General features: G+C 42.2%; 45 protein-coding genes and 4 pseudogenes (2 of these 49 running past the window's edge). 25 read left to right on the forward strand and 24 right to left on the reverse strand.

What is annotated here, in order from left to right:
* Together ABM313_RS21415 and larC are read left to right on the forward strand one after the other, a co-directional pair.
* Positions 1-27, forward strand: the final stretch of a protein-coding gene (locus tag ABM313_RS21415; protein WP_434685158.1) for a pentapeptide repeat-containing protein. It extends 1,071 nt beyond the left edge of the window; 27 of the gene's 1,098 nt are visible here — the last part of the coding sequence; its start codon lies beyond the left edge, outside the window; its stop codon occupies positions 25-27.
* A gap of 277 nt (positions 28-304) precedes the next feature.
* Positions 305-1,698 (forward strand): annotated as a pseudogene (gene larC, locus ABM313_RS21420) (nickel pincer cofactor biosynthesis protein LarC).
* A 31-nt stretch (positions 1,699-1,729) separates the two neighbouring features.
* Here larC and gvpJ read toward each other — a convergent pair.
* The 4 genes from gvpJ to ABM313_RS21440 form a co-directional block, all read right to left on the reverse strand.
* Positions 1,730-2,185 (reverse strand): gas vesicle protein GvpJ, encoded by a 456-nt coding sequence (gene gvpJ / locus ABM313_RS21425; protein WP_434685159.1) that lies wholly within the window; start codon positions 2,183-2,185, stop codon positions 1,730-1,732.
* Between the two features lie 175 nt (positions 2,186-2,360).
* Positions 2,361-2,978: an ABC transporter ATP-binding protein gene (locus ABM313_RS21430; RefSeq protein ID WP_434685160.1), complete on the reverse strand. Its 618-nt coding sequence runs from the start codon at positions 2,976-2,978 to the stop codon at positions 2,361-2,363.
* A gap of 156 nt (positions 2,979-3,134) precedes the next feature.
* Complete coding sequence (locus ABM313_RS21435) at positions 3,135-5,612, reverse strand: response regulator (protein ID WP_434685161.1); 2,478 nt, start codon at positions 5,610-5,612, stop codon at positions 3,135-3,137.
* A 158-nt stretch (positions 5,613-5,770) separates the two neighbouring features.
* On the reverse strand, positions 5,771-7,240 hold the full coding sequence (locus tag ABM313_RS21440; protein ID WP_434685162.1) for a TldD/PmbA family protein: 1,470 nt from the start codon (positions 7,238-7,240) through the stop codon (positions 5,771-5,773).
* Positions 7,241-7,842: 602 nt separating this feature from the next.
* Between ABM313_RS21440 and ABM313_RS21445 the strand changes: the two genes are divergently transcribed.
* Positions 7,843-11,997 carry a PAS domain-containing protein gene (locus ABM313_RS21445; protein ID WP_434685163.1) on the forward strand — a complete coding sequence of 1,385 codons (4,155 nt, stop codon included), beginning with the start codon at positions 7,843-7,845 and terminating at the stop codon, positions 11,995-11,997.
* Between the two features lie 30 nt (positions 11,998-12,027).
* Here the strand turns inward: ABM313_RS21445 and ABM313_RS21450 are convergent, their stop codons facing one another.
* The 7 genes from ABM313_RS21450 to ABM313_RS21480 all read right to left on the reverse strand — a co-directional run bounded on the left by ABM313_RS21450 (position 12,028) and on the right by ABM313_RS21480 (position 21,096).
* Positions 12,028-13,797, reverse strand: coding sequence for an ABC transporter ATP-binding protein (locus ABM313_RS21450; protein WP_434685164.1), 1,770 nt, complete (start codon positions 13,795-13,797; stop codon positions 12,028-12,030).
* Positions 13,798-13,810: 13 nt separating this feature from the next.
* Positions 13,811-16,678, reverse strand: coding sequence for an excinuclease ABC subunit UvrA (gene uvrA, locus ABM313_RS21455; protein ID WP_434685165.1), 2,868 nt, complete (start codon positions 16,676-16,678; stop codon positions 13,811-13,813).
* Positions 16,679-16,759: 81 nt separating this feature from the next.
* Positions 16,760-17,086: a CU044_2847 family protein gene (locus ABM313_RS21460; RefSeq protein ID WP_434685166.1), complete on the reverse strand. Its 327-nt coding sequence runs from the start codon at positions 17,084-17,086 to the stop codon at positions 16,760-16,762.
* Between the two features lie 40 nt (positions 17,087-17,126).
* Positions 17,127-17,894 carry a Uma2 family endonuclease gene (locus tag ABM313_RS21465; RefSeq protein ID WP_434685167.1) on the reverse strand — a complete coding sequence of 256 codons (768 nt, stop codon included), beginning with the start codon at positions 17,892-17,894 and terminating at the stop codon, positions 17,127-17,129.
* Between the two features lie 648 nt (positions 17,895-18,542).
* A complete protein-coding gene (locus ABM313_RS21470) occupies positions 18,543-18,962 on the reverse strand; it encodes a type II toxin-antitoxin system VapC family toxin (protein WP_434685168.1) in 420 nt (139 codons plus the stop codon).
* Complete coding sequence (locus tag ABM313_RS21475; RefSeq protein ID WP_434685169.1) at positions 18,959-19,207, reverse strand: hypothetical protein; 249 nt, start codon at positions 19,205-19,207, stop codon at positions 18,959-18,961. The genes ABM313_RS21470 and ABM313_RS21475 overlap by 4 nt, the downstream gene beginning before the upstream one ends.
* A gap of 140 nt (positions 19,208-19,347) precedes the next feature.
* Complete coding sequence (locus tag ABM313_RS21480; RefSeq protein WP_434685170.1) at positions 19,348-21,096, reverse strand: WD40 repeat domain-containing protein; 1,749 nt, start codon at positions 21,094-21,096, stop codon at positions 19,348-19,350.
* Positions 21,097-21,171: 75 nt separating this feature from the next.
* On the opposite strand from ABM313_RS21480, the gene ABM313_RS21485 reads away from it, so the two are divergent.
* A complete protein-coding gene (locus ABM313_RS21485; protein WP_434683803.1) occupies positions 21,172-21,672 on the forward strand; it encodes a helix-turn-helix domain-containing protein in 501 nt (166 codons plus the stop codon).
* 2 nt (positions 21,673-21,674) lie between these two features.
* A complete protein-coding gene (locus ABM313_RS21490; protein ID WP_434683804.1) occupies positions 21,675-22,244 on the forward strand; it encodes an IS630 family transposase in 570 nt (189 codons plus the stop codon).
* On the opposite strand, the gene ABM313_RS21495 is transcribed toward ABM313_RS21490, so the two are convergent.
* Entirely contained in the window at positions 22,171-24,291 is a 2,121-nt protein-coding gene (locus ABM313_RS21495) for an AAA-like domain-containing protein (RefSeq protein ID WP_434685171.1), read from the reverse strand. The two genes, ABM313_RS21490 and ABM313_RS21495, sit on opposite strands and share 74 nt — an antisense overlap.
* Before the next feature lie 222 nt (positions 24,292-24,513).
* Between ABM313_RS21495 and ABM313_RS21500 the strand changes: the two genes are divergently transcribed.
* Positions 24,514-25,668, forward strand: a complete 1,155-nt coding sequence (locus ABM313_RS21500) for an IS630 family transposase (protein WP_434685172.1) — start codon at positions 24,514-24,516, stop codon at positions 25,666-25,668.
* Between the two features lie 242 nt (positions 25,669-25,910).
* On the opposite strand, the gene ABM313_RS21505 is transcribed toward ABM313_RS21500, so the two are convergent.
* Both ABM313_RS21505 and ABM313_RS21510 read right to left on the reverse strand, forming a co-directional pair.
* On the reverse strand, positions 25,911-26,564 hold the full coding sequence (locus ABM313_RS21505; RefSeq protein ID WP_434685173.1) for a Uma2 family endonuclease: 654 nt from the start codon (positions 26,562-26,564) through the stop codon (positions 25,911-25,913).
* A gap of 16 nt (positions 26,565-26,580) precedes the next feature.
* Positions 26,581-28,227 (reverse strand): AAA-like domain-containing protein, encoded by a 1,647-nt coding sequence (locus ABM313_RS21510; protein WP_434688551.1) that lies wholly within the window; start codon positions 28,225-28,227, stop codon positions 26,581-26,583.
* Between the two features lie 138 nt (positions 28,228-28,365).
* On the opposite strand from ABM313_RS21510, the gene nth reads away from it, so the two are divergent.
* The 3 genes from nth (at position 28,366) to ABM313_RS21525 (ending at position 29,844) form a co-directional block, all read left to right on the forward strand.
* Positions 28,366-29,022 carry an endonuclease III gene (nth, locus tag ABM313_RS21515; RefSeq protein WP_434685174.1) on the forward strand — a complete coding sequence of 219 codons (657 nt, stop codon included), beginning with the start codon at positions 28,366-28,368 and terminating at the stop codon, positions 29,020-29,022.
* A gap of 137 nt (positions 29,023-29,159) precedes the next feature.
* Positions 29,160-29,633: a photosystem I reaction center subunit XI gene (locus tag ABM313_RS21520; RefSeq protein ID WP_434685175.1), complete on the forward strand. Its 474-nt coding sequence runs from the start codon at positions 29,160-29,162 to the stop codon at positions 29,631-29,633.
* A 100-nt stretch (positions 29,634-29,733) separates the two neighbouring features.
* On the forward strand, positions 29,734-29,844 hold the full coding sequence (locus ABM313_RS21525) for a photosystem I reaction center subunit VIII (protein ID WP_434685176.1): 111 nt from the start codon (positions 29,734-29,736) through the stop codon (positions 29,842-29,844).
* Here the strand turns inward: ABM313_RS21525 and ABM313_RS21530 are convergent.
* Positions 29,841-30,200 (reverse strand): hypothetical protein, encoded by a 360-nt coding sequence (locus ABM313_RS21530; RefSeq protein ID WP_434688600.1) that lies wholly within the window; start codon positions 30,198-30,200, stop codon positions 29,841-29,843. The genes ABM313_RS21525 and ABM313_RS21530 overlap by 4 nt on opposite strands.
* Between ABM313_RS21530 and ABM313_RS21535 the strand changes: the two genes are divergently transcribed.
* Both ABM313_RS21535 and ABM313_RS21540 read left to right on the forward strand, forming a co-directional pair.
* Entirely contained in the window at positions 30,172-30,519 is a 348-nt protein-coding gene (locus ABM313_RS21535; protein ID WP_434688553.1) for a pentapeptide repeat-containing protein, read from the forward strand. The two genes, ABM313_RS21530 and ABM313_RS21535, sit on opposite strands and share 29 nt — an antisense overlap.
* Before the next feature lie 219 nt (positions 30,520-30,738).
* The gene (locus ABM313_RS21540; protein ID WP_434685177.1) at positions 30,739-31,146 is read left to right on the forward strand and encodes a hypothetical protein; all 408 of its coding nucleotides are present in this window, start codon (positions 30,739-30,741) and stop codon (positions 31,144-31,146) included.
* 96 nt (positions 31,147-31,242) lie between these two features.
* Here the strand turns inward: ABM313_RS21540 and mraY are convergent, their stop codons facing one another.
* On the reverse strand, positions 31,243-32,346 hold the full coding sequence (gene mraY, locus ABM313_RS21545; RefSeq protein WP_434685178.1) for a phospho-N-acetylmuramoyl-pentapeptide-transferase: 1,104 nt from the start codon (positions 32,344-32,346) through the stop codon (positions 31,243-31,245).
* Between the two features lie 233 nt (positions 32,347-32,579).
* Here mraY and ABM313_RS21550 point away from each other — a divergent pair, with 233 nt between their 5' ends.
* The 5 genes from ABM313_RS21550 (at position 32,580) to ABM313_RS21570 (ending at position 39,670) form a co-directional block, all read left to right on the forward strand.
* Positions 32,580-33,947, forward strand: a complete 1,368-nt coding sequence (locus tag ABM313_RS21550; RefSeq protein WP_434685179.1) for a 16S rRNA (cytosine(967)-C(5))-methyltransferase — start codon at positions 32,580-32,582, stop codon at positions 33,945-33,947.
* A 370-nt stretch (positions 33,948-34,317) separates the two neighbouring features.
* Positions 34,318-35,346, forward strand: a complete 1,029-nt coding sequence (locus ABM313_RS21555; RefSeq protein WP_434685180.1) for a 30S ribosomal protein S1 — start codon at positions 34,318-34,320, stop codon at positions 35,344-35,346.
* Positions 35,347-35,469: 123 nt separating this feature from the next.
* On the forward strand, positions 35,470-36,267 hold the full coding sequence (locus ABM313_RS21560; protein WP_434685181.1) for a TlyA family RNA methyltransferase: 798 nt from the start codon (positions 35,470-35,472) through the stop codon (positions 36,265-36,267).
* 502 nt (positions 36,268-36,769) lie between these two features.
* The gene (locus tag ABM313_RS21565) at positions 36,770-38,611 is read left to right on the forward strand and encodes a diguanylate cyclase domain-containing protein (RefSeq protein WP_434685182.1); all 1,842 of its coding nucleotides are present in this window, start codon (positions 36,770-36,772) and stop codon (positions 38,609-38,611) included.
* Positions 38,612-38,758: 147 nt separating this feature from the next.
* Positions 38,759-39,670, forward strand: coding sequence for a hypothetical protein (locus ABM313_RS21570; protein ID WP_434685183.1), 912 nt, complete (start codon positions 38,759-38,761; stop codon positions 39,668-39,670).
* An 89-nt stretch (positions 39,671-39,759) separates the two neighbouring features.
* Here the strand turns inward: ABM313_RS21570 and ABM313_RS21575 are convergent, their stop codons facing one another.
* The 3 genes from ABM313_RS21575 to ABM313_RS21585 form a co-directional block, all read right to left on the reverse strand.
* Positions 39,760-40,563: a DUF1838 domain-containing protein gene (locus ABM313_RS21575; RefSeq protein ID WP_434685184.1), complete on the reverse strand. Its 804-nt coding sequence runs from the start codon at positions 40,561-40,563 to the stop codon at positions 39,760-39,762.
* 215 nt (positions 40,564-40,778) lie between these two features.
* Positions 40,779-41,171, reverse strand: coding sequence for a diacylglycerol kinase (locus ABM313_RS21580; RefSeq protein ID WP_434685185.1), 393 nt, complete (start codon positions 41,169-41,171; stop codon positions 40,779-40,781).
* A 52-nt stretch (positions 41,172-41,223) separates the two neighbouring features.
* Positions 41,224-41,652 (reverse strand): DUF2358 domain-containing protein, encoded by a 429-nt coding sequence (locus tag ABM313_RS21585; protein WP_434685186.1) that lies wholly within the window; start codon positions 41,650-41,652, stop codon positions 41,224-41,226.
* Positions 41,653-41,826: 174 nt separating this feature from the next.
* Here ABM313_RS21585 and ABM313_RS21590 point away from each other — a divergent pair, with 174 nt between their 5' ends.
* Positions 41,827-42,285 carry a DUF2214 family protein gene (locus tag ABM313_RS21590; protein ID WP_434685187.1) on the forward strand — a complete coding sequence of 153 codons (459 nt, stop codon included), beginning with the start codon at positions 41,827-41,829 and terminating at the stop codon, positions 42,283-42,285.
* A 37-nt stretch (positions 42,286-42,322) separates the two neighbouring features.
* On the opposite strand, the gene ABM313_RS21595 is transcribed toward ABM313_RS21590, so the two are convergent.
* Positions 42,323-42,649: an ArsR/SmtB family transcription factor gene (locus tag ABM313_RS21595; RefSeq protein ID WP_434685188.1), complete on the reverse strand. Its 327-nt coding sequence runs from the start codon at positions 42,647-42,649 to the stop codon at positions 42,323-42,325.
* An 87-nt stretch (positions 42,650-42,736) separates the two neighbouring features.
* Here ABM313_RS21595 and arsB point away from each other — a divergent pair, with 87 nt between their 5' ends.
* From arsB to arsJ, 3 genes are all read left to right on the forward strand, one after another.
* A complete protein-coding gene (arsB, locus tag ABM313_RS21600) occupies positions 42,737-43,795 on the forward strand; it encodes an ACR3 family arsenite efflux transporter (RefSeq protein ID WP_434685189.1) in 1,059 nt (352 codons plus the stop codon).
* Between the two features lie 115 nt (positions 43,796-43,910).
* On the forward strand, positions 43,911-44,918 hold the full coding sequence (locus ABM313_RS21605) for an ArsJ-associated glyceraldehyde-3-phosphate dehydrogenase (RefSeq protein ID WP_434685190.1): 1,008 nt from the start codon (positions 43,911-43,913) through the stop codon (positions 44,916-44,918).
* 63 nt (positions 44,919-44,981) lie between these two features.
* The gene (gene arsJ / locus ABM313_RS21610) at positions 44,982-46,241 is read left to right on the forward strand and encodes an organoarsenical effux MFS transporter ArsJ (RefSeq protein WP_434685191.1); all 1,260 of its coding nucleotides are present in this window, start codon (positions 44,982-44,984) and stop codon (positions 46,239-46,241) included.
* 13 nt (positions 46,242-46,254) lie between these two features.
* Here arsJ and ABM313_RS21615 read toward each other — a convergent pair whose 3' ends face one another.
* Positions 46,255-47,643, reverse strand: a complete 1,389-nt coding sequence (locus tag ABM313_RS21615) for a Fic family protein (RefSeq protein ID WP_434685192.1) — start codon at positions 47,641-47,643, stop codon at positions 46,255-46,257.
* Between the two features lie 311 nt (positions 47,644-47,954).
* On the opposite strand from ABM313_RS21615, the pseudogene ABM313_RS21620 reads away from it, so the two are divergent.
* From ABM313_RS21620 to fabD, 5 genes and pseudogenes are all read left to right on the forward strand, one after another.
* A pseudogene (locus tag ABM313_RS21620) lies at positions 47,955-48,206 on the forward strand (permease); the annotation flags it as partial.
* An 84-nt stretch (positions 48,207-48,290) separates the two neighbouring features.
* Positions 48,291-49,333: pseudogene (locus ABM313_RS21625) on the forward strand (IS630 family transposase).
* 6 nt (positions 49,334-49,339) lie between these two features.
* A pseudogene (locus ABM313_RS21630) lies at positions 49,340-49,474 on the forward strand (permease); the annotation flags it as partial.
* Between the two features lie 144 nt (positions 49,475-49,618).
* A complete protein-coding gene (locus ABM313_RS21635) occupies positions 49,619-50,113 on the forward strand; it encodes an HNH endonuclease (protein WP_434685193.1) in 495 nt (164 codons plus the stop codon).
* 434 nt (positions 50,114-50,547) lie between these two features.
* A complete protein-coding gene (gene fabD / locus ABM313_RS21640; RefSeq protein WP_434685194.1) occupies positions 50,548-51,429 on the forward strand; it encodes an ACP S-malonyltransferase in 882 nt (293 codons plus the stop codon).
* Positions 51,430-51,464: 35 nt separating this feature from the next.
* Here the strand turns inward: fabD and ABM313_RS21645 are convergent, their stop codons facing one another.
* The 3 genes from ABM313_RS21645 to ABM313_RS21655 all read right to left on the reverse strand — a co-directional run.
* On the reverse strand, positions 51,465-53,798 hold the full coding sequence (locus tag ABM313_RS21645; RefSeq protein WP_434685195.1) for an EAL domain-containing protein: 2,334 nt from the start codon (positions 53,796-53,798) through the stop codon (positions 51,465-51,467).
* A 769-nt stretch (positions 53,799-54,567) separates the two neighbouring features.
* Positions 54,568-55,002, reverse strand: coding sequence for a response regulator (locus ABM313_RS21650; protein WP_434685196.1), 435 nt, complete (start codon positions 55,000-55,002; stop codon positions 54,568-54,570).
* A 69-nt stretch (positions 55,003-55,071) separates the two neighbouring features.
* Positions 55,072-57,671, reverse strand: the 3' portion of a protein-coding gene (locus tag ABM313_RS21655; RefSeq protein WP_434685197.1) for a PAS domain-containing protein. The gene runs 505 nt beyond the window's last position; only the last 2,600 of its 3,105 coding nucleotides appear in the window; its start codon lies off the right edge, out of view — the gene reads right to left on this strand; it ends in the stop codon at positions 55,072-55,074.

Raw genomic sequence — 57,671 nt, forward strand, 5'->3', positions numbered from 1 at the left:
GGAGTAATTGGGATTTCTCCGAAATAATATATAGCAATGTAAGTTTTGCTTAGGACATAAAACCAAAAAGATGAGTGGCGGCGCTTCACGCCGCCACTCATCTTTTTGGTTTTGATCTGTCCCAGATATCTATCTCTTGTGTTGCTATAGCAAGCCTAAATGTTTTGTAAGAAAGGCAAGGGGCTTAAGCTCCTCGTTCTTCAGAGTAGTTTTGAGGCGGCGCTTTGCGCCGCCTCAAAAGTTTGGGGTTTGAAATGCTAGGATTCAGTTGCAGGTTATTGTTATAAATTCCGTAAGGCTTAGCATGGGAATCGTTGCATATTTGGATTGTCCGACAGGAATTGCTGGTGACATGTGCTTAGGTGCGTTGGTGAGTGCAGGTGTACCTTTAGAATATTTTCAAAATATTGTTCATCAATTAGGACTTGATCGCGAAGTTAAGTTATGGACAGAATCCGTTCATCGAGGTGGGATCGCAGCTACCAAAATGCATGTTGAATTATTAAACTATAGTGGTGCTGAGCCACCCACCGTCGAACCTGAACAAGCTCATTTTCATGCCGACCATGCTCATTCCCATAGCCATGAAGCACATAGCCATGAAGCACATAGTCATGATTCCCATAGTCATGAACATTCCCATCAAACACATTCTCATATAGTTCGTCGATATTTACCTGATATAGAGAAGATTATTCGTGATGCTAAATTACCTAAACAGGTTGAAGTCTGGAGTTTAGCAACATTTAAAGAACTAGCGATCGCGGAAGGTGCAGTACATGGAATAGCACCAGAAGTGGTACATTTTCATGAAGTGGGGGCAATCGATGCGATCGTCGATATTGTCTGCACCTGTGCAGGATTTGCTTGGTTAGAAGTTGACAAAATCTATTGCTCAGCTTTGCCTGCGGGTGGTGGCTATGTAAATTGCGATCATGGCAAAATGCCAGTGCCAGCACCTGCTACATTAAAATTATGGGAAATGCATGGGGTGACTACGTTTGATAATGGTATTCGTAAGGAATTAGTTACACCTACAGGGGCGGCGATCGCTGTAACTCTTTGTGAAAAGTTTGGCGAAGTTCCCTTAATGAAAATCAAAAAAGTGGGTCTAGGTGCTGGTACGCAGGATTTAGAAATTCCTAATGCTTTGCGGCTATGGATTGGTAAGAGCAAAAAAAAAATCTTGAAGTAAAGGGACATCGGGCAACGCCCGATTTCCCTTTACTTCAAGGGGCTCAAACTGTCGAAACGATCGCTGTTTTAGAAACACAGGTTGATGATATGACTGCACAGGCGATCGCCTATACGATGGAGCAGTTATTGAAAAATGGTGCATTAGATGTTTATACCCAAGCAATTGGGATGAAAAAATCGCGTAATGGCATCTTAATTACGGTTATTTGTCCCTGCGATCGCCAAACCATTTGTGAGCGAATTCTGTTTCGGGAAACTAGTACTCTCGGCATTAGGTATCGACTACAGGAGCGCAAAATTCTCTATCGAGAAATTCATGAAGTTGAAACGGAATATGGCAGAGCCCGAGTCAAAATTGCATGGCGTGACGGATTCTGTACGATTCAGCCAGAATATGAGGACTGTGCGAAGTTGGCGCGATCGCATAATATTCCATTAATTCGAGTTCAAGAAGTAGTTAAACTAGCGGGAGCATTGATTAATCATAGGGGCAATTCATGAATTGCCCCTATGATTAATCAATGCAATGATGTTAATGAGGTGCAGATTTATCGCCTGAAGTCAGTAATAATTTCAACTTGAGATCGATTAAATTAATATCAGCTAAGCCTATTTGCACATCACCTTCTAAAACGATTCCTGTACTGATTAAGCGATCGAGCAATTCCAAAATTGATGATTCACTGGATGATTTGTCAGGATAATATGCGCCTCGTCTAGGTAGCAGCTTGCCAAATTCTCCCAAATCAAGATTCAGGTCTTCAGGATCGATATCGAGAACTTCGCAAAGATTAAAAATCTGCTGCTCTAAAGCTTGCAAACTATCGGCGGCTTTCTCGATTTCGGATTCAGTTAACTTTTCAGCATCCATCCGTCGAATTACTTGAGCTTCCATTAGCTGACGCAACAGTTCTACCAATGTGAGAATTAGTGGCGCTAGTCCAGATTTTTTGGGCTTGACAATTAAACTGTCACTACTATCAGTCATTTAAGAATTCCACAGGCTTCTTAGCGTAGTTTATGCTGAAACACAAAATGGCTAAGCCACTTTATGTTGTAAAACCCTTACTGGGTTTGGTTTTTAATTCTCAAAAGTGTGATCATACTTTTGAGAATTTTTACTAGAGCAGGTTGCAACCATTCATGCCACAATCTGTTCTTCGTTATATCTTGCCATGGGAAATAGTCCAAGTTTGATCTGCCATTGAGTCAAGCTCTTCAGGATCATGGGTGACAACGAGGATTGTCCAATTTTTTTTAAGTTCTTGCAATATACCCAAAATCTGCTTACGCATTGACCAATCTAAGCCTGCGGTAGGCTCATCAAGCAATAACAGGCTGGGTTGACGAATTAACTGTACCGCAAGTGCTAATCGTCTCTGCTGACCACCACTCAATGACTGTGGTGATGCGCTGGGACTGAGATGGCTTAAACCCACAGAATTTAATGCTCCTTGGATGCGATCGCTATCTAGATCGATATGTCCTAGTCTTAATTCTTCTAAAATTGTGCTTCCGCAAAAATGGCGTTCAGGAAACTGAAATACTAATCCACATATTTGCTGCAAGTGGTCAGGCAGTAATTCTTGAGAGTGCCAATAAATGTTGCCACTAGTCCAATCGACAAATCCTGCCAAAATTTCCAGTAAGGTACTTTTGCCAGAACCACTTGGTCCCACCATCAAGCCCAATTGCCGATCCTGCAACTCAAAAGATATATTTTGGAGAATTGCTTCAGGTGTCGCGGGCGGGTGATAGCAAAGATTACGGATAGAAAGCATAAAAAATACGAAGGTTAGAATGGCTTAGCCATTCTAACCTTCATTCTAAAAAAGAAGAAATAGCATCTCTTTGGGCTATCAATTTTGCAAATTCTAAAGACTTCGCAGTAAAACTACGAACCTTGTGCGGTGCGGTAAAGACTCGCCACACAAGGTTCATAGTTTTGCAAGTTCTTGACAAGCAATTTGATATTGCTGCTCAATCTGTGCGAATAGTTCGGGCAAGCCTTCGGAATCTTCACGTTTGCCCTTTAGCTCAACTTCAAGACAGAGTTTGCCTAAAGCCTTAGCCCCCAAAATATTGCTACTTCCTTTTAGGGTGTGTGCGTTATAGCTCACCTCTTGCAGATCGTTATTTGCGATCGCCTGTCTTAGGTTTTTGAGTAAGACGGGTGCTTCTTCAATGGTGAATAAATTGATCATGCGCCCAATCAACTTAGGATTAATTTGTTGAAGATTTTTAATTGCGGCTGGATCAATTACTGAAGAACTCGTTGCCTCTGCAACTCTATTGATTACGGCAGTCGCCTCATTAATTTGTCCACCCACAGCCCATTTCTCGATCGTCCGTTGCAGCGAATCCATCATGATCGGCTTGCTGATATAATCATCCATCCCAGCTCGCAAACACATTTCGCGATCGCCTTGCATTGCACTAGCAGTCATCGCAATAATTGTAGGACGCTCATAACCTGTTTGGAGGTCATGCCAATGATTGACCAGATAGGTTGCAGTTTCTAAACCATCCATTTCAGGCATTTGGACATCTAGTAGTAACAAGTCATAATGTTTTACCTGCAAGGCTTCTAGGACAGCCAAGCCATTATCGACGACATCAGGCTGATAGCCCATCTTAATCAACATCGCCATCGCTAGTTCTTGGTTAATTAAGTTGTCTTCTGCAATCAAAATTTTTAATGGTACGCGATCGCCCAAACGAATAACATTGCTAATGCTTTTATTCATCGCATCTTGCAGAGTGTAGTTTGGCTGCTCCTTGGCGATTTTGGTAGTGATGGTAAATGAAAAAGTTGAACCTTGATTAGTCTTGCTTTCGACTTGGATTTCACCTCCCATGTTCTCCACTAAATTTTTGCAGATAACTAGTCCCAGCCCAGTCCCGCCATATTTACGGGAGGTCGCCGCTGTTGCTTGCGAAAAAGGTTGAAATAGTCGCTGCATTTGTTCTGTGGTAATGCCAATGCCTGTATCAGTTACCGAAAACAGCAATTGAAAAGGCTGATCGGCTGTAGGAACTTGAGCAGAGGCTAAACGCACTCCAATTCGCACTGAACCTGTATCGGTAAATTTGAGGGCATTAGAAACCAGATTCAATAAAATTTGTCGCAGTCGGGTTACATCCCCCATGATAAATGGAGGTACATAGGAATGCATACTAACTTCAAACTTAAGACTCTTTTCCTTGGCTTTAGATAACTGTACATCGTAGATATCACGCACCAAAGCTCTTACATCTAGGGCTACGCTTTCTAATTCCAATTTGCCAGATTCAATTTTAGAGAAATCCAAAATATCATTGATTACTGAAAGCAGCATTTCACCACTGACTTGGATCGTGCGTACAAATTTATCCTGTTCGGCGTTAAGATCAGTCCCTGCTAAGAGTTGGGTCATGCCGATCACTCCATTGATCGGTGTCCGAATTTCATGACTCATCATGGCAAGAAAAGCAGCCTTAGTCCGAACTGCTTCTTCGGCTTCATCTTTTGCGTTACGCAGATCTTCCATTAGTTGCATCTGGCGTAGATCTGCTTGTTTTTTGGCGGTGATATCGCGAAAGCACCAAATCAAGCCAAAGAATTTATTCTGCTCAGAACTGACAGGGCTAGTGTAGTAATCAAATACGCGATCGCCATAAACAATTTCGCCATGCCTAACCACATCAGGATCATCGTAAGTAGTCTCTAACAAATTGATCAATACCGCAGGAAGATCGGATTTGATAAAAAACGTCCCTAAGGGTGAGCCATTATGAAACTCCTGTTCAAGCCCATCGCCAGTAAATAAGTCATGGGGAATGTCCCACATTTCGCAAAATCGACGGTTAAAACTAACAATGCGTCCTTGTTCATCGACAGCAAAAATTCCATCGATCGCCGCTTCCTTTTGGGCATGGAGCAGTAGGTTTGTCCGTTGGAGATCCTCAAGCATCCCAATCCTGTCAAAGACCGCCTGCGATAGTTCATGATTCTTTTGAACAAGGCGTATTTGCTGATGTCGTAATCCTAAATGTAAATGCACACGCGCAAACAGTTCGTCAAGCTGAGGCAGTTTGATAACGATAAAGTCGGTACCACCACTTTTAAAAGCTTCAAGCTTTGCTTCGATATCGTCATGACTGCTTGTAAAAATGATTGGAATATTTTCGGTGATCGTGTCAGCTTTGAGAATGCGGCATACTTCATAGCCACTTATTTGCGGCAAGAAAATATTCAACAGGATCAAGTCGGTAGGATGGGACTGTACATATCGCAAAGCACCACTGCTATCTCCAACCGTTTTGACGATATAGCCATGCTTTTTCAGAGCCGATGCTAGCTCATGGCGAAGATCTGGATCATCGTCAACTACAAGTATCGTTGATTGAGAAACATCGATCGCATTTGCTTGCACGACTTGATCACCTTTTGATCACTTTAGTAGAAAGCTTACAGTGCTTTGCGCCGAAGTAAAACTCAGATTTTTACTAAAAGCCCTGCTTTAAGGATATTTTATAGCGATCGCTAGCCTAAAGGCAAAAAGGCAACGCTCTACGTCGCCTTTTTGCTATATTAGCGCCCCCCAACAGTAATCGCATCAACTTTGATATGAGGTTGTCCAACCGTGACATAGACACTGCCACTGATAGAACCACAGAAACCTGCGGCAAGCTCTAGATCACGAGAACTCATCGAGATTTCTTGCATGATTTCTTTCGCATCACCGATCAAAGTAGCCCCTTTGAGTGGTTTGGTAATTTTGCCATTTTCGATCAGGTAAGCCTCATCTACAGCAAAGTTAAATTGTCCTGTGGGCAAAACGCTACCGCCACCCATCTTTTTGCAGTAAATACCTTTATCCACAGAGGCAAAGAGATCGTCTAAGGAAAAATCACCTGCATCAATATAGGTGTTGCGCATCCGACTTGCCGCTGCATAGGCGTAACTTTGGCGACGACCGCTACCTGTGCGTGGATGTCCAGTGCGTAACTCTCCAGCGCGATCGCTAATAAAGTTTTTCAAAATTCCATTCTCAATTAATAGGGTGCGCTGTGTGGGCATTCCCTCATCATCCATATCGATGGTTCCGAACGCTTCTTCAGAACGACCTTCATCCCATGCTGTGAGATTTTCGTGGGCGATTTTTTGACCTTTCATTTCTGCAAAAGGCGTTGTTTTTGCTTCAATGCCCGTAGTTTCCAGTAAATGTCCACAAGCTTCATGGAAGATTACACCACCAAACTGATTTGCCATGATAATTGGATAGGAACCAGATTCCACATAATTAGCATAGAGCATTTGTCCTGCGGCTTCGACGATTTCATCGACGACGGGTTCATAGTTCCAATTGCGAAGGTAGCTGGGATCGCTCGTACCACCAACTCGCTTACCAATAGATGAACGATTTGCACCATCCGCACAAAGCAAGTTAGAACCTATCGACTGGGTAAGGCGAATATCTCTAGCAAATGTACCATCACTAGCGGCAACTAGAATCTCTTGCCAATCACGGAAATAGCCCGATCGCCTTGATTGGATATGTTTCCCTTTTTTGGCTAGCAGTGCATTAGCTCCCAGCAAGATATCGCCCATTTCTCGCATAGGACTACATTGCGCGATCCATGATTCCTTATTCCTTTTGGTGGCATAGTCACGAAATAGTTCCAAATGAATTGAGGGAATGATCGAGTTTTGAGAAGGAAGTTGTAATCCTAGGATTGACAGGGCACGTTCAAGAGCAGATTTTAGTCCTAGAAAGGTCAAATCGTTGGTGCTGACATAACAATCGGCTTTGCCTTTAAATGCACGAATCCCTGCTCCTGTAGATAGGCGTGGTGAAATACTCGTAATTGTGTCATCTTCTGCAAGACAACTAATGTAATTATTGCGCTCTAAAAAAAACTCCACAAAATCTGCACCTGCGGCTCGTCCCAGTCCCAACAGAATTGATAGTGGAGCTTCCCATGTTTCGTCAAAGCGATCGCTAACGGTCGCATATTGCAAATTTGCTAGCTCTTTTGTCTGAATCAGGTTACTGATCATGATGTTTGGCTGTTTGGTTGATTATTTCTTCTGCAAGTGTAACAAATCAATAAATGCTCACACCAAATTCTATAGCTGTATTCACTAGAAGAGAGTAGCGGCACTTCGCGCTGCTACTCTCTTCTAGGTTCGTGTCCTAATACCAATTCTCGAAGGAGTTGTAACACTGTTTTGAATTAAAAACCAAAATCAGCAAGGATTTCAAAAACACAAAATGGCGTAGCCATTTTGCGCTTAAGACTTGAAACTAGAGGCAACGGCTGCACATTTTTGCAACAGCAAAATTGTTACTATGATAAGTTAAATTTTTTATCATCATAGAGTTTTTATTAGATTTTAAGAGCTATAAACAATTGTAAAAAATCAGGGTTAAGAGACTTTGCTATACTTAACATCAAATAAACATCATAGTATTCCCATGAGGTTCTAGATCCTGAGATACTTATTTTAACTACTCTACCAAAATTTGCGATCACTTAAGCTATGTAAACCATAAACACAATGGAGTTATGAGTGAATTTTCATCTAAATTAGATCCTGACAGATGTTTATCACCAAAGGATACAAAAATTAGCGGTTTAGATAACCATTCAAGTGTTGAAATGGAAAAATTCAGATCAAGGATGTTGATTTGCTCAGAAATTTTGCAAAGTATACGTCAATACGATAGTCAGTTCGATAACATCGAAAAAACTTTTCAAGCAATTACTACAAAGCTACTAAATTTAGTTCAGGCTGTTCATGTCTCTATTTATAAACTAAATAAATTTGCCGATCATCGTAGTGGAATAGGGATCAGTGGCAAGATTATTGCAGAGGCGATCGCACCACAATGCCAGCCCTGTTCACAATTTCAGATTGAGAATATTCTGAGGGAAGAATATGCGTGGGGGCAAGATACTACGGGACAAATTCTTGATCTTTATACTGCGGGGATGACTAGATGTGAGATTAACTTAGCAGAAATATTTGCAGGTAAGGCTTACTTACTCGTGCCGATCATATTGTCAGATCAAGAGCCAGAGAATTCATTATGGGGATTTTTGACAGTTCAACAATGTACATCTTTAGGTGGGGAGTCTTTTCAAAGTTCATGGGATCAAGATGATGTGCTGATGCTACAACAGATAGCCATGCAGATTGAGATTATTTTACAACGAGAAAATCGTAGTACCCGTTTGCTAGAGCGGGTAAAAGAGGCGGAGCAATCCTATGCAACTTTGTATCGGTGGATGGAGCATTATCGTTATCTGGTGGAGCAGATTCCAAATGTATGTTATGTTTCACCGATCGCGAACACTCCAGAATTTGCCTATATCAGTCCGCAATTGCAGACACTTTTAGGTGTACATCCTTCCAAATGGAATGCAGGTTTTTTTAATACTTGGGCTGAGTATGTACATCCTGATGATCGCGATCGCGTGCATCAAGCGGTTCGCCACACTATCGAAACAGGAGAGCCTTTTTGTTGCGAATATCGGCTGATTGCTAGTGATGGCAAAATTATATGGTTGCGTGATACTGCTCACCTCGGCTTGGCAACGGATGGTAAAACTCAGGTTTTACGTGGTTCTGCTTTTGACATAAGCGATCGCAAAGAAAGCGAATTAAGATTTCAAGGAATTTTTAACAACACTTTTCAATTTGTAGGCTTACTTTCTCTTGATGGTATATTCTTGGAAGTAAACCAAACAGCTTTAGACTTTGGGGGAATTACGCACGCCGATGTAATTGGTAAACCGATCTGGGAAACTTATTGGCTGGCAATTTCAAAGGCTACGCAAAATCGGATGAAGCAAGCAGTCCAACAAGCTGCTCAAGGTGAATTTGTCCGTTATGAAATGGATATATTTGGCGCTGGTCAGACAATTACAACCATCGATTTCTCGATCCGTCCTCTCAAAGATGAAGCGGGACAGGTGATTTTATTAATTCCTGAAGGTAGAGATATTAGTGAACTTAAAGAGATCGAAAAAACTTTACGTAAAAGCCAATCAATGCTGGCAAAAGCTCAGCAAATCGCTAAGCTTGGCAATTGGGAATGGAATGTTATAGATAGAAAAACCATTTGGTCAGACGAATTATTTCATATTTTTGGACGTGACCCAAATTTAGGTGTCCCCAGTTATGAGGAGGTCTTGCAATATTATGTAGAGGAAGATCGTCCAAAACATATTCAAGCAGTTGAGAATGCGATTAAGAATGGTGAGTCCTATCATTTAGATTTACGTGTACAACAATCTGATGACTCCTATATTTACATAGAAGTATTTGGTCATGCAGAATATGACGATCATGGAAGCATTGTTAATCTTTATGGAACCGCTCAAGACATTAGCGATCGCAAACTCGTAGAAGCAAAACTACTTCAGAGTGAAGCCTTACTTAAGTTAACACTTGCCAATGTACCAATAGGGATTGCTACCTTTGATTTAGAAGGTAAGTTTTTGATGGTAAATCAGGGCTTCTGTCAAATATTTGGATATACCGAAGTAGAATTGCTGAACATGACAGCCATTGAACTCACTCATCCCAATTCTATCGAAAAAACGTTAGCAGCTCTTAATCGTTTACTTGAGAATGAAGCAACTAGTGGTGAACTGGAGAAACAGTATATCCATAAAAATGGTCATGCGATCGATGTGATTAGTCGATTTGGACTGGTGAGCGATGAAAATGGTAAGCCAATTCAATTTGTTGCTGGTGTAGAAGATGTAACTGAGCGCAAGCAAACTGAAGCCAAACTAGCGGCAGCGCAATTAGCTGAGCTGTCAAACAAAGCTAAAAGCGAATTTCTCGCTGTCATGAGTCATGAACTGCGAACTCCGATGAATGCTGTGATTGGAATGACCGAGATTTTAGAAAGTACGCCCCTAACGCGGCAACAGCAGCAATATGTCGCTACGATTCGTCAAGGTGGGGAAGTACTACTATCGGTAATTAACAATATCCTTGACTTTTCACGAATTGAGTCAGGACATTTTGAACTCGAAGAGCGTCCTTTTAAACTTCAACAATGTATTGATGAAGTGCTAGAACTGATGTCATCACGCACGGCTGAGAAATTTCTAGAACTAGTGCCATTTGTAAGTCTAGATGTGCCGCAACAGTTGATTGGAGACTATACGCGCTTACGTCAAATCCTCGTCAATTTAGTAAGTAATGCCATTAAATTTACCGAATCTGGGGAAATTATTATTACAGTAAATTCGCGATTAATCGATCCGCAGACCAACATTTACAAGTTGCATTTTGATGTACGCGATACAGGAATTGGTATTGCCCCTGAAGCGATCTCCAAACTTTTTAAAGCCTTTAGCCAAGCTGATAATTCGATTGCGCGACAATATGGTGGCACTGGATTGGGTCTAGCCATTTGCAAACAACTTTGTGAATTGATGGGAGGAGCAATTGACGTTAGCAGCGTTGTTGGTGAAGGCTCTACTTTCAGCTTTTATATTCAGGTTCGTGCCATTATTGAGGAAGCAGATGCCACAAAGATCTCACTAGAACTAATAGGTAAGAGGATTTTAAGCGTTAATACTAATGCTACACTTCAGCAAGCGATCGCTTTATACACGCAACCGTGGGAGATGAACTTAGAGACTGTCTATTCAGCTACTGATGCGCTGCAATCATTGACAACATCGAACTTTGATGTAATTTTAATTGATCGACAAATTATAGAGTCTGATGGTTCTCAAATGGATGGTTTAGAACTTGCTAAACACATTCAAGAAGTTTTTCCTGAGTTAAATTTAATTCTATTAACCCCTGTAAACATCATTCTTAATGAGAATGATAATGCAGACTTAGCTTGCTTTGGAGATTACATCACTAAGCCGATATCTGCCTCAAAACTTTATCAAGCTTTTTGCAATATTTTTAGTGAAAAAGTCCCAACTTTCTCCCAAGAGACAACTAATACAAGTACTCAAGCTCTATATGCAAGCGATGAGATTTTGAGAGATGAAAATTTTGCTAAATGTTATCCATTTAAAATTTTGGTTGTCGAAGATAATCCTGTCAATCAAAAGATTCTGCTATTGATGCTAGAAAACTTAGGATATAAAGCAGATTCTACGGAAAATGGGCAGAAAGCCATCAATGCTTTCTTAGATCAAGCCTACGATCTGATCTTTATGGATATCCAAATGCCAATTATGAATGGTTTGACTGCAAGCAAAAGTATCCGTCAGTTACCAAGTCATAAGCCTTGGATTATTGGACTTTCGGCAAATGCTTTCTCAGAATCTCGTGAGTCGGCAATGAAGGCTGGGATGAATGACTATCTCACTAAGCCTTTAAAAAGTACAAGTTTAATCGCTGCTCTCCAGAGAATTCCTCAACAGCAACACCTTGTTATTGATCATAGTCAGCCTCCTATTGACCTATCAATCCTCTCAACTCTAGAAGATTCCGTAGGTACACAGAACTTAGATGAATTAATCAATGTCTACTTAGACCATTCTGCACAGGCGATCGCTACAATGAAGGACGCTTTTCAAACTCAGGACTTTGTGAAGATTGAAGCCCACAATCATGCCCTCAAGGGAGGAAGTGCTACCTTTGGAGCTGCCCAGCTTTTTAGTTCTTGCCAAGCTCTAGAATCTATTTGCAAGATGTTAATCAAGTCGAAAGTCCATACTGAAGAAGATATCAGCAAAATTGCTAGTCTTTTAAAGAATATAGAAGACCAATATAACTATGTATATCAAACTTTCCAATCTAGAGGAGGTAGCTCACCAGTGTTATAAAAAAGACTGCCCAAAGGGCAGTCTTTTTCTTTAAATATGGGTTTGTCCTGTTTGCAAATTCCATAAACCTGTGTAGATTCCATTGTTCGCAACTAGCTGATCGTGAGTTCCTATTTCTACTACTTTGCCCTGATCCATTACATAGATGCGATCGGCATTGCGAATGGTGGATAGACGATGAGCGATCGCGATCGTGGTGCGATTTTTGGTGATTCGCTCTAAAGACTTTTGGATCGCTGCTTCCGTTTCATTATCAACTGCCGAAGTTGCTTCATCGAGAATTAAAATCGGTGGATTGCGTAACACGGCACGGGCGATCGCAATGCGCTGTCTCTGACCACCTGATAGCTTTTGACCCCGCTCACCGACGATCGTATCGTAACCCTTGGGCAAGGTTTGAATGAAGTCGTGGGCTTCAGCAATCTTGGCAGCTTCAACAATTTGATCCACAGTTGCTTCAAAAGAACCATAGGCAATATTTTCTAAAACTGAACCGTGAAATAGAAATACATCTTGGCTCACCCAGCCCATGCAAGAACGTAGCGATCGCAATTCTAAGTCGCGAATATCAATGCGATCGAGAAAGATATTCCCTGATTGAATTTCGTATAAACGTAGGAGCAGCTTTACCAAAGTACTTTTGCCCGAACCCGTTGCTCCGACAATCGCGGTAGTTTTATGGGCGGAAATGTCTAAAGATAGATCTTCTATAATTGGGTAGTTAGCAGCATAGCCAAAAGTAACATTCTTTAATTGGATATCGCCAGTAACGACAGAATTTAGTACCTGTGAGCCTGAATGGATTGCGATCGGTGTATCTAATAAATCGAGAATGCGGTTAGTTGAAGCCATTGCCCTTTGGTATTGATCGAGGGTTTCACCTAAGCGTGTGAGCGGCCATAAAAGTCGCTGAATTAGATAAATCATCACGGAGTAGTTACCCACCGACAGCCTGTTTGCCTGTACTTCCAAGCCACCATAATAGAGAATTGCAATAAATCCCATAAAGATCAGGATTCTGATCAAAGGCACAAATGCGGCACTATAGGCGATCGCCTTGCGATTACTTTGACGATATTGATTACTTTCCTTCTCTATCCGTTTACGTTCATAGGCTTCTGTGACAAAAGCCTTAATCGTCGTGATTCCACCGATATTATTCGATAGTTGCCCGTTCAGCAGTCCCACTTTTTCACGAACTTCCGCATAGCGTGGGGCAAGGAACTTCTGAAACCAAATCGAACCCCATAAAATAAATGGCATTGGCGACAGCGCTAACCAAGCCACGTTTGGCGTAATTAAAAAAAATGCACCACCAATCAACAGAATCGTCGCCGAAACTTGAATTACTTCATTTGCACCACCATCTAGAAACCGTTCCAACTGATTGACATCATCACTCAAAATTGACATCAATCCACCTGAACTCCGCTCCTCAAAAAAAGCTAGCTCTAACTCTTGTAAATGCTGATAGGCATCAAGGCGCAAGTCATGCTGGATCGTCTGAGCAAGGTTACGCCACTGGAGCGCATAGGCATACTCAAAAATCGACTCCAAGCCCCAGATCACTCCACTGATAGCCGAAAGTACTAGCAACTGGGCTGCTAATCCTTGCACCCCAAAGGGATTTGCCCAAAAGTTCTCTTTTTGTAACACCAAATCGATCGCTGCCCCAATCAGAACTGGCGGAGCCAAATCAAAGAATTTATTTAAAATCGAGCAAGTTGTCGCTGTCCAAATTTGTTGGCGATAATTACGGGCATAGCGAGTCAGTCGGATAAACGGATGAACATTAGACATGGGATGTAAATAGTTAGGAGCTACTGCGTGGATATTCAGCTAATACTTCTTTGAGGTATTTGCCAGTATAGGATTTTTTGACCTTGGCGACCTGTTCGGGTGTGCCCTCAGCGATAATCTCACCACCGCGATCGCCTCCTTCTGGTCCCAAATCAATCACCCAATCAGCACAACGAATCACATCGAGATTATGCTCAATCGTAATGATGCTATTGCCTTTATCGACTAGGCGCTGCATTACATCTAATAATTTATGTACATCGTAAAAACTTAAACCTGTAGTCGGTTCATCAATGAGATAGAGGGTTTTGCCTGTAGCTCGACGCGCTAGTTCTGTGGCTAGCTTGACCCGTTGCGCTTCACCACCTGAAAGCGTGGGAGCAGACTGACCAAGACGCACATAGCCTAAACCCACATCTACCAGCATCCCTAATTTGGCATGAGCAGAAGGAATATTCTCAAAGAAATGCATCGCTTCTTCGATAGTCATATCTAACACATCGGCGATCGTCTTCTCTTTGTACTTCACCTGTAGCGTTTCACGGTTATATCTTGCGCCTTTGCAAACATCGCACTGCACATAGACATCGGGAAGGAAATTCATTGAGATAATATTCACACCCTGTCCAGAACAAGCTTCACAACGTCCACCCTTGACATTAAAAGAGAATTGCCCTGCTTTATAACCTCTCGTTTTTGCCGCCGTTGTTAGCGCAAAGGTTTCGCGAATGACATCAAATAGCCCTGTATAGGTGGCAGGATTAGATCTGGGTGTGCGTCCGATTGGTGATTGATCGATGACAATGAACTTATCGAGATGCTTCAGTCCCTTAACTTCATCAATGCCTTTGGGAACTGGCACTTTGCGCGAAAAATTATGCTCAAGGGAATGGTGGAGTAAATCATTAATTAAGGTGGATTTACCAGAGCCTGATACACCTGTAATACATACCAATTTCCCAAGAGGAATCTGGACATTGATATGTTTAAGATTATTCAGATAGGCATTACAGATTTCAAGATGTTTTCCATTACCTTCGCGTCGTTCCGCAGGTGTAAAAATCTGTTTTTGTTTGGAGAGATATGCACCTGTGAGCGATTCAGAGGTTTGCTCAATTTCTTTAACACTCCCCTGCGCCACGATTCTACCGCCATGCACTCCCGCCCCAGGTCCGATATCGACAAGATAATCAGCAGCACGAATAGTTTCTTCATCATGTTCTACTACGATTAGAGTATTACCGAGATCGCGCAGTTTGGTTAATGTGGCGAGAAGTCGTGAGTTATCGCGTTGATGGAGTCCAATACTCGGCTCATCCAATACATAAAGAACGCCTGTCAAGCCTGAACCAATCTGGGTCGCAAGACGGATGCGTTGGGCTTCACCACCAGATAGAGACATGGTAGAGCGATCGAGGGTGAGATAATCTAAACCTACATCTAACAGGAATTGCAGTCTTGTTTCTATTTCTTGCAATACTCGATCGCCTATTTGGCGAGTTCGTGCATCAAGATCGAGATTTTTTAAGCGATCGCGACAAGTTCCAATTGGGACTGATACAAAATCATTAATGTTGTACCCCCCAATCCGAACTGCGAGAGATTCGGGTTTCAGTCTTGTTCCGTCACAGGTTGAGCAAGACTCTTCGATCAGATAGTTTTCGAGTTTTTGCCTTTGCGATTCTCCCGCCTCTTTGTATTGCTGTTCGAGTATGGAGATTGCCCCTTCATAGCGTTTGTAATATCCCTCACTGCGCTCACGATAGAGTGAGTCTGGCTTAATTAAAATCTTCTCGGTAGTGCCATGCAGAATAATATCTATCTGTGCCTGAGATAGCTTTTCCCAAGGTGTAGTAATCTCAAAACCAGCATATTCGCCCACACTAGATAGAAGCGAAATATAGTAGGTATGGGTTTTATCTGCCCAAGGTGCGATCGCTGCATAAACAGGTAAAGATGGATCGGGAACTAACAAATCAGGATTAAAGGTTTTAATGCTTCCTAATCCATGACAGGCTGGACAAGCGCCATAGGGAGAGTTAAACGAGAACATACGTGGCGATAGTTCTTCCATAACTGCGCCATGCTCAGGACAGGCAAAGTTTTCTGAGAAAGTTAGTAGATTGCTAACTTTCTCAGATTTAGGGTCTGGGGATGAGGATAAAATCTCCACCATCGCAATCCCTTCAGCACGTTTTAAACAAGTTGCGAGAGAATCGGTTAACCGTTCTTGAATATCATCTTTGCGAACTAGGCGATCGACCACAATTTCAATATCATGGAGTTTGTTTTTCTCTAGTTCGATATTGTCACTCAGTTCACGTACTTCTCCGTCAATGCGAACTCGCGCAAAACCCTCACTGGCTAGACTTGACAATAATTTCTTATGAGTTCCCTTTTTGCCACGAATTACAGGCGCTAGTAGTTGAAACTTAGTGCGATCGCTAAGCTCCATAATCGAGTCCACCATCCGATCAATGGTCTGGGGTGCAATATTGCGATCGCAGATTGGACAATGGGGCGAACCTGCCCGACCAAACAGCAGCCGTAAATAGTCATAAATCTCCGTAACTGTCCCAACTGTTGAGCGTGGATTATGGGAAGTTGATTTTTGGTCAATGGAAATTGCGGGACTCAAGCCCTCGATGTAGTCCACATCAGGCTTATCAACCTGTCCTAAAAACTGACGCGCATAGGCGCTGAGGGACTCGACATAACGGCGCTGACCTTCAGCAAAAATCGTGTCAAAGGCTAGGGATGATTTACCAGAGCCAGACACACCTGTAAACACGATCAGGCGATCGCGAGGAATCGTCAGGTCAACATTCTTGAGATTGTGCTGTCTAGCACCTCTAACGTGGATATGGGTATGGTCTGGCATTCGATCGCGATTTATGCTTTAGCTGGCGTAAAGATTTGTTACTAGTGTAGGCGATCGCTGGGAGATTTGTGGTGCTTGTAGTTATTCTGGCTTCTTGGGAAATACGCATTTTACGGTAATTTTTAGATTGGAGCTTGCACCGCCTGATGCTACGCCAAACTCTAGGGTGACTTCACTGACTTCGGCGCTTCCTAAATTGCGAAAGGCTTTGAGTGTGTTGACGGTGTAGCCACGCACGAGGCTTTGCATGGCATGAAAACTTTGAATTGCTTTTTCTTTGGCGGCATTTTGCGCTTTATCACCGACAAATAAATCACGGTCGTGAGAGGTGAAATTCGTCGTAGTTCCTTCGACTTGAAAATAAATGATGCTGCCGTCTTCGAGTTCGGTGGGAATGAGTTGGGGCATGGTTTTACAGTTTGCAGGGATATTTTGTCATGAATTAGTATTACAGACAGTCAGGATCTTCCCCCAACTCTCTAAGTCTAGCCGACAACCTTTCAGCCCTAAGCCTTTCTACCTCAGCGCGTTGCGCCTCAGCTTCAGCGCGTTGCGCCTCAGCTTCAGCCCGTTGCTGGGCAGCTTCCTCTGGCAATAGCACCAAAGCTCCAGATGAGTCATAAAAACGTAACCAAGTTAAAGTCTCTCGGTCAATCGTTCCCTGCCAAGTACCCAGCCACAAGCCCAAGGACTCACACCATAGCCACCCTCGGCTATCTGGAGCGATCGCTTGATAAGTATCACGGTGATGCCAGCCCTGTAATGAATCAGGCTCAAAGGGATTATAAACAAAGTAATCTTGTGTCCTAAACACGCGATCGTATAACTGCTTTTTCAGCCCTAAATCGACATTGGCAGTACTAGGAGACATTAGTTCAATGATTGTGTCGGGGTAATGTCCATCTTCTTCCCAGACGACCCACCCAAGGCGATCGCGCTGTCCATCAACATCCAATGCTACAAAAAAATCTGGCCCGCGAAAATCACGATTTTTGACTTGGGTGGTGCTGTAGTAGAAGAACATATTGCCACCCACATAATAGTCTGTCGCTTCACCACGATATTGCTGATAGGAGCGAATCAGCACATTCATCGCTACTCGGTGTTGATTAGTTTCCAAAGGCTCTCCGTCATCAAATATCAAGTCTGTGGGCGGCATGGGTGGAGTCCATTCGTCCATTTCGTTAGTTGTCTGTTGGGGAAGAGTATTAACCATATTCGCGAACCAACAAGAAGAGTTTGCATCAGTATTTTATCTTACGGTGCAAATGCAAAACCCCTACAAAATTTTTACCTTTTACCTTTTACCTTTTGCCTTGACAAGCCTGTCTGTCTTCGGCAATGGTTCACTAAATTGTAATCGACGTATTTACGTCTTGTTTATTGACATGAAATGGACGTTTCAGAATCTATCCCACATTAGCTGACCAGTGCCTTGTATGCGGTTTTTTTGGCGAATGTGGAGGTGCGGAGTTTTATGGGGATGATTAAGGAAGGAATAACATCTGTAGGGGCATAGCATTCCCGCAATAATTTCTAAATTCTCAGGTTCCCTTGATTTGGGAATGCTATGCCCAACACCTGACAACGCAGGAACAAGCGATCGGTGAAGGCATAGGCTAAGATCTCCGACTTTTTCTAAGCCAGCAAAGATAGTTTGCTAATTCACAAAAAAAGTCGGAGATCTGGGCATTTACAGGTTCCTTTGATTTGGGAATGCTAGGCTCCAACACCTGACAACGCAGGGACAAGCGATCGGTGAAGGCGAGGAGGGTTTTGCATTTGCAAATGGAGATTTATGTGGGGTGTTGGGGAATGGTGGCGCAAATGCAAAACCCCTACAAGTTTTTTCCTTTTTCCTTGTTTACAAGTCAGGTATAATTACAGGAATCTGTTCGTTACGATTCTTGCGATAAATTTTGAAATCGCTGTCTAAGGTTAGGATGGCACTATTATCATAAATTTCTGACATCCTCACTAAACAGGCATCTGCTAGGGACATTGGTACATTTTGATAGCGATCAAGCAATTTTTCTATGCTTTGAGTCTCTTCATCTAGATGAAATGGAATTTGAACAACTCCTTTGTCAATGAAAGAGAAGATGATCTCTTTGCTAGAAGGTATCCTTTGGAGTAAAAAGCAAGTCTCGGTGATGGCGGCTTCGCAGGTGATTAATGGTGGTGAAATTTTGGCTAGTTCGCGAACTGCCCAATTATGATAAGAGTCACGGCGATCGATCAGTGCGACAAAAACACTAGCATCGAGGATAATTTGCTGGCTCATGCTGAGTTTTGATTTTTGAGTTCATGCTTTTTGAGGGAAAGATCGCCGCCGACATCGAGAGAACCGATGAGATCGCCTGCTAGTTCTAGGGCAGATATGGGTTTATTATCGTTATTTAAGGTGTCTTTTTGTTTGTTTTGACTGCAAATAAATTCAGCAAAATCTAAAATTTGCTTCTGTTTGGCTAGGGGTAAACTTCTGACAAGTTCGATAATCTTTTGCTCAATTGTTATTGTCGCTTTCATATTTTTACTCTGCCATTTATTTTTCTAGTTTAATCCAAATTTTTTCCTTTTTACTTTTGCCTTGAAGCAATGCCACTTAATACCAATTCACTGAAGTGAGCCAACACTTCAGTGAATTAAAAAACAAACCCAGTAGGGTTTTAAGATTCCAAAAATGGCAACGCCATTTTTGGAATTGGTATTACTTGACAAGCTGCTCTTTCCTCATCGGTTGCATTGGGGTTGTTAGTCAAGTAATCACGCAACCCGTTACATCCCTTCACCATTAGGTCATCAAAATTCCATAATTTGACGGTGTTGTCCCTATTGCTAGTGGCGATCATCTTGCCGTCGGGACTAAAGGCTATGCTACCAATATCGCTACGCCCTTTGAAGGTTTGAAGTTCTTTCCCTTCCAAATTCCATAATTTGACAGTTCTGTCCCAACTACCAGTGGCGATCATCTTGCCGTCGGGACTAAAGGCTATGCTATCAATATCGCTACGCCCTTTGAAGGTTTGAAGTTCTTTCCCTTCCAAATTCCATAATTTGACGGTTCTGTCCCAACTACCAGTGGCGATCATCTTGCCATCGGGACTAAAGGCTATGCTATCAATATCGCTATGCCCTTTGAAGGTTTGAAGTTCTTTCCCTTCCAAATTCCATAATTTGACGGTTCTGTCCGAACTGCCAGTAGCGATCATCTTGCCGTCGGGACTAAAGGCTATGCTATCGACGGTATTGCTATGTCCTTTAAGGGTTTGGAGTTCTTTCCCTTCCAGATTCCACAATTTGACGGTTCTGTCCCAACTGCCAGTGGCGATCATCTTGCCGTCGTGACTAAAGACTATGCTATCGACGGTATTGCTATGTCCTTTAAGGGTTTGGAGTTCTTTCCCTTCCAGATTCCACAATTTGACGGTTCTGTCCCAACTGCCAGTAGCGATCATCTTGCTGTCGGGACTAAAGACTATTCTATTGACGGTATTGCTATGCCCTTTGAGGGTTTGGCTCTCTTTTTCTCTCAGTTTCAACAATTTGACAGTACTGTGAACATCCCGCCAGTTCTCACCTCCTGTCACAATAGTCTTACCGTCAGGGCTAAAAGCAATGCTTAAAATACTATTTCTACTCGCTTTAAAGGTTTGGATTACTTCTTCAACGTAGAAAGTATTGAGATTGACATCCCACAATTTGACAGTAGTGTCCCAACTTCCTGATGCAATCGTCTTGCCATCAGGACTAAAAGCAACGCTTATAACACTACTGCTATGCCCTTTGAAGATTTTGATGACTTTTTCTTTATCGAGATCCCACAATTTGACAGTGTTGTCTCCACTTCCTGTGGCAATCATCTTACCATCGGGACTAAAGGCAATGCCATAAACTTCATCACTATGCTCAAAGGTTTTAATTATTTCTCCGTCGAGGTTCCACAACTTGACGTTTTTGCTCACATCACTTGATGCAATCGTCTTGCCATCGGGACTGAAGGCGATGTCGAAAGCCTTGCTACGCTCAAAAGTTCGGATTTCTTTGCCGTCTATTCCCCATAATTTGATAGCTTTGTTACTTCCTATGGCAATTATCTTACCATCAGGACTAAAGGCTACGCTTGCGACATCTCCCTCCTCATGCTTAAAGGATCGGATTTCCTTGCCGTCTAGACTCCACAATTTGATACTATTGGAACTCGCTGCTGCAATGGTCTTACCACTAGGACTAAAAGCTACACTACGAACACTGCCCTTATTATCAAAAGATCGGATTTCTTTGCCATCAAGACTCCATAATTTGAAAGTGGTATCAGAACTATCCGTTGCGATAATCATTTTGCCATCAGGACTAAAAGCTACACTATCGACATCTCCAACGGTGGGAAAGCGGTTTATTTCTCGGATTCCATACACAAATCGCAATAATACCAAAACACAAAGAAGAGGCAACAGATGATATAAGAGAAAAAGGAGAAAGAGGATAACAAAATGGCAGGGGTATATAGATTAGAAATAAGTGAAAGCGAAGAAGAGCTAAAAGAGATGCTAGGGCGGCAGAAAACAGGCTCAGATAAAGAACGAGTGCAAGTATTGTACTTACTGAAAAGCAAGCAAGCTGGCACAGTGCAAGCCGCCGCTCAACTAATCGGGAGAAACCGTAGCACAGTGCAAGAGTGGATCAGAGGATATCGAGAGGGAGGAATAGCAGGAATACTAAGCCATAAACCAAGAGTAGGCAGAATACCCAAAATCCCAGATTGGGCGCAAAAAGCACTGGACAAACAACTGCAACAGGAAAAAGGATTTAATAGCTACGGAGAGATACGACAATGGCTACAGGAAAAACTAGGAATCGAAAGTACCTATAAAAATGTGCATGACTTGGTGCATTACCGAATGAAGGCAAAACCAAAGGTAGCCCGTCCCTATAGCGCCAGTCAAAACCAAGGGCAACGCGAGGAATATAAAAAAAACTCTCGGATAACCTAGCCATGGTGGCATGGTATGCCGTGACCGTGTTGGGATTAACGGGAAAAGTCCGATTCTTTTGTCAAGACGAAACAAGGATTGGTTTGAAAACCATCAGTGGTCGTAAAATAACGGCTCGTGGGGTCAAACCCAAGGCAAAAGTCCAGTGGCAGTTTCAGGCTACATGGTTATACGGCATCGTCGAACCTGCGACGGGAGAAAGCTTTTTCTATGAATTTAGTCATCTCAACACTGACTGTTTTCAAATATTTCTAGACCTTGTATCAGAGAAATTTGCAGACAGCATAATTATCTTGCAAGTTGATCAGGCTGGTTGTCATCGGGCTAAGCGTTTACGATTACCTCACAATATCATTTTGATATTTCAGCCTGCTCATTCTCCAGAATTAAACCCAATTGAGCGGGTTTGGCTACATTTGAAGCAAGGGTTGAGATTTTCTTTACCCAAAAATATGGATGAGTTGCGGCTTTTGGTCAAGAATCGTCTCTCCGAAATGACTAAATCTGTAATTGCTTCTCTTGTCGGTAGAGATTCCATACTGGATGCTCTATCTGTTGCCTCTCTTTTGTGATTTGGTATAAATTAGCTGTCACCATCATTTGTGTATTTGCCTTATCTTTTTCCCTTATCAAAGGATCTAACTCCTTAAGTTTATTTCCTGCACTGATCGTCTTGAGCAAAGCCCCAATTGTTTGCCCATCCTGAAAATCAGCTCTAGCTTCAAGAGTCTTTAATCTCACATCCGCCAACTTAATATCATTATTAGCATCCTTCACATTTTGATTTGCTATAGCCTGTTGCGCCAACGCCTCCTGAACCTTACTCTCAGCATCCGCAATCTTAGCCACTGCCACCGCCACCTGTGCTTCCGAAGTCTGAACCACATTCTCTAACTCAGCCTTAGCTAATTCTAGATTCCTCTTTGCTACATCAACATTCTCATCCGCTTCTTTTTTCTTCTCCAGCGCATCTCTCACTGCCTGCGCTGCATCTCTCTTTGCTTTTTCTGCATTCTCGCCAATTCGTTCAGCCTCTTTATTTGCAACATATACCTTCTGATCGGCATCCTTCACTTTAGTCTCGGCATCTTTCTGAGTATTAGCAACCTTCAGATTTGACTCATTCACTGATCGCGCCGCCCATAAACCCGCACCCGTTGCCAATAACAAAGTCATCCCCAAAATTGCAGAACCAACCTTCACCCTGCGATCTGCCTTTTGCTTCGCATCACCTAAAATCCTTGCCTCTTCCTCAGCTATTTCCTGTTGCCTAAGCGCAATTAACCGTTCCTGTTCCGCAACCTCCCGCGCCTGTTGTTCTGCCTCTAGTTTGAGATAGCTTTCTCGCTTCTCCACCTCCCGACTATCCCGCAAAAACTGATCATCCTCATCACTCAACCTTTTCCCCTTAGCCCAAGCCTCCGCATCCACCAACGCCTGACCCCGCAACAAAAAGGCTTCCTTCTGCTCATCACTTTCTCGCCAAGCCCGAAACGCCGAAGCATAAAACTCTGGACGCAAATCTGCTAACTGTCCCTCCACCCAAGCATTATTAAACACCGCCGCATAAATCGGATTATAGGAAATCAACCGCCCATCCCGTCGCACCACCAACCCCGTCAACCGCAACTTCGATCGCTCCTCACTGCGATCGTCCTCCAACTCCCCATCCGCCAACACCTGCTGATAGCAACCCAACATCCGCCCCCGCAACTTCTCCTCCACACTAATCACGCGATCCCTAATCGTCGTCAAATGTGGTGGCGCATCCTGCGATTCCCAATTCGTGACAATCCGCTCCTGTACTAGAGTCTCAACCCAGCCCACAATATTCTCAGGTGGTGCAATTCCTGCTAACTCCTTCTCCATCATTCCCAACAATCGCTGAATCAGAAAAGGCTGTCCCCCCGTCCACTTCACCGCTTCGGCTAGATAATCCTGCGGATTCACCACCTTACTCGCCAAACCCTGCATCAAAGGCAAAGCCTCCATCAGCGTAAACCCCGCCATCTCGACCGCATAGCCAATATTAAACGCTGAAGTATTATGACTCTGAATCAAATCCGTCGGTGTCGCCACACCCAAAAAAGAAAAAGTGAGGCGATTATATTCGGGCTTAGTCGGACGATCTTCAAAAAATGACCTTACCAAACCAAAGAAATCATCCATGCCAAACTTGAGACTCAATAGGCGATCTATTTCCTCCACAAAAATCACAATCGGCGCATCAATCTCCTGCAACACCACTGTTTCGATAAATTCCGCAAAGCGCTGCACAGGTGACAGCAATTCCCGTTCCCTAATCCAACTCCGCAAATCAAACTTACTTTTTAAATCCAGATCCCCCACCAAACTCCGAATCGCGCTGGCATACCACTGCTCACAAGTCACCTCCACCCCAATCTTCTGCGGATCAATCGTCGCGCACACAATCCCCTCCGCTTGCAACTTATGCGTCACCCGCACCCGCAAACTCGATTTCCCCATCTGCCGACAGTTAAACACATAGCAATATTTACGCTCCTTAAGGAGGTTGTAATAGTCGCGATCGCATTGGCGCTCCACATAGCTAGGCGCATCCGCAGGGAGACTACCACCAACTTGATAATTAAAAGTCATAGCTTTTGTTGCTTGTACTGTGGTTTAGGGTGGGTGATTGCAATCTGTAGCAATCTGTAGTGGACTGTTTCATCTAAAGTGATGCAATAGTCGATCTATCAAAAAGCTTGTTAAGACTGACTTCACCTAGTTTTCTATTACACTATTTTAGATGAAACAGTCCAGTAGTGGACTGTTTCATCTAAAATAGTGCAATAGATATTGGTTTGGAGAGCCCTAATCATGGGAAGAGGAAGGCGAGATAAAGTCTATTTAACAGTAGAGGATAGAGAAAACTTAGAACAAATTAGTCGAAATGGCTATGCACCTGCAAAAAAGATCTTGCACGCCAGAATTTTACTGATGTGTGATGAAGGAAAATACAGCAAGAGAACATGGACTGATGAAGAAATAGCAGAAGCATTGCAGGTGCATAGAAACACCGTAGGTCGAATTCGCCAAAGATTTCTGCAAAAAGGTGAAAAACCTGCACTAGAGAGACAATTAAGGAAAACGCCCCCCACACCGCCCAAGGTCGATGGCTCTAGCGAAGCCCACATAATTGCTCTGTGTTGTGCAGACCCACCAGAAGGACGTGCTGAGTGGACAATCAGACTATTAACGTCAGAACTCAAGCAAAGACAAGTTATTACCGAAATTTCCGCATCAACGGTGTGGCGTACTCTAAAAAAAAACGAATTACGACCTTGGAAAACCCAGAGATTTTGTATTCCCGAAAGAGATTTAGCAAGATTTGTGGCAGAAATGGAAGTCGTCCTTGACTTGTATAGCACGGAGCCATGCGAAGAAGAACCGTTGATTGCAATGGATGAAGCATCAAAGCAACTACTCGGAGAGGTTTATCCACCAATAGCGATGCAACCTGGACAAGATAAAAAAGAAGACTACCACTATGAGCGTGAAGGTGTTCAAGCCCTATTCATGTTTGTTGACCCTCATCGAGGATGGAGACGGGTGAGTAGCCGAGATAGTCGAACAAGGATAGATTGGGCTGAGGAAATACGTCAATTGTTGGATGAGGACTATCCGAATGCACGAAAAGTAAAGCTACTCAGTGATAATCTGAATACCCATAATATAGCTTCGCTGTATGAAGCATTTCCTGCACCAGAAGCTCATCGTTTAGCAAGAAGACTAGAAATTTATCATACGCCGCGTAATGGTAGTTGGTTGAATGTAGCCGAAACCGAATTGAGTGTCTTATCAAAACAATGTTTAGATAGACGGATTCCTAGCAAGGACAAACTCAAAGAGGAGATAGACGCTTGGCAAAAGTCTCGAAATCAGAATGCATCCAAAGTAATATGGAGGTTTTCGACAAGCGATGCCAGAGTCAAACTGAAACATCTTTATCCAGTATTTGAGCAAGAAGAATAACCGTATCTATTGCACTATTTTAGATGAAACAGTCCAGTAGGGTGTGTTAGCGTCAGCGTAACGCACTCAATAGATATTACGTGGAAGGTGATTCCTGCGATGGCGAAAGTCTGGGGCTGGCACGGGGGCACAGCCCCTACAAGTAACCTCTAAATTTTGGGGTAGGGGCAATGCCCCCGTGCTTGCCCTGCCACGCTAACAGCAAGAGATTTATTATCTGAGTTCCACGTAACATAATTTAGTTACTCCAAGTCTCCATAGCGATCGCGGTAGCGCTGCAATAATACCTCAAGTTCCTGTTTCGCTTGACGCTCTTGAGCTACTTGTTCCGCAAGCTCAGAGGGAAAAGGCAACTTTTCGCCATTGTCCAGACGATGCAAGGCAATTTTTTTGTCCTCAATCGATAGCTGCAACCCTAAAACTAAACTCTGTCTATCGTTAATCGGCTCATATTCTTCACCTTTGAGTCGATAACCTTGCAATTGCTGCTCTAGCCATTCATTTTTCGGGTCAAAAAGCCAATATTCCTGCACACCCATCTGAGCATAGAGATCGCGCTTAAAGCCAATATCAGTAATCTGCGTACTTTTGGAGGTAATTTCAAATATCACCGTAGGTACTTGTCCCTCTTCCCAGATTTTATAATTGTCGCGACCGCCAGCCGCCACATCAAAAATCACCATCACATCGGGAGCCACACGCATTCTGGGAAAGCCTTGAGCATAGTATAAAAATTGATTGCCCAAAACTGTTGCTTGTCTGCCTGTTAAATATTGCCGCAGCATTTCCAAAAGTATGGCGATCGCATAAAAATGATCGTAGGTTTCTGCCAAGGGTTCACCATCGCTAGAGGGATATTCAATATCAATTACTTTTGCTTGTAGAGTTGTCGGCATTGGTCACACTCCTAAACTAATTGCTTAAACGATCGCGAAAATAACGACGATATAACTGATTACGAATAATCACACCTGTTTCTGTGCGTAATATTAAACCCATTCCATCTAATTTTGCCGTAGTCGCCAGATCAAAACGGAGTGGTTGCGGTGAATTCACCAGCGATCGCAAAACTTCCGTAAGATGAGCATCTCTTTCCACCTTCGCTAAACGAGTGGTGAGATGTTTCCCAAATAGCCCTACTTCTGTTGATGCACTTTGGAGAATTTGCTCAAGGGAATTTGCGCCACTAGCTAAATTATAGAAAGCGAGTCGTATTAGATAGGGATGTCCACCAATCAATTCAGTGATAGGTTCTATTTGCGATGTTGATAAACCATGCAGTTCTGCAAGCTCATCAACTTGTGCAGTTGTGAATTCATCCAAATCAATGGGTGTACCTACATTAAATGGTGATTGATTAATATCCTTAGTTGTAAAAGATTCCATTGAATAGGCAAGCACTAGCCGCAACTTGCCCCATGTGCGATCGTGCTTGCCCTGCTCATGCCAACCACGCAGCAAACCACAAAAATCCACCTCGATCGCTTCATGCAGAAATATCCGATCCAGATTTTCGATCGCAATCACCAACGGGCGATCGTCATCATCATTCAATAAATATCTTTCAAAAAACTCCTCACAGTTACCATTTGCACCAAACAGCTCATCCCAATCATCGGTCGGTTTCGCCTTCACCCCAAAATCGCGTCCAATAACCGCACAAAAACACTGCAAAAAGCGATCCATATTTTCAAAAACTCGGCGATCGCACTTTTGCAAATCCAGCCATGTGGTGCGATTGCCTAACTGCCGCGCTTCTTCTAAGACTCGTACCAATAGCGAAGACTTCCCCATGCGGTCAGGGGATTTTAAGCGCAGTAGGGCATGGGGCATGGCGATCGCTTTAAAGCATTGTTCCTGTTGAGGCGATCGCGGAATATAAAACTCGGAACCAATCCGCACCGCACCTTCAGGTTCCTCGATCGCAACATTTACCTTCGGTAAAATCTGTCTTTCATAGCTGCGTTCCAACAGCACAGGCGTTTGTGTTTCAGGGATATTCTTGAGCGCAATCAGATTTTTGCCTAACTCAAAAGCATCTTTAACTGATTTCCCCTCAAATAAAGCCCCATAAAATCCCTTGGCAAACTCGATCGCCGCCACATCCCCGATCGCCTGATTCATTCCCAATACATACGGCACATAACGGGAGATCGCCTCCGCTTGCACCTCTGAGAAACAAGCATTCAGCACCACGCAATCGATGCCATTTTGGAGAATCCGAAACAAGTCCGCTAGAGCATCAGTGGGTGCGAGTTGCCAAGTGCCATCATCATGTTCCAACACCAAACCATTTTCTGCCGCACCATGCCCTGAGAAATGCACCACACGCGGCACTTCTTGTAGCAAGATCGGCTGTAAGTCATCAATGCGGACTGCGCCTTTGGTGACGATCGCAAAGCGATCGCGCAAACTCGATTTCTGGCAACATTCCTCAATTTCCCGAAATTCTGCCTCAACCCGCAATCGATCGGTATTCGCAGGATTCGCTGATAGCAATAATACTTTTTTCTTATCCATTTGCGAGCTTGGGGGGAGGCTATTTAAGTTGGAAGCAATGTGTTTTGGTGCGACAAAGCCGTACTACTCAATTTTAAATGAGTGCTGCCCGAATTATTTAGCATTGTTTAAAAAAGCTCCTAAAGGAGCTTTTTTAAACAATGCTAAACTGCAAATCATCGGTGTATCGCGCTACTCATGGGAATTATTACCAAACGTTCATCTAAAAAAGTTCGGGCTAACGAAATCATGATTCGGCTCAAACGTCTTTATCCCGACGCAACCTGTTCGCTTGATTACGAGACCCCAGTACAACTTTTGGTTGCCGTGATTCTCTCCGCACAATGTACCGATGAGCGTGTGAATATGGTCACCCCAAAATTATTTGCCCGATATCCCGATGCGATCGCCTTAGCAAATGCCGATCTTGATGACCTCATGGAGTTAGTCCATTCCACAGGCTTTTACCGCAATAAAGCCAAAAATATTAGAAGTGCCTGTGAAATGATTGTGCGGGACTTTGATGGGCAAGTACCAAATACAATGGAAAAACTGTTGAAGCTTGCAGGGGTGGCTCGTAAAACTGCCAATGTGGTATTAGCCCATGCCTATGGAATTAATGCAGGTGTAACTGTCGATACCCATGTCAAGCGACTTACTAAAAGACTAGGACTAACCAAATTTGAAGAGCCTATTAAGGTCGAGCGGGATTTGATGTCACTGCTGCCCCAAAGAGACTGGGAAAACTGGTCGATTCGGATTATTTATCATGGACGAGCCGTTTGTAATGCCCGTAAGCCTGCTTGCGATCGCTGTGAGCTAGCTGATTTATGTCCATCAGCATCTGTAAAGTAAAAAAATGGCAAAGCCAATTTTTTACTATTGGTTGTGAAGTTTTCTAAAGATACGCCCTCTTTATGCAGTGACATCCGCGCTTATTCCCTAAAATGAAGACAAATTTCTCCCTGCAATCTTTAACTTAATAAAGACTTATGACAGATTTTGTAAAACCCTTCAAAAACGATCCCCAGCTAGGGAATTTATCTACCCCCATTAGCGATTCTGCGGTCGTTAAAGCCTTTATCGGTAATCTCCCCGCTTACCGTGCAGGTTTGTCTCCTAGCCGTCGTGGTCTAGAAGTTGGTATGGCTCATGGTTACTTCATCTATGGACCTTTTGCATTGCTTGGTCCTCTAAGAAATACCGAATTAGGTAGCCTTGCTGGTTTGTTAGCAACTTTAGCCTTTGTGTTAATTTTGACCGCAGGTTTATCCTTGCATGGTCAACATGTAACCAAACTCCAATCTAGCTCTGCTCTTGAAGCTCCTGCTGAACTTGGCTCTCCTTCTGGTTGGAGCGAATTTGCTAGCAGCTTCTTGGTTGGTGGTGCAGGCGGTGCTGCATTTGCATACTTCCTCAACTATCTAGAACCAATGCAAAAATTCCTTGGTTTACTTTGGTCTTAAGTGCATTTCTGGTATTGCTAACATCAATATTCAGCTACATGAATTTGAACCAAATCAAGTCCGCAAAAACTTTATATCTTATTCAAGGAAAACCATAACCATGACTGGATACTACGCACATTATTACGTTTCTTTTATTTTCGTCCCTCTTGCTGGTGTAATCCTTCCCATTCTCGCTATGGGTTTGCTTTTCAACTACGTTGAAAACTAATTTGCTAATTTGGAAATAAGGCTCTTGGTAGTCATATCTCTTAAAACTCGTCCTCCGTATCTTATTTTTATCACATTTTCAAAAACAGGGAAGGCGATCGCTATAGTGTAGCGATCGCCTTCCCTGCTTTTGGTAAGCGCTAAGATAAAGCCATTATCTTTGTTTTTATATATGTCATTTTTAAACTCATCGACATTTGTCCGCTTGGCGATCGCGATCATAATCGCGATTTCATGTTTACTGGTATCTCCTATCAATGTCCAAGCAGAAACACTCTCATTTAGCCATGCCCAGTTAAAAAATAGAGACTTTTCAGGTCGAGATCTGATTGGTTCAGGCTTTGCTAATGCCAACATGGAAGGAGCCAACTTTGAAAATGCCGATGTACGCGGAGCCGTATTTAGTGCCTCAATTTTACGAAGAGCAAACCTCAAAGGGGCAAATTTCTCTGGTGGATTACTTGATCAAGCGGATTTTGCTAAAGCCGATCTCAGTGATGCGTTGTTAGTCGAAACAATCCTATTACGCAGCACCTTTGATTTTGCGAATATTGATGGGGCAGATTTCACTGACGCAATTATGGATGAGGGACAACGCAAATGGCTATGCACTAAAGCCAAAGGTACTAACTCAAAAACAGGTGTAGATACTAGAGCCTCTTTGGAATGTGACTAAATAATGTGAATAATGTGATAAAGATCCCATTTTTATATAACTCTTACTATCTATGAAAAATTTGCAAATTATTGCTGAACGTTTATATCGTTTATATGTATATCTATGCGGAAGAGATTCTCAATACTGATTGCTCTTTGGAAATCTAGTTATGGTTTCTGGCTGAGGCTCATACTCAAGTGGCAATTTCTCTGTATGTTTCTGCTAGTACTGTTAACTATGTTACTCATACATTTGGGAGCGAAAAAGTGGTTATTGTCTGTATCTCAGCCATTACCACAAGTGTCAACCATAAATGTGGGGCAAACCGAAAGTCTTCAGCTTGGAAGTTATTATGAGGTTTCCATTCCACCAACTGGAAAGGATAAGTATATCTCTACCAATTACCGACTCTGGCTCCCTAATGGAGTCGCAAATATTCGTGGTCTGATTCGGATTTATCGTGATAATTATCTAATTGCAACCCTTCAAGGTCAGGAATATAGTGGGGACGATACACCATCACCAACTCAAGTTGTGCTGGAGTTTAGAGAGCAAGAGGCTAAGGCTAAGACTGTTTATACTGTGTCGGCGTTCAATGCTATTGGTGAAAGCACGTCTCAGCCAGTAATAAATACCAATTCCTAATTAGACAGAGAATGGCGGCGCTTCGCGCCGCCATTAAAGTGCATAAAAAACGCCCAATTGGGCGTTTTTTATGCACTTATTAGAATTATCTTGCGTTTATCTAAGCTTACTAACTAAAAGTGCGATCGCTACTAAAAGCCCACCCGTGAGATAGAAGAATTTGACCACATGCAACTCATGCCAACCACTTAACTCTAAGTGATGGTGAAAAGGAGCCATTTTGAAAAGACGCTTGCCCATGCCAGTTTCGTCTTTGGTTGCCTTGTAGTAGGAAACCTGTGCAATCACCGAAATTGATTCCCAGATAAAGATTGCACCGATAATTAGAAAAGCCCAGAGTAAGTTACCGAGGATTGCTGTCGATGCAAGCGCTCCACCTAAAGCAAGTGATCCCGTATCTCCCATGAATACCCTTGCAGGATAACGGTTATGCCAGAGAAATCCTAAATAGCTACCACTGAGGCACATGCAGAAAATAGCAAGTTCTTTATTTTGAGGAAATAGTAATAAACCCATCCCAAACAAAGCGATCGCACCAGTACCACCAGCTAAGCCATCTAAGCCATCAGTAAGGTTGGTTGCATTACTACTACCAAGAAATACAAACAGAGCCAGAGGGAAGAATAACAACCCAAGGGGGATCACAAAATGCAAGGGTAAATTAATCGTCGCGATCGCTTGCCAGTTTTGGGTTAGACCTAGCCAAGTACAAAAACAAGCTGCGAAAAATGCTTGAAGTAAAAGTTTGGCTCTTGGAGACAAGCCTTTATTGGAGTGGCGGCGCAGAATTTTCCAATCATCTAGCCAACCGATAAAAGCAAAAGAAAGCGTCAGCAAACTACAAGCTATGACTTTGTCGTTAAAACCAGACCATACCAACGCCAATAAAATTCCGACAGGTATAATGAATATTCCCCCCATCGTCGGCGTACCTTGTTTTTTGAGGTGAGCCTGTGGTCCATCTTCACGGATGATTTGACCAGCCTTAAGGCGACGCAAAGCTGGAACAGCAAAAGTCCCCAACATTGCTACACCAGCCCCCCCAAACGTGAATGGTAACAGCAGACTTGAACTTATATTAGGATTCAAGAAAAGATCGACACCAACAATTAAACTTATTAAACCGATTGCTAAACCAAGTGCTAGGCTACTTCCTGTCGGAAATTTTGCTTTCCTAACTCTCACACCAGTATCAACCATTGCCGCTCCTCACACCCACAGTAACCATCACACTTTTTTTAGATCAAACTTTAGATCAGCAGCTTTTTTACGGCTTTGTAACAGATGATTAAATATCACCTGAATATACGCTCTTAGATACCAAATAATGACCGCATTTGTCTACAGTGCAACCATTGAATTTTGATAATTCTTGAATCTTTGAACTCAATTTTTGTAAATATCCCTTTAATTTTAAGTTTATTAAATTGCCGATGACGAGTAAGAATTCTCGACAGATTGCTCTAGAAGCATTACGTTTGATTCAAAGACGCAATGCCTATGCTGATGTAGCGCTTGACTGTACGCTGTCGCGGGCGCGTCAGGATAACATTAATCTCCTAGAAAGTGATCGCCGTCTAATCACGGAGTTAGTTTACGGATGTACGCGCCGCCAAAAAACACTGCAAGCGGTTTTGCAAAACTTCTCACAAAAACCAACCACAAAATTACCACCAGACTTATTAATAATCTTACAAATTGGTATCTATCAACTATGTTTTCTCGATCGCATTAAGCCATCAGCGATCGTTCATACCACGGTGGAATTGGTCAAAGAAAATAATTTAAAGGGCTTGTCGGGATTTACGAATGGGGTAATGCGATCGATACTCAGAGCTAGAGAAAAGGAAGATATTCTCGCCAATATTACTGATCCCGCGAGCTTTTATAGTTTTCCTGAATGGTTGATTGAGTTATGGCAAAAAGAATTTGGTCAAGAAGCGATCGCAAATATTTGTAATTGGTTTAATCAAACGCCCCATCTTGATTTACGGGTAAATCTGCTCTATGCGACTAGGGATCAAGTCCTAGATGCCTTTGCCGAAGCACAAATTCCTGCGGAACCAATTCCTCATCTCCCCGATGGTATTCGTGTGGGGCAAGGAGCAGGGGATGTCAGCCAATTGCCCAAATTTAAAGAGGGTTGGTGGTCAGTACAGGACGCTAGCGCTCAGTTAGTGACTTATCTATTAGATCCTCAACCGAATGAGATCATTATTGATGCCTGTGCTGCTCCTGGAGGTAAAACGACACATATCAGCGATCGCCTCAAAAATACGGGCAAAGTTTACGCCCTTGATCGCCTAGCGAATCGTTTGAAGAAAGTTGAACAAAATACAGCACGTCTAGGGATCACGAATGTGCAAACCATTGAGATTGATGCTCGTGAATTCGCAGGATTGCCAGAAGGTTCTGCAAATCTCAAGTGCGATCGCGTCTTATTAGATGTACCTTGCTCTGGCTTAGGTACATTACATCGACACACTGATGCCCGTTGGCGACAAACTCCTGATGAGCCTTATAAATTAGCCAAAACCCAAGCCGAAATTCTTGATCGTGCCACGCAATGGGTAAAACCTGATGGCGTAATCGTATATAGTACCTGCACCCTGCATCCTGCTGAAAACGAAGAAGTAATCACGCAGTTTTTAATTAACCATCCCGATTGGCAAATTGTGCCACCAAGTGCTGATAATCCTGCGGCACATTTTGCAAGCGATCGCGGTTGGGTAAAAGTCCTGCCCCATGAGCATGATATGGATGGCTTTTTTATGGTGAAGTTACAAAGAATATACTTTTAACAATTAGCTTGCTCTAAAAACATCGTGTATCAAGTCTCTACGACCTATAAAAAGTAAATCCACTTAGGCAAAATTTATATTTATATTTTGTAGATTCAAATATCACTTAGTAGTACTTGCTGTAATCCTGAGAACGATGTCTCTACCCCAGTACTCTAAGAACACTATTAAAAAATATTTGCTAACACTTTCTCTATCTAGCTTAAATACGTTATAATTACAAACCTATGCCTATAGGTTTTACTAAAAATATTAACGACACAAATAGGCGTAGGATGTAAACCGCACCAAGCTGTAAATAGCTACTGCTCTTACATTTCTGGGAGGAAATCCAGATAAATTCAAAACAGGAACAAGGAAAAATTTAGTTATGATCAATCGGGCAAAAACTGCTACAGCCACCAATGTCGGCTTCACTCATGAAGACTTCGCGAAACTCTTAGATAAGTACGATTATCACTTCAGCCCTGGCGACATTGTTGCGGGTACAGTATTTAGCATTGAGCCTAGGGGCGCACTTATTGACATTGGCGCAAAGACAGCAGCGTATATCCCGATTCAGGAAATGTCGATCAACCGCGTTGATCAACCTGAAGAAGTTTTACAAAACAATGAAACCCGCGAGTTTTTCATTCTCGCTGACGAAAACGAAGAAGGGCAATTAACTCTTTCGATTCGTCGCATCGAGTACATGAGAGCGTGGGAACGTGTCCGTCAGTTGCAAGCAGAAGACGCAACTGTGCGATCGCTTATTTTTGCTACCAACCGTGGTGGTGCTCTGGTCAGAATCGAAGGTCTACGTGGATTTATCCCTGGATCTCATATCAGCACTCGTAAGCCTAAGGAAGAACTAGTTGGCGAAGAGTTGCCACTTAAGTTCTTAGAAGTGGATGAAGATCGTAACCGTCTCGTCCTCAGCCATCGCCGTGCCCTCGTCGAGCGCAAGATGAACAAGCTCGAAGTTGGCGAAGTTGTCATCGGCGTAGTACGTGGTATCAAGCCCTACGGTGCATTCATTGATATCGGTGGTGTCAGCGGATTGCTCCACATTTCCGAAATCTCCCACGAACATATCGAGACTCCTCACAACGTCTTCAACGTCAATGATGAAGTGAAGGTGATGATTATCGATCTCGATGCAGAGCGTGGACGTATTTCTCTCTCCACCAAGCAGCTCGAAGCAGAACCTGGTGACATGGTGCGTGATCCTCAGCTTGTCTATGCTAAGGCAGAAGAAATGGCTGCGAAATATCGCGAACAACTTAATGCACCTCCTGCGGTCATGGAAATTCCTTTGCCTCCTGTGGATGATGATTATGAAGTTCCTGATGCGATGGAAGAGCCAGAAATTCCTGAAGAAGTTGTAGCTAATGCAGTAGAAGATGCGGCTGAAGCTTAGTCAAGACTAATCAAAAACTAAAAGAGAGTTGAGGTGCTTTGCGCCTCAACTCTCTTTTAGTTTTTATGTCCTGATACACTTGGCGAAGCTATATTTTTGATGTAGTTAAGGGTTATATAGAGTTTGAAAAAACGTTTAGATGTCTTATTGGTTGAATTAGAGCTTGCCCCATCGCGGGAGCAGGCTCAAAAGTTTATTCGGGCTGGCTGGGTACAGGTCAATCAGCAGGTGATTGATAAGGTTGGCACTGAGGTCAAAGATGACGCAGTGATTTTAGTGAAACAACGATCGCCTTTTGTGTCCCGTGGTGGCGAGAAATTGGCAGGAGCGCTTGCTAAATTTGAGGTGAATCTGGGCGATCGCACTTGCTTTGATGGTGGCATCTCGACGGGTGGATTTACGGACTGTATGCTGAAGCAGGGTGCAGCGAAAGTCTATGGGATTGATGTGGGTTACGGTCAGGTAGCTTGGGAAATTCGCAGTGATGAGCGGGTGGTGTTGCGCGAACGGACTAATCTCAGACATCTCACGCCTGAAGATTTGTATGCTGATGGCGATGTCGTTCCTGACTTTGCAGTGTTGGATTTATCTTTTATTTCCCTGACCAAGATTTTGCCTTCGCTATGGAATTTATTGCGATCGCCCCGTGAGACATTATTGCTAGTCAAGCCACAATTTGAGGCAGGTAAAGGACAAGTCGGCAAAAATGGCATTGTGCGCGACTCAAAAATTAGGGCTGAGGCGATCGCTAATGTTTTAACAACTGCTCAAGGTTTAGGATGGCACTTTCAAGGTTTAATACCTTCACCAATTCAAGGTCGGACTGGTAATTACGAATATTGGCTATGGCTAAGTGAGTATTCTTCAGAAATAATTGTTCCTAGCTTTGAGGAGATTTTATCTATTGCCAATCTTCAGTAAAGTAGTTATCCCAATTCTCGAAAGTGCGGCTACATTTTTGTGGTTTAACAACCAAACTTAGTAAGGGTTTTAAAAATACAAAATGGCTATGTTGTTTTGTGTTTTGGTATTATTAAGTAGCTAAGCATAAGAAATAAGAAAGCCTAAAACGTATCGGTTGAGATCCCTGACTTGTTTGTAAATTGTCTTTGCTTGCTTAGAAAAAGTCGGGGATCTGTGTTTCTATAGGTTTCTTTTGCTGACTTAGCTTATATAGTTGTCGCCAGTCTTGTTGGGACACAAACCCAGAATGCGAGTTGCGGCGCGAAGCGCCGCAACTCGCATTCTGGGTTTTGATTAGTCCTAGTACAAATTGTGACAGCTATAGCAATAATAATCTTTCTGGGTTGGTTTTTGATTTTGGGAAATGGGAAAAAAATCCTGAGAATTATTAACCTTTGGTGAATGGGGATCTAATCAGGGAATGCTAAATACAACTGATGCAAATTAATGCTAAACGTTAATGTCCTCACTAAAAAAACTTTGCGATCGCCCACTTATTCATCGCCTATCACTGCAAGCAGTTCTGATTGTTCCCTTTGTTCTGCAAATATTTGTAGCAGTTGGTATGGTGGGTTATCTATCCTTTCGCAACGGTCAAGAGTCAATTAATCGATTAGCAAACCAACTAGTCGGTGAAGTTAATGATCGGGTTCATCAACATTTGGATTCTTACTTGGCAGTCCCTCACCAAATTAATCAAATTAATGCAGATGCTGCAAGAAGTCGGATTTTAAATCTAAAAGATCTAGAAACTACGGGACGTTACCTATGGCAACAAATGCAGGTTTATAAAACCCTCAGCTACATTTTTTATGCCTTGCCAAGTGGTGAATATAGTGGCGCAGGACGTTGGGTAGATGGTGGGATGACCACTATTGATGAGGTGTCGCCACGCACTAATTTTCAGGATTATAGTTATGAAACCGATGCACAGGGGCATCGCAAAAAATTAATCTTTAAAGGGATATATAAACCTTTAACAGAGGATTGGTATCTCAATGCAGTCCGCACAGGTAAGCCCATGTGGAGCCGAATCTATAATTGGGACAATTCACCCGAATTTATTTCCATTAGTGCATCACTGCCTTTCTATGACGATCGCCAGAAATTAATTGGTGTATTTGGGTCAGATTTTCTACTTTCTAGCATCAGTAAGTTTTTAAAAAACTTAAAATCTAGTCAGAAAGGGACAATTTTTATTGTAGAAAGAGATGGCAATCTTGTTGCTAGCTCTAGCGAAGAATCACCATTTGTCTTAGTTGGAAAGACGGCAAGGCGTTTGAGTGCTTCTCAAAGTACTGCTCCGCTGATTCGAGGAGCTATTACCGACTTACAAAGAAAGATTGGGCAGTTGCAATTCATTAAAGTTGAACGATACTTTGATGTGCAATTAGGAAGCGATCGCTACTACGCTTTAGTCCGACCTTGGCAAGATCAATATGGACTTAATTGGTTAGTCATCGTCATTATTCCTGAATCTGATTTTATGGAGCAAATCAATGCCAATACTCGCACTAGTCTTTTACTGTGTTTAGCATCTCTGGCGATCGCGACTATTTTAGGCATCTATACATCCCGTTGGATTGCCTATCCAATTCTCAAATTACAGCAGGCCAGTGAAGTAATCACTAACGGCGAACTTGACCATAGTGTGGAGGTCAAAGGGATCTATGAGATCGAAAGATTGGCGCGATCGTTCAATCAAATGACGGTGCAACTCAAGTCCTCTTTTGGTGAACTTGAAGATCGGGTTGCTGAACGTACTACATCTTTACAGCAGGCTAATCTGCGGCTATTGGAGTTAGCAAATTCAGATGGATTGACGAAAATTCCCAATCGTCGTTATTTTGATAATTGTCTGGCGAAAGAGTGGCAGCGACACCTGCGAGAACAAAAGTTCCTAGGGTTGGTAATGTTAGATATTGATTACTTTAAATACTATAACGACTACTATGGACATCAAGGTGGGGATGAGGTTTTGTTACGTGTGGCTCAAATAATTAATCAGGTTCCGAGACGAGCATCTGATCTGGTTGCTCGCTATGGGGGCGAAGAGTTTGCGGTGATTTTGCCCAATACTTCCGTAGAAGGAGCGTTCAAGTTTGCAGAGCAAATCCGAGAATCGGTTTTATCATTGGAGATTCCCCATGCTAGGTCGCAGGTTAGTAAATATGTCACCTTGAGTTTAGGCGCAGCAGCGATGATGCCAAATCCAGATAATAAACTTGAAGACCTGATTACTCAAGCTGATGAAGCGCTATATCAAGCTAAAAAACTAGGGCGTAATCAAAGTTTTGCTTGAGACATAACCCCCAAGAAGTGAGGGACGGTGCGAAGCACCGCCCCTCACTTCTTGGGGGTTAATTTGCATTAAATTTCTTATTATTTCAATCTCATAAATTGCGGCAAAATAATAGGATTAAATCTATATAACCTATAGCTTTCAGACATGAGAACCTATCAGCCCAGTAATATTGCTCCATCACAAGGAGTCGCGATATTAGCTATCTCTTCTTTAGTTTCAGGTGTGGCAATTGGTGGAGCAACTGCATTTATTAGTAAATTTATTTACTTTATTGTGTTATTCCCAATAGGAATGGGATTTGCAACTGGTGCTGCAATGGGGCTTGCAGTCAAAAAAGGGAAGATTCGGAGTCCGATTACTGCTCTTGGTTTAGGTGTTTTAGGTGGACTGGTTACCTATGGTTCGTTGATGTATGGACAGTACATTAATTTTCAGCAGGAAACTGAAAAGATCATGGAGCGTGAATATAATGTCACAGATAAGAATCAAGCAAAAGAGCAAATCAACAACTTTTTGCAACAGGAAACAGGTTCTTCGGGATTTGTTGGCTTTTTAAAAATGTCAGCCAAGGAAGGAATTACCATCAGTAGAAGAAGTAGTTCTTTCGAGATTAAGGATAATTTTGCTTATTTACTCTGGTTGATCGAACTGGGAATTGTTGGCTTTTTAGCAGCTTCCATTCCTTTTAAATCTGCAAATGAACCATTCAGTGAAGAAGGAAATGAGTGGTATGGAGAGAAACAATGGGTTGGTAGTGCAACAGAAGAATCTAAAGATGAACTCATTCGTCTCCTAAATATGGATGATATGTCAGGGGCTGCTGCTTTATTGTCTAGTCAGACTGATTTACCAACTCCTCGGATTGATGTTTATTCTCAATCTTGTGCTGGTGTTCCTTTTAGTGATTCTGTAATTACAGTTAGCCATATCTCTACCAATGCGAAAAAACAACAAGAATCTAAAGATCTCTTAACAGGACTAGTCTCAGAATCTCAGCGATCGCTTCTTGTCCCTCAAATATCTACGTCAACCTCTGAAACTACCCCAGAAGCATAAATTTATAACAATAAAAAAATGCGGCACTTAGTGCCGCATTTTTTTATTTCTGGACAAACACAAAACGGCTAGCCGTTTTGTGTTTTGGTTTAGACTGTAGGAATAGGGAAAGTAACACCTTGCAGATAAGCATCAAAATGCTGTTTGAAATATTGCCATGATGTCATTTCTGCATCTTCAGTTTTTTCAGATGGTGCATCCCTAAACAAAGGGATACGGGTTTCAATTTCTCTTTTGAGAACCAGTGGTAGTTCGTTAAAATCTTTAACCTTCTTACCAGAGGCGCTATAAATTAGATTCCCCTCACGCTGTCCCATTTTCATCCAAGGTAGCCATAGTCCTACACGATTCCATGACATGACTAATTTTGAAACCGTTGTGGTTGTAGGATCTTCGAGATCAGCTACAGGCACAGAGAGTTTAAATAACTCAACGGCGTTGTACATCGGGCGATCGCAATATTCAGCAAATTTAGGATCGTCAGCAAGGGGATTAGGATACTGAGCAAATAAGTCGAAAATGAAAGTTGCGGTATCGCCTTCAACCTCGGCAGGGATATTGTGGCGAAATGTACCTTGAATCGGACTATTAGCGACATGCACTACAGGTAACATCTCACCAGTCCAAGGATTTTGCCAATGACGGATTATCTCTTTAGTCTCAGGATCAAGATATAGAATCACTTCGCGAGAAGTGAAGTCCCATAAGCCATCACCTTTGTCTATACATCGCGCCACATTCATACCAACGATTTGGAACAACTTACGGTTTGGCTCATTAGGCATAAAGGAATACAGATAACCACTCCAAGCCCAAAAAGACGGTGTGCCATTAGTTGTACATCTAGTTTTAGCAAATTGCGTAGGCGAAAATTCTCTCGTTTCTGCAAACATTGATTTTCTCGCTATTTTAGGTTTTGATCGCTTATCGCTAGCTTCAGTGTACAAAATTTATGCAAAGTAACACACATATAAGCAAGCCTCTTTACTAGGAAAAGACAAAATGCTGCTTAATCACATCAGATTTGGTGCATTCTCGATAATATTGTGAGGCGGCACGAAGCGCCGCCTCACAATATTATTTGTAGCTAAAGAGGCAGCATCCTACCTCATTGTCTAGCGAGTTGTAATTTGATTATCATCTGCCAAAGATGACTTGCCTCAAGAATTAATGTGGCAGCCCATACAAAAATACTAATACCAGCCGCTGCGGCGGCAATATCTTTAATAATACCGATGCGCCGATCCTCCTGTGGTTGCACAAAATCACACAAAATTTCGATCGCGCTGTTAAGTAACTCTGCCACTAACATCATTCCTGTTGCCAGCAAAATCAAAGTAACATCAATCCATTGCTGAAGAATAAATGTCAGGATGAAGAGTGGCACTGATAAAGCAAGTTTGTAAGCGACACTAAAATCAGATACGGCAAAATGAAGCCCCGAAAATATGATTTTTAACTTCCTTATGGGATCATATTTAGATTTTGGTAGCTTAGACATAGACTCGTCGATAAGGGAGCTAAAAACAGTTCCCATATCTTAATCTTTAATGTTAATGAAACACAAAATGCTGTTTGATGACATCCAGTTTGGTGCATTCCCAATAATCAATATGGGAAATAATTAGCTCGCGATCGCCTTCTCCATTGTCCAAAGTATCTGCAAATTTATCTACAGTCAGATCACTCCAACCTGTAACACTAATCCGAGGTTTCCAAGGTAAAGGTGCATCCCAACTCATTGTCCAGCTAGCCTTAACGAGATTTTCGGTACGAGAAATATCATGGAGTTCTAGTTTGAGATTTTTAAACCAAAAGGTAATAAACCCAATCATCTTTTGATATTGCTTAATCCCACGAAAGTTATACACAGGATCTTTGAAATAGACATCTTCGCTATAGATGCTATAAGTCTGCGCTTCAGGGAATTTCGCGTAATCTGCTTTGATGATGTCGAGAATATTGGTCGTTGATGTGGTCATGGGGGCGAGATCCTCTTCTAAATTTATGGCACTAGACTTTGATGATAACCTTGAGAACCCACTGCGCTAAGAATCTCAAGAGAGATTAAGGACTTACAGTAAAATAAAGAACTAGTTTTTGCGCCGTGGCTTTGCCACGGCGCAAAAACTAGTTCTTTATTAAAGGAGACCCTTATGTGGGCTAATGCGATCTCTGCCTATCTACATTATTTGAGCCTAGGACTTATTTTTGCATCTCTATCTACGGAATTATTTACACTAAAGCAAGACCTAACCAATCGTAATGGATGGCGGATTCTGATTGCCGATACTATTTATGGAATCGCAGGAATTACGGTATTAGTGACGGGGATCTTAAGATATTTATATTTTGAAAAAGGTGCAGATTACTATTCCCATCAGCCCGTTTTCTGGATGAAAATATCTGTATTTATTGCGGTTGGTTTATTATCACTATATCCCACAGTTTCATTCTTAATGTGGATTAAAAATCTTCGTGCAGAAAAGTCTCCAGAGGTAAGTCCAGAAAAAGTAAAAACCTTAAGAACAATCATTCATATTGAACTTGTTGGATTCAGTCTAATTCCTCTCCTCGCTTCTATGATGGCAAGAGGAATTACGTTAGGCTTATAAAAAACAAAACAGAGGGGGCGCTTAGCGTTCCCTCTGTTTATGAAAGAGCATCCCTTAACATCGCTAACTTTTCAGGCAAAATGCGATAGTAAATCCAAGTTCCACGACGTTCCTTAGTGAGTAAACCTGCTTCGTATAAAACTTTGAGATGATGGCTGACCGTCGGTTGCGCTAAACCTAACGTCTCTACCAATTCACAGGCGCATACTTCTTGACTAGGTTGAGCCGCAATTAAGCTCAAGATTTGTAAACGCGCAGGTTCCCCCAATACTCGAAATATAGCCGCTAAATAGTTGGCATCGTCAGTGGTGAGGCGACCTTCTAGTAAGGGAGGACAACAGGTAATCGATTGATTTGGCTTCATAACTTTATAGTGCCATGAATTAATGAGAGGTGACAAAATATCGATTATTATAAATATTGATATTAATCAATATCAGGTAAATCAATCATGGCACATATACAGCCAATTAAAAAACTCTCTATACTTGATCGCCTTTTGACGGTCTGGATTTTTCTGGCGATGGCGATCGGGGTGACCATTGGGGCACTTTTTCCTGCGGTTGATCGCGTGATCAATCAGTTTCAAGTTGGCACTACGAATATTGCGATCGCGATCGGCTTAATTTTGATGATGTATCCACCCTTCGCCAAGGTACGTTACGAAGAGTTAGGCGATGTCTTTCGCAATAGCAAAATCTTAGCGCTAGCCCTATTTCAGAGTTGGATCATTGCACCGAGTTTCATGTTTTTCTTGGCGATCGCCTTTTTTCGAGACTCACCTGAATATATGGTGGGCTTGATGTTAATTGGGATTGCGCCATGTATTGCAATGGTGATCGTATGGAGCGATCTCGCTAAGGGAAACTCCGAATATACGGCGGGATTAGTTGCCTTTAATAGCATCTTCCAAGTTCTGTTTTATAGTTTTTATGCTTGGTTTTTCATTACTGTATTACCGCCGCTATTTGGCTTACAAAGTACTGTGGTGAATGTCAGTATCATTGAGATTGGACAAACTGTTTCTATTTATCTCGGTATTCCCTTTATTGCAGGTTTTTTGACGCGCTTTTTTCTGAGCAAAATTAAAGGAAAAAGCTGGTATCACAATGTATTTATTCCTAAAATTAGCCCAATCACCCTGATTTCATTGCTGTTTACGATTGTGGTGATGTTCAGCCTCAAGGGGAATTTGATGTTAAAAATCCCTTTGGATGTGGTCAGAATTTCCATTCCATTATTAATTTATTTCGTTGCGATGTTTATAGTTAGCTTTTATTTTGCTTGGCTCATTAAGGCAGATTATGACAAAGCGGCGAGTGTAGCTTTCACGGCAGCAAGTAACAATTTTGAACTAGCGATCGCTGTTGCAGTCGGTGTATTTGGGATTAATTCGGGTGCTGCTTTTGTGGCGGTTGTTGGTCCTCTAATCGAAGTTCCCGTTTTAATTAGCCTTGTCAATCTATCTTTTTGGTTCAAGCGCAATTTCTTTGACGCAAAAATGACTTAAGTCCTAAATTTTATTGTTGACAGATTCCCCTAAATACAGCCAAAATAAATATATTGATTATCATAAATATTTGCTTTAATCAATATTTAAAATATACTTAACCTTTAGATAATCTATGGCTGTGCGAGTCGGTATTAATGGCTTTGGCAGAATTGGCAGATTGGTGCTGAGGGCTGCTTGGGGATTTCCCGAATTAGAATTTGTGCATATCAATGAAATCAAGGGCGGTGTAGAAACTGCTGCACATTTACTCACATTTGATTCGGTACATGGACGCTGGCAACAAGATGTACAAGTAATCGGCGATCGCATCCAAATTGATCATAAATCCCTTAGTTTTAGCGAATATGCCAAACCCGAATTAGTCAACTGGCAAGACTTAGGTGTAGATCTAGTTCTAGAATGTTCTGGCAAATTCCGCACCCCCGAAACCCTAAATCCCTATTTCACCAAAGGCGTAAAGAAAGTAATCGTCGCGGCTCCAGTGAAGGAAGATGCCCTAAATATCGTCATGGGAATTAACGATCATCTTTACAATCCAGCGCAGCATCATATTCTTACCGCTGCTTCTTGTACGACCAATTGTCTCGCGCCTGTGGTGAAAGTCATCCATGAAGGTTTAGGTATTAAACATGGTGTGATTACCACGATTCACGATAATACTAATACACAAACCCTTGTTGATGCTCCTCATAAAGATCTTCGTCGTGCAAGGGCTTCAGCTTTGTCCCTAATTCCCACAACTACGGGATCTGCTACAGCGATCACACTCATCTATCCCGAACTCAAGGGCAAGTTAAATGGATTAGCCGTGCGAGTACCTTTGCTGAATGCTTCGCTTACGGATTGTGTGTTTGAAGTAGCAAGAGAAACCACAATTGAGGAAGTCAATCAACTATTAAAAATAGCCGCCGAAGATGAACTAAAGGGGATTTTAGGCTACGAAGAACGTCCTTTAGTTTCTATTGACTATAAAGACGATTCGCGATCGTCGATTGTTGATGCCCTCTCGACAATGGTTGTGGATGGAACTCAGGTAAAGATTCTCGCTTGGTATGACAACGAATGGGGCTATTCCTGTCGCATGGCGGAATTAGCGAGAAAAGTGGCAATCGCCCTCTAATCATCACAAAAAGAAGCGTGCAAAGCACGCTTCTTTTTGTGAAAATAATTTTTGAGAAAATCTATGACCTCTTCTATTACATCTCAAGCAAACTTCAAAAACTATGTGCTAGTCACCCTCACCTATTGGGGATTCACGATTACCGATGGTGCTTTGCGACTTTTGGTATTGCTTTATTTCAATAACATTGGCTACACACCGATTCAAATCGCTTCTCTATTCCTATTCTATGAAGTCTTTGGAGTCGTTACTAATTTTTTAGGCGGATGGATTGGTTCGCAATTGGGGCTAAAAGTTACGCTCTATACAGGGATTGGCTTACAGATTTTCTCCCTTGCGATGTTGTCTTTTCTCAATCCAGAATGGACGCAGTGGCTAGCAGTTCTTTATGTGATGATTGCCCAAGCTTTTTCAGGAATTGCTAAAGACTTAACGAAAATGAGTACCAAAAGTGCGATTCGCCTAGTCGTACCGCAAGGTGCTCAATCGGCTTTGTTTAAATGGGTTGCGATTCTCACAGGTTCTAAGAATGCCCTTAAAGGTGTAGGTTTTTTTGTCGGAAGCGCTTTATTAGGACTATGCGGCTTTGTGAATTCCCTATGGATTATGGCGGGAGGTTTATTCCTGCTCTTGTTCACAGGCTTATTTTTACCCAAGGGCATGGGCAAAATCAAAGCGAAAGTCAAATTCAAACAACTCTTTTCCAAAAGCCCTGAAATTAACCTCCTATCCGCAGCAAGATTCTTTCTCTTTGGTTCCAGAGACGTATGGTTTGTAGTGGGACTGCCTGTATTTTTGCGAAGTGTTTTAGGTTGGTCGTTTTATCAAGTTGGTGGATTTTTAGCCTGTTGGGTAATTGGCTATGGCATCATTCAATCCCTTGCACCGACATTAATTAAGCGCTTTGGTTCTGGTCAACCGCCCCGATCTCAAACTGTACGATTTTGGACAACCTCCCTCATTGCGGTTCCTGCCATCATGGCGATCGCTCTGCAATTAAATTTCCCTGCAAACTTTGTAATCATCGGCGGCTTACTAATTTTTGGTATTGTCTTTGCCTTTAACTCATCGGTGCATTCTTACTTAGTTCTCGCCTTCACCGATGATGACAAAGTAGCGTTAAATGTGGGTTTCTACTATATGGCAAATTCGGGCGGACGCTTAGCAGGAACGGTGTTATCGGGATTAGTGTATCAGTTTGCAGGTTTAGTGGGATGTCTCTGGGTTTCAACTGCTTTAGTTCTTGCCGCCGCCGTAATTACGCGCAAGTTACCCGATCCGCAGATTAGTAAGGCGATCTCATGGAAATCTGATGGTGAGTAGGCAATAGCCTCTATTACAATTCCAATCTTGCTTTTAAGTTAGCTGGAGCAATATAAATACGCGCTTTACCTCGCTTAGCTTGAGCGATAACTAATAAATCTCTATCTGCCAAATCTACAAGATATTTTCTCGCAGTGTTCTCAGTAACGCCAAAATCAATCGCCACCTGTTTTGCCGTAAACTCTTGTCCAGGAGATTTTACGGCTTCTTTCAAGATTTCCAAATGACCTCTATTCAGAGCTTTGGCTAATGGACTTCGATTAACCCAATCCATGAATTGATTAAATTCATCTCTTTTTCTATCTATGTACTCATACAAAGATTTAATAGCTTTTTCGATAGTTTCAACTTGGTTATAGATAAAATAAGTGAGGTCAAAATCATCAGTTTCTGTATAGATAAAAGCTTTATCATAAGCCCCACGTTTTTCTTTGATGAATTTGCTGATTGACACATATTCAAACAACCAATAATCATTTGACCTAAGAATACTCCAATAAAAAATAGCTCTTGCAGTTCTACCATTGCCATCGCCAAAAGGATGAATATAGGCAATCATAAAATGGAGAATAATCGCTTTTATGATGGGATGGATAAAATCTGAACCTTGACTATGCTCTTGATTGGCAAAGTTACATAGATGCTTGAGCCTAGATTGGATCGTCTGCGATTCAGGGGGATAAAATACATTCTCACCATATAAATCAGTCACAATAATATTATTGTCTTGTCTGAATTGTCCTGATATGGCAGCATTATCAATGGCTTTATAGGTTGCTATACTATGTAACTCTAGTATAAATTCTATTGATAGCTCTTCATCTCTTCTCTCAATCGCTTTTTTCATTAATTGGTAGTTATTGAAAATCATCTGTTGAGATTTATCCTTAGGAGCAAGACTCTTTTTGAGCATCTCCTGTGCAACTTCGCGAGTAGTTGAAGCTCCTTCTAACTGGGATGAAGTGATGGCTTCTTCTAGCATTAAGCTTTTCACAAAATAATGTTGCTTGTCACTTGACGAGATGAAGTTATTGCCATCTCTGATCTCTTGACCTTTAGCAATCATTTTGTCAATTGAGTGTAACCTTGCATGGAGTGAGTCAGGGATGTTGTAACTAAAGCAAGATTCTTTGTCTGCCTGTAACTGTTGGAGGTACTTTGCTCTTGCTTTTCTATTGATTTTAGTCGCTACCCATGCAACTAGTTCGTCATCTCCTCTTTCCACTCGCCATTTAAATTCATCCCAATGTAAATATCGACCTTTGCGATCAGTTGCACCATATTTGCTGAGTGATGGTACAACTTTCTTCTCTTCAAACTCATGATCGACATCAGGCTCATTCTTATTCTTAAACTCGTTCACGAGATCAGAAAAAGGCTTTGGCACTCTAATTTTTGACATAGAGTTAGTTTTTAACTTAATCCTAGTAGGTCTAGTCTATGTGATTTTATCTGTAAGTTGGAGATCGCTTGGAAATCTATAAACTAAGATAAAAGGCAGCACGAAGTGCTGCCTTTTATCTTGAGGTCATTCCTATGCTTCATCATCACGAACACAGTCATGCTCCTAATACCAATTCACGAAAGTGTGGCAACACTTTTGTGAATTAAGAAACAAACCCAGTAAGGGTTTTAAAAACGCAAAATGGCGTAGCCATTTTGTGTTTTGGTATAAAACCTATAACCGTGCCTTTTTGATTGGCACAGGGCTAATTTCAATCTAGCGAAATTGTGCGATCGGTTTGGCTTTATGTGGTACTTGGCATTGCGATCGGTGCAGGAATACATGGTTACGTGCCGACCGCTTTTATTGTCAAATATGCAGGAGTACATAATCCTTTAGCAGTTCCCCTTGCAGTAATTTTAGGAGTGCCACTCTATGCCAATATTGCAGGGGTGATGCCGATTACCGAAGCATTAGTCAATAAAGGTATGCCGATGGGTACGGTATTAGCTTTCACAATGGTATACTTTAGACGGTCAGAACTTGAGCTTTGAGAAAATGGGATAATCGGCTAAAGAATTTAATACTGCCGCCAAGATTAATTCATGATTACAATCGAATTTTCAGAAGACGAGAAGAAAAAACTACTGCACGAAAGATTTCATCATCCTCATCCAAGGGTGCAGATCAAAATGGAAGCACTGTGGTTAAAAAGTCAAGGCATGGAGCATCAAGCTATTACCCAGTTGGTCGGGATTTCAGCAAACACCTTACGCAGTTATCTGCGTGAGTACGAAGACGGAGGCATTGAAAGACTTAAGGAGATCCGATTTCACCGTCCAAGTAGCAAGTTAATAGACCATGCACCAAGTATAGAAGCACATTTCCGTAAACACCCACCCGCAAGTATTAACGCAGCAATCGGAAACATTGAAACCCTCACGGGAATTCGTCGATCCCCCACCCAAGTCAGGCTATTTATGAAGCGCATGGGTATGAAATGTCTTAAGGTTGGTGTGTTTCCAGCCAAGGCAGATCCAGATGTACAGGAAACCTACAGACTCGAAGAGCTAGAACCTCGCATTGAAGAAGCTAAAGCAGGGAAAAGAGCCCTTTTTTTGTAGATGCAGCTCATTTCGTTATGGGGGCTTTTCTAGGATTTGTATGGTGTTTTGAGCGGTTGTTTGTGCGAGCACCCTGTGGACGCAAACGTTTTAATGTCCTAGCCGCATTAAATGCTATCACCCATGAAGTCATTACCGTCACCAATGACTCCTATATCAATGCTTTGAGTGTCTGTGAACTGCTCGAAAAATTGGCTACCCTCGGTTTATCCATCCCCATCACCCTCGTTTTAGACAATGCTCGATATCAAAATTGTCAACTTGTCCAAGATTTAGCACATTCTCTCGGAATTGAGTTGCTCTTCCTGCCCAGTTATTCCCCTAACCTCAATCTCATTGAGCGATTCTGGAAATTTGTCAAACAAAAATGTTTGTACTCAAAATACTATGAGGATTTTACGTTGTTTCAGGATGCTATTTCTTCATGTATTGAGAACGCTCATATTAACCATAAAAAAGAACTGCTATCGCTACTCACTCTCCGTTTCCAAAATCTCAAAAAAGCTCAGATTATACCCGTTTAAAGTATAGTTACCGCCCTATCCCTGCCTGAAATCGTGATTCTCAAAAAAGTACTGCGTCCTCAACTGTTAGCTGTATTTGTTGGTCTGATGACGATTGATATTATCAGCATCGGTTACATCTTCAATGCATTGCTGTTGTAGCAATATCGGTTTTGATGAAAGTCAGCCGTCGGCTGACTTTCATCAAAACCGATATTTATAATGAGAATTGCTGATCTATATAGAATTATCTAGCTGATTTTTGGCTACCTGTGGTAGCATCTCTTGTAAGTTCGCTTAATGGTAATGGCAAAAGTCCTTGTACTAAATGCATCCTATGAACCGCTGAACATTACAAATTGGCAGCGAGCTATTGTGTTGGTTATAAAAGGCAAGGCTGAGCAAGTAGAACATAATGGCAAAATGATTTATCCTGGGATGCCATTGCCCACTGTGATCCGAATGCTGCAATATATCAGCATTCCCTACAAAGAAATTCCGCTTACCCGTCGTAATATTCTCCACCGTGATTCTCATTCCTGTCAGTACTGTGGACATACAGGTGATGATTTAACTCTTGATCACGTTTTGCCGCGATCGCGTGGTGGTGGTGATAGTTGGGACAATATTATTACTGCTTGTGTACGTTGTAATGTCAAAAAAGGCAATCGTACTCCTAAAGAAGCTTCGATGCCACTACGCAAGCAGCCACGTCGTCCCCACAGTGGGTTGCATTTCGAGGTGACGAAATATCTGCGATCAGGAAATCATGACGAATGGCAAAAATATATTATTAATTAGTCTAATACCACAACAAAAAATGACGACGAGTGGAGGCGCTTCGCGCTGCCATTCGCTTTTTGGGTTTATTTGCCTTAATGTAACGTGAGTTCGGGATAAGCTACAAAATTGTAAAAGCCAAAACAGTAAAAGCCTCGCTTCGCGAGGCTTTTACTGTTTTGGCTCCTAGAGAGGGTTCGCAGCGCGAACCCTCTCTAGGAGCCAGTTTAAAATTAACCCGAACTCAGGTTAATGTAAGTGACTACAGCAAACCCAAAATACAAGTAGCGGCGCTTCGCGCCGCTACTTGTATTATTTGCCCTAGTTTAGCGCTCAAACGCAAACTAAGGGACTTTTGGAAAGTGTTGCTTTGCAACACTTTCCAAAAGTCCCTTAGGGTTCACATGGCGTTAAACTGTAAAATGTAACCAAAGCTTAATAAACATTTTATAAAAATGACCAAAAATGTATGGGTATTCCCTGGACAAGGTTCTCAGGCTGTCGGCATGGGCTTAGATCTTGCGGAAGTAGGCAAGGATAAGTTTGATAAAGCCGAGCAAATTTTGGGATGGTCGATTTTAGAAAAATCCCAGACGGACGCGAAGGAACTTGCCAAAACCGAATTTACCCAGCCTTGTTTGTATGTAATTTCGGCAATTCTTGCTGATATATTGAAAGCAAAAGGCGCAAAACCAGATGCAGTAACAGGGCATAGTTTGGGAGAATATAGTGCGCTCTATTGTGCGGGTGTAGTGGACTTTGCCACAGGTTTGGAATTAGTGAAGCAGCGATCGCTCCTGATGGCAGAGGCAAGTGGCGGTGCAATGACTGCTCTGCTTGGATTTGATCGCACTGCCTTAGAAACTGCGATCGCCCAAACTGAAAACGTAATTTTGGCTAATGATAATAGCAACGATCAAGCCGTGATTTCAGGAACAGAAGCGGCGGTAAAATCAATTTGTGAACAGGTCAAATCTAAGAGAGCGATTTCTTTGGCGGTAAGTGGTGCATTTCATTCTCCTCTAATGGCGGATGCATCCGCTAAATTTACGGCAATTCTTGAACAGACGATTTTTAATGAAGCGACAATTCCTGTCATTTCCAATGTAGAGCCAAATGATGCTACGACTTCTGGGCAGCTTTTGCGCGATCGCCTTACTCAACAGATGACTTCCCCAGTGCGTTGGCGCGAAATCTGTTTGTATCTTGCGGCACAAGGATATGAACAAGTAATCGAAGTTGGCACAGGCAAAGTTTTGACAGGACTAGTGAAACGCACGACTCCCAGCTTGAAATTGGTGAATGTCAGTACTTTGGAACAGGCGATCGCTTTTTAAAAATCAAAAAATAGAATAGGTGCAATGCGCCTATTCTATTTTGACATGGATTCTAATAGGGGAGCGATCGCCTCCGCTTCTAAAGGCGCAAATAGATAGTATCCCTGCCCCGCTTCACAATTATAATTTCTCAGACAGTCCAACTGCTCAGAAGTTTCTATCCCTTCTGCAATTACATTTAAGCCCAGATTAATTCCCAAAACAATAATTGCTTTTACGATTTCCCCATCTTCAGGATGATGATCAAGTTGGTTGATGAAGGAGCGATCAATCTTGAGCGTATGAATTGGAAATCGATGCAAATAGCTTAACGAAGAATAACCCGTACCAAAATCATCAATGCAAGTTTGAATACTCTGTTCACTTAATTCACCTAAGATTTGCGCTGCTAAAGAAGTTTTTTCGATTAATATACTTTCCGTTATTTCTATCTTCAAATTATGGTTGTTTAGCTTCGTTTTTTGGATTATATTCTCGATTTGACTAGATAGATCCGACTTAGAAAACTGTTTAGCTGATAAATTAACATTCATGGTTAAGTTAGCAGCGATCGGGAACTGCTCCTGCCATGCTCTTAGCTGAAAGCACGCCTTCTCTAACACCCAAAAGTCAATATCTACAATTAGTCCTGCATCTTCCGCTAGTGGAATAAATTCCGCAGGATATATCAATCCTTGGTCAGGATGCTGCCATCGCGCTAGAGCTTCAAAGCCCAATATTTGTCGTGATTGTAAGCACACAATTGGTTGGTAATGTACTCGCAATTCTTGGCGTTCAATAGCTCGACGTAACTCATTTTCTAGTCTGAGTTTTTTGAGAGCCTCCGTATGCATCGCAGGATTGAATATTTCATATCGATTTCTACCTTGTTCCTTAGCCCGATACATGGCTGTATCCGCATCACGCAGCAATTGATCTGGTTGCGTATAGTCAGAAGAACTGAGAGCAATGCCAATACTTGTACTAATAAATATTTCATTGCCATCGAGTATTACTGGTAATTGCAATGAGTCTTTGATTCTATTTACAACCTCGATTACATCATTAATATCTTCGATCTCTTCTAGCAACATCACAAATTCATCACCCCCTAGTCTTGCGACCGTATCCCCCCCACGCAGACAGCCAACTAGACGTTTTGCCACAATCTTTAATAACTGATCACCTGCCAAATGCCCAAGACTATCATTGATTACCTTAAATCGATCTAAGTCTAAAAAGAGAACTGCAAACTGCTCAGGGAGATTGCCTGAATTCAGAAATAAGCGCCGATTGGATAGTTGTAAAGCATGGTTGAGGCGATCTAAAAATAAGGAACGATTTGGTAAGCCTGTTAACGAATCATGAAAAGCATCATGACGTAGCTGTGCTTCCATTTTCTTGCGCTCGGCTAGTTCTGATTGAGCATTTTGATAGAGTTCTGACTGATGGATCGCGATCGCACATTGATCAGCGATCGCCTTAACGAGTGATAGCTCATTGTCAGACCAAATGCGTATGCGATCGCATTGATATAAACTAATTCCACCTAAATAAGTTTGTTGATACAACAGAGATGTGATCAAAAGAGACTGGATATTATACTGTTCTGCCAAGTGTCTTAGCTCTTCTGGAAGATCATCACTAATTTGATGAATAGGAATTTGCTTTCCTTGGATCAAAACATCTTGATAATGGATATAAAACTCACAAGACAAACCAATGACAAGTTGATCAGGATCAATATTCTTTTTACTGGCATAGCATACCCGCATTCGCTGCGAATTATCTGGCTGAAAGATTAAACAATGAGTGACATTTAAAGCTTCTTGTAACAGATCCGCTGTTGTTTGCAGTACCTCTGCTAGAACGAGAGTCTCTCGCATGGATTGAACAATACGATTAATAATAGTTTCGCGCCATGCTTGCTGTTCGATTTGGGCGATCGCTGCTTTTTGTTGACGACGCAACTCAAATTCTTGTAAAGCACGCTGGAGAACACTAGGCAACCGAAATAACCGATCCTTCAACACATAATCAGTCATTCCCGCTTTGATGCATTCAACGGCGGCTTCTTCCCCTAAACTGCCCGTAATCAAGATGAATGGAATATCTTGTCCTGATTGCTTGAGAAAACTAAAAGCTTGTAACCCATTAAAACTTGGTAGTCGATAGTCTGACAAAACGACATCATAGTTTTTGTCTTGCAAAAGCTTCTGGCATTCGATCGCTGTAGCTGTGGTGTCATAGGTAAAATATAAACCTGATGATTCAAGAGCTAATAGTGTCAGCTCTACATCTGCCTCCACATCTTCAATAATCAAAATACGCAGCGAGCGCTGCCCTTCTAATTTTTCCGATTCTCCCAACTCTGACATCAAGTTTCTCATGGTTTACAGACGCAAAGATATAGATTTAGAGTTTTGCTTGTAATCATTCTCAACTACCTGCAACTGCTTGTACTAATTCACAAAAGTATGGACATACTTTTATGAATTAAAAAATAAACCCTATAAGGGGTTTTTTAAAATCACAAAATGGTGTATGCATTTTGTGATTTGGTATTAGTTCAGTATTTAGTCAATAGTTCTTGCTTACCAAAGTATATCTAAAAAAATACTTAAATAAACAGTACTTATCTCTTTGCGATTTAATTAAGAACCCAATTTTTAGTGGCGCGGCTTCGCCGCGCCACTAAAAATTGGGTTCTTGCTCTCTTAAGTAGAGACATTCATAATATCAATTCATATTACGTAGAAGCAGAGATGGTAGTGCTAAATAGGTAAGGATGGGCGGCGCGAAGCGCCGCCCATCCTTACCACCATAAATCCTTTCCTTTTTAGGACTACCGCAGAGATTAGGGGCTTGGAAGCTCCTATAGCAAAAAAAGTTGCTAGTACAAACCAAAAACCAAGAAGTGAGTGACGACGCTTTGCGCCGTCACTCACTTCTTGGTTTTTATGCCTTAAGACCTGTACAAAAAATGTAGGGATTTGGTCTCCAAAGCCTCTTTTAGAACTGTCGCCATTCATAAAAACCAAACAAATGAAGGCGGCGCGAAGCGCCGCTTTCATTTGTTCCAAAAGAGAAAAGCACCACTTTTCTCTTTTGGTAGTTTATTTCTTAATAAGCTTGGCGACAGCTATGACGTTAATCAGGTTAATCAATTGTCGGTATCTGATTTAGCATCATCCAGTAAAACCCTACTTTTTGAGACATTTCTACAAACTGTTGAAAATCTAAAGGTTTGACAATATAACTGTTGACACCTAGATCATAACAAGCTTTTAAATCTCGGTTCTCGCCTGATGAGGTCATGACAACAACCACAAGATTACGAGTACGCGGAGATTTACGAATCATTTCTAAAACTTGAATACCATTGATTTTTGGTATTTTGAGGTCTAAAAGCACTAGCCTAGGCAAAGGCTGGGTGGGTGGTTGCCCATCTCGCCCAAATAAATAATGAATCGCCTGTTCGCCATCTGACACTACATTTATTTGATTGACAAAGTTATAGCTGTCCAAGGCTATTTGGATTAGTTCGACATCATTAGGATCATCTTCAACAAGCAGAATTTGAGTAGGTTCCATATGTATTTAGACCATTAGATTAGACTATAAGAATTGTTGGGACTAAGTGGCGCGTTGCGCCGACTAGTTCTAGAGTTTTATAAAAAAGGTTGCTCCTTGATCTGGATGCCCTTCAGCCCAAATTGAGCCGCCATGACGTTGAACAATCCGTTGCACGATCGCTAAGCCAATGCCCGTGCCTTCAAACTCCCTTTCATTGTGCAATCGTTGAAAAGCACCAAAGAGTTTATCTGCATATTCCATTTGAAAGCCTACGCCATTGTCTTTAATTCTAACGGTTTGATCTGGCAAGCTATCAATTTGAATGTAAGGTTGAGGTTGGTTACGACTAAATTTTACGGCATTGCCAATCAGGTTGTGGAAAACTTGTTGTAAAAGTGTAGGATCGCCAACTAAAGTGGGTAATTCACCGATCGCAAATTCGACTAATGGATTGTGATGAGGATCGGTACGAATGATCTCGATCGCTTCATCAACTAGGGTGCGGATTGAGATCTCAGTTGACTCTAGTGGTCGCCGACCATAGCGAGATAGAGTAAGTAGCCCATCGATGAGATATCCCATCTTTTGGCTACTTTTCTCAATTACTTGCAGATAGTGAGCTACCTTAGCGTCATTTAGAGCTTCATGGCTTTTTAGACGTTGTTGTAGAGCATTGACAAATCCATGCATATGACGCAGTGGCGCTCTGAGATCATGGGAGACAGAATAACTAAAGGATTCTAATTCACGATTAGTACTGGCTAATTGGTTAGCTGTTTGGATGATTTTGGCTTCGGCGAGTTTGCGATCGCTAATATCAGTTACTCGCACTAGGTTAATCGTGCGCCCTCCCACCGTAATGGACTTAACGGCAAGATTGCCCCAAAAGTACTCACCTTTAAGGGTTACATATTCAAGTTCTCGGCTCCAAAAACCTTTAGTTTCTAGTTCTAAATTAATCTCTTCGAGTTCTAAGTCTGAAAATTGCGATCGCTGAAGTGTATGTCCTTCAATGCCAATGAGTTCTGATTTACTAGAAGCAGCAAAGAGGCTTACGGCGGGATGGTTACAGTCTATGGTGAGTAATGTTTGAGGATCAACCAAAAACAGTGCATCAGTGGATTCATTAAACAGGGCTTCCCGCAAATCACGACTACGAGTTAACTCAGCTTCAGCAAGCTTTTGGTCTGTAACATCCATAGCTGTACCGATAATGTGAGTCAATTGACCTGAGCTGTTATAAATCATTTCACCCCTAGCCATCACGTAGATCAATGTGCCATTGGGGTGAATGATCCGATGCTCAAGATCGTAGGATTGATGCAATTGCACCGCAGCTTGTACAACCTTGTCAAAATGTTCCCAATCATCTGGATGAATATAGAGCCGTAATTGCTCATAGGTTGGGGGATAGGCGCTAGGTTCTAGCCCATAAATACGAAAAACTTCATCTGACCATGTGAGAATACCCGTATCAATCTCATATTCCCAACTGCCAATTTTGCCAATCCGTTGAGCGGTTTTGAGGTGAGTATCACTTTTTAGTAAACGTTCTTCGGCTAACTTCCGCGCTGTAATATCAAAATTAATCCCAACAAAGCGTTGCGGTTCGCCTTGATCGTTGCGCTGCACCAAGGCATAGGCTTTGAGATAGCGAATATTGCCGTCGGGTAAGACAATCCGAAATTCGGGTTCGTAATCTTGTTCACCATTAAGAGCCTTTTGTACGGCTGCTTCGGCAAATGGGCGATCGCTAGGATGAACACGACTTGCCCAAGCTACATAAGCATCAGCTGATTGTTCGGGATTAACTCCATAAAGTTCATAGGTGCGCTCATCCCAAAAGAGGCAATTGTGAGCAATATCCCATTCCCAAATACCGATCGCGGCGGACTTCAGGGCTAGGGTTAAGCGATCAGTGAGATTTTGCAGTTGTTGCTTGATTATTTGGCGATCGGTCACATCACGCACAATCACCAATAGCTCATCATCACAGTAAGGGGCAATCCGCACTTCTTCATATACAGTTTTGCCAAACTTAGTGAGTTGATGCTCATAAATCTGGACTTCACCTGTAGCAATCGCCTTCTCATATAGTTGCAGTTGGGCTGCTAGGGTTTCTGAGGATAAAACTTCAGAAATATGATGTTTGATGGGAACATATTTTGACTTGTCGTAGGTTGAGGGCAGAATACACTGCACACAAGTTCCGTCTGGCTTAAGCAGCAATAACAGATCTGGAAGGGCTTGGAGAATCGCCCGATTCCGAGATTCACTTTCGCGCAAATCCGCAGTACGCTGCTCAATTCGCATTTCTAGTTCTTCATTAAGTTGTTTCAGTGCTAGCTCTGATAACTTAAGGGGGGTGATATCTCGTCCTACGGATTGAATCTCAACTAGTTCTCTTTGGTCGTTAAAAATCCCTTGATTGATCCATTGCGTCCAACCAATTTGATTGTTAGTACGGTGATCGCGATTTACGGCAATAAAGCTAGACTGTTCGGGACAGAGAGTGGACAAACCATATAAAATATTTTGCAAGTCATCGGGATCAGCAAAATCAATCCATCTTTTTCCAATCACACTTTCTAGACTGCCGCCCAGCATTCGACATAAAGCTTCATTCGCAAAGGTAATCGTGGTATCCGCAAGCGATCGCAAAATTAGATCACTTTGTTGTTCTACGA

It is taken from the genome of Pseudanabaena minima str. Chao 2107, assembly GCF_051131155.1.
GTDB classification, from domain to species: domain Bacteria; phylum Cyanobacteriota; class Cyanobacteriia; order Pseudanabaenales; family Pseudanabaenaceae; genus Pseudanabaena; species Pseudanabaena minima.

Coding starts and splice junctions, on each gene's coding strand:
- ABM313_RS21590 (WP_434685187.1), top strand. CDS start 41,827: ATGTGGGCTAATGCGATCTCTGCCTATCTACATTATTTGAGCCTAGGA.
- ABM313_RS21520 (WP_434685175.1), top strand. CDS start 29,160: ATGACAGATTTTGTAAAACCCTTCAAAAACGATCCCCAGCTAGGGAAT.
- ABM313_RS21440 (WP_434685162.1), bottom strand. CDS start 7,240: ATGATCAGTAACCTGATTCAGACAAAAGAGCTAGCAAATTTGCAATAT.
- ABM313_RS21585 (WP_434685186.1), bottom strand. CDS start 41,652: ATGACCACATCAACGACCAATATTCTCGACATCATCAAAGCAGATTAC.
- ABM313_RS21635 (WP_434685193.1), top strand. CDS start 49,619: ATGGCAAAAGTCCTTGTACTAAATGCATCCTATGAACCGCTGAACATT.
- arsB (WP_434685189.1), top strand. CDS start 42,737: ATGGCACATATACAGCCAATTAAAAAACTCTCTATACTTGATCGCCTT.
- mraY (WP_434685178.1), bottom strand. CDS start 32,346: ATGGTTGATACTGGTGTGAGAGTTAGGAAAGCAAAATTTCCGACAGGA.
- ABM313_RS21650 (WP_434685196.1), bottom strand. CDS start 55,002: ATGGAACCTACTCAAATTCTGCTTGTTGAAGATGATCCTAATGATGTC.
- uvrA (WP_434685165.1), bottom strand. CDS start 16,678: ATGCCAGACCATACCCATATCCACGTTAGAGGTGCTAGACAGCACAAT.
- ABM313_RS21485 (WP_434683803.1), top strand. CDS start 21,172: ATGGCAGGGGTATATAGATTAGAAATAAGTGAAAGCGAAGAAGAGCTA.
- ABM313_RS21460 (WP_434685166.1), bottom strand. CDS start 17,086: ATGCCCCAACTCATTCCCACCGAACTCGAAGACGGCAGCATCATTTAT.
- ABM313_RS21530 (WP_434688600.1), bottom strand. CDS start 30,200: ATGTTGGCATTAGCAAAGCCTGAACCAATCAGATCTCGACCTGAAAAG.
- gvpJ (WP_434685159.1), bottom strand. CDS start 2,185: ATGACTGATAGTAGTGACAGTTTAATTGTCAAGCCCAAAAAATCTGGA.
- ABM313_RS21445 (WP_434685163.1), top strand. CDS start 7,843: ATGGAAAAATTCAGATCAAGGATGTTGATTTGCTCAGAAATTTTGCAA.
- ABM313_RS21430 (WP_434685160.1), bottom strand. CDS start 2,978: ATGCTTTCTATCCGTAATCTTTGCTATCACCCGCCCGCGACACCTGAA.
- ABM313_RS21595 (WP_434685188.1), bottom strand. CDS start 42,649: ATGAAGCCAAATCAATCGATTACCTGTTGTCCTCCCTTACTAGAAGGT.
- ABM313_RS21500 (WP_434685172.1), top strand. CDS start 24,514: ATGGGAAGAGGAAGGCGAGATAAAGTCTATTTAACAGTAGAGGATAGA.
- ABM313_RS21570 (WP_434685183.1), top strand. CDS start 38,759: ATGAGAACCTATCAGCCCAGTAATATTGCTCCATCACAAGGAGTCGCG.
- ABM313_RS21470 (WP_434685168.1), bottom strand. CDS start 18,962: ATGAGCCAGCAAATTATCCTCGATGCTAGTGTTTTTGTCGCACTGATC.
- ABM313_RS21555 (WP_434685180.1), top strand. CDS start 34,318: ATGATCAATCGGGCAAAAACTGCTACAGCCACCAATGTCGGCTTCACT.
- ABM313_RS21495 (WP_434685171.1), bottom strand. CDS start 24,291: ATGACTTTTAATTATCAAGTTGGTGGTAGTCTCCCTGCGGATGCGCCT.
- ABM313_RS21505 (WP_434685173.1), bottom strand. CDS start 26,564: ATGCCGACAACTCTACAAGCAAAAGTAATTGATATTGAATATCCCTCT.
- nth (WP_434685174.1), top strand. CDS start 28,366: ATGGGAATTATTACCAAACGTTCATCTAAAAAAGTTCGGGCTAACGAA.
- ABM313_RS21580 (WP_434685185.1), bottom strand. CDS start 41,171: ATGTCTAAGCTACCAAAATCTAAATATGATCCCATAAGGAAGTTAAAA.
- ABM313_RS21565 (WP_434685182.1), top strand. CDS start 36,770: ATGTCCTCACTAAAAAAACTTTGCGATCGCCCACTTATTCATCGCCTA.
- ABM313_RS21615 (WP_434685192.1), bottom strand. CDS start 47,643: ATGTCAAAAATTAGAGTGCCAAAGCCTTTTTCTGATCTCGTGAACGAG.
- ABM313_RS21605 (WP_434685190.1), top strand. CDS start 43,911: ATGGCTGTGCGAGTCGGTATTAATGGCTTTGGCAGAATTGGCAGATTG.
- ABM313_RS21475 (WP_434685169.1), bottom strand. CDS start 19,207: ATGAAAGCGACAATAACAATTGAGCAAAAGATTATCGAACTTGTCAGA.
- ABM313_RS21525 (WP_434685176.1), top strand. CDS start 29,734: ATGACTGGATACTACGCACATTATTACGTTTCTTTTATTTTCGTCCCT.
- ABM313_RS21645 (WP_434685195.1), bottom strand. CDS start 53,798: ATGAGAAACTTGATGTCAGAGTTGGGAGAATCGGAAAAATTAGAAGGG.
- ABM313_RS21550 (WP_434685179.1), top strand. CDS start 32,580: ATGACGAGTAAGAATTCTCGACAGATTGCTCTAGAAGCATTACGTTTG.
- ABM313_RS21450 (WP_434685164.1), bottom strand. CDS start 13,797: ATGTCTAATGTTCATCCGTTTATCCGACTGACTCGCTATGCCCGTAAT.
- ABM313_RS21465 (WP_434685167.1), bottom strand. CDS start 17,894: ATGGTTAATACTCTTCCCCAACAGACAACTAACGAAATGGACGAATGG.
- fabD (WP_434685194.1), top strand. CDS start 50,548: ATGACCAAAAATGTATGGGTATTCCCTGGACAAGGTTCTCAGGCTGTC.
- arsJ (WP_434685191.1), top strand. CDS start 44,982: ATGACCTCTTCTATTACATCTCAAGCAAACTTCAAAAACTATGTGCTA.
- ABM313_RS21540 (WP_434685177.1), top strand. CDS start 30,739: ATGTTACTCATACATTTGGGAGCGAAAAAGTGGTTATTGTCTGTATCT.
- ABM313_RS21490 (WP_434683804.1), top strand. CDS start 21,675: ATGGTGGCATGGTATGCCGTGACCGTGTTGGGATTAACGGGAAAAGTC.
- ABM313_RS21575 (WP_434685184.1), bottom strand. CDS start 40,563: ATGTTTGCAGAAACGAGAGAATTTTCGCCTACGCAATTTGCTAAAACT.